Annotated in this window: 49 protein-coding genes (2 of these 49 running past the window's edge); 16 read left to right on the top strand and 33 right to left on the bottom strand. The window is 42.5% G+C overall.

The window, feature by feature from the left end; all coding sequences use genetic code 11:
- A protein-coding gene (locus tag LZG71_RS16675) for a tetratricopeptide repeat-containing sensor histidine kinase (RefSeq protein ID WP_233822145.1) crosses the window boundary here: on the top strand, nt 1-1,190 show its 3' portion. It extends 838 nt beyond the left edge of the window; only the last 1,190 of its 2,028 coding nucleotides appear in the window; its start codon lies beyond the left edge, outside the window; it ends in the stop codon at nt 1,188-1,190.
- A gap of 297 nt (nt 1,191-1,487) precedes the next feature.
- Here the strand turns inward: LZG71_RS16675 and LZG71_RS16670 are convergent, their stop codons facing one another.
- From LZG71_RS16670 to LZG71_RS16650, 5 genes are all read right to left on the bottom strand, one after another.
- On the bottom strand, nt 1,488-2,234 hold the full coding sequence (locus LZG71_RS16670; protein WP_233822185.1) for a ThuA domain-containing protein: 747 nt from the start codon (nt 2,232-2,234) through the stop codon (nt 1,488-1,490).
- Between the two features lie 274 nt (nt 2,235-2,508).
- A complete protein-coding gene (locus LZG71_RS16665) occupies nt 2,509-6,006 on the bottom strand; it encodes a PVC-type heme-binding CxxCH protein (RefSeq protein WP_409013636.1) in 3,498 nt (1,165 codons plus the stop codon).
- A 154-nt stretch (nt 6,007-6,160) separates the two neighbouring features.
- Entirely contained in the window at nt 6,161-7,381 is a 1,221-nt protein-coding gene (locus LZG71_RS16660; RefSeq protein WP_233822143.1) for a GDSL-type esterase/lipase family protein, read from the bottom strand.
- 463 nt (nt 7,382-7,844) lie between these two features.
- Nucleotides 7,845-10,616, bottom strand: a complete 2,772-nt coding sequence (locus LZG71_RS16655; RefSeq protein ID WP_233822141.1) for a DUF6797 domain-containing protein — start codon at nt 10,614-10,616, stop codon at nt 7,845-7,847.
- Between the two features lie 193 nt (nt 10,617-10,809).
- A complete protein-coding gene (locus LZG71_RS16650; protein WP_233822139.1) occupies nt 10,810-11,703 on the bottom strand; it encodes a DMT family transporter in 894 nt (297 codons plus the stop codon).
- Nucleotides 11,704-11,977: 274 nt separating this feature from the next.
- Here LZG71_RS16650 and LZG71_RS16645 point away from each other — a divergent pair, with 274 nt between their 5' ends.
- From LZG71_RS16645 to LZG71_RS16630, 4 genes are all read left to right on the top strand, one after another.
- Nucleotides 11,978-13,174: a cytochrome-c peroxidase gene (locus tag LZG71_RS16645; protein ID WP_233822137.1), complete on the top strand. Its 1,197-nt coding sequence runs from the start codon at nt 11,978-11,980 to the stop codon at nt 13,172-13,174.
- A gap of 119 nt (nt 13,175-13,293) precedes the next feature.
- Nucleotides 13,294-14,088, top strand: a complete 795-nt coding sequence (locus LZG71_RS16640) for an SDR family NAD(P)-dependent oxidoreductase (RefSeq protein WP_233822135.1) — start codon at nt 13,294-13,296, stop codon at nt 14,086-14,088.
- A 10-nt stretch (nt 14,089-14,098) separates the two neighbouring features.
- A complete protein-coding gene (locus tag LZG71_RS16635; protein ID WP_233822133.1) occupies nt 14,099-15,154 on the top strand; it encodes a Gfo/Idh/MocA family oxidoreductase in 1,056 nt (351 codons plus the stop codon).
- Between the two features lie 91 nt (nt 15,155-15,245).
- On the top strand, nt 15,246-15,731 hold the full coding sequence (locus LZG71_RS16630) for a DUF6265 family protein (protein ID WP_233822131.1): 486 nt from the start codon (nt 15,246-15,248) through the stop codon (nt 15,729-15,731).
- A 3-nt stretch (nt 15,732-15,734) separates the two neighbouring features.
- Here the strand turns inward: LZG71_RS16630 and LZG71_RS16625 are convergent, their stop codons facing one another.
- From LZG71_RS16625 to LZG71_RS16595, 7 genes are all read right to left on the bottom strand, one after another.
- A complete protein-coding gene (locus LZG71_RS16625) occupies nt 15,735-17,111 on the bottom strand; it encodes a sodium:solute symporter family protein (RefSeq protein ID WP_233822129.1) in 1,377 nt (458 codons plus the stop codon).
- 167 nt (nt 17,112-17,278) lie between these two features.
- On the bottom strand, nt 17,279-17,563 hold the full coding sequence (locus tag LZG71_RS16620; protein WP_233822127.1) for a hypothetical protein: 285 nt from the start codon (nt 17,561-17,563) through the stop codon (nt 17,279-17,281).
- Nucleotides 17,564-17,930: 367 nt separating this feature from the next.
- Nucleotides 17,931-18,230, bottom strand: a complete 300-nt coding sequence (locus LZG71_RS16615) for a Dabb family protein (RefSeq protein WP_233822125.1) — start codon at nt 18,228-18,230, stop codon at nt 17,931-17,933.
- 91 nt (nt 18,231-18,321) lie between these two features.
- A complete protein-coding gene (locus tag LZG71_RS16610) occupies nt 18,322-19,413 on the bottom strand; it encodes a cell wall metabolism sensor histidine kinase WalK (RefSeq protein ID WP_233822123.1) in 1,092 nt (363 codons plus the stop codon).
- A 228-nt stretch (nt 19,414-19,641) separates the two neighbouring features.
- Nucleotides 19,642-20,916: a Glu/Leu/Phe/Val dehydrogenase gene (locus LZG71_RS16605; RefSeq protein ID WP_233822121.1), complete on the bottom strand. Its 1,275-nt coding sequence runs from the start codon at nt 20,914-20,916 to the stop codon at nt 19,642-19,644.
- A gap of 911 nt (nt 20,917-21,827) precedes the next feature.
- Nucleotides 21,828-22,535 carry a LytTR family DNA-binding domain-containing protein gene (locus LZG71_RS16600; RefSeq protein ID WP_233822120.1) on the bottom strand — a complete coding sequence of 236 codons (708 nt, stop codon included), beginning with the start codon at nt 22,533-22,535 and terminating at the stop codon, nt 21,828-21,830.
- 89 nt (nt 22,536-22,624) lie between these two features.
- A complete protein-coding gene (locus LZG71_RS16595; protein WP_233822118.1) occupies nt 22,625-23,662 on the bottom strand; it encodes a sensor histidine kinase in 1,038 nt (345 codons plus the stop codon).
- 279 nt (nt 23,663-23,941) lie between these two features.
- Here LZG71_RS16595 and LZG71_RS16590 point away from each other — a divergent pair, with 279 nt between their 5' ends.
- Nucleotides 23,942-26,350 (top strand): outer membrane beta-barrel protein, encoded by a 2,409-nt coding sequence (locus LZG71_RS16590; protein WP_233822117.1) that lies wholly within the window; start codon nt 23,942-23,944, stop codon nt 26,348-26,350.
- A gap of 292 nt (nt 26,351-26,642) precedes the next feature.
- Entirely contained in the window at nt 26,643-26,858 is a 216-nt protein-coding gene (locus LZG71_RS16585; RefSeq protein ID WP_233822115.1) for a hypothetical protein, read from the top strand.
- A gap of 227 nt (nt 26,859-27,085) precedes the next feature.
- Here the strand turns inward: LZG71_RS16585 and typA are convergent, their stop codons facing one another.
- The 3 genes from typA to LZG71_RS16570 all read right to left on the bottom strand — a co-directional run bounded on the left by typA (nt 27,086) and on the right by LZG71_RS16570 (nt 29,988).
- A complete protein-coding gene (gene typA, locus LZG71_RS16580) occupies nt 27,086-28,900 on the bottom strand; it encodes a translational GTPase TypA (protein ID WP_233822113.1) in 1,815 nt (604 codons plus the stop codon).
- Nucleotides 28,901-29,134: 234 nt separating this feature from the next.
- Nucleotides 29,135-29,602: a hypothetical protein gene (locus LZG71_RS16575; protein ID WP_233822111.1), complete on the bottom strand. Its 468-nt coding sequence runs from the start codon at nt 29,600-29,602 to the stop codon at nt 29,135-29,137.
- Entirely contained in the window at nt 29,602-29,988 is a 387-nt protein-coding gene (locus tag LZG71_RS16570) for a hypothetical protein (protein ID WP_233822109.1), read from the bottom strand. Before LZG71_RS16570 ends, LZG71_RS16575 begins: the two co-directional genes overlap by 1 nt.
- 219 nt (nt 29,989-30,207) lie before the next feature.
- Here LZG71_RS16570 and LZG71_RS16565 point away from each other — a divergent pair, with 219 nt between their 5' ends.
- Nucleotides 30,208-31,800, top strand: a complete 1,593-nt coding sequence (locus LZG71_RS16565; RefSeq protein ID WP_233822107.1) for a M28 family peptidase — start codon at nt 30,208-30,210, stop codon at nt 31,798-31,800.
- Between the two features lie 148 nt (nt 31,801-31,948).
- Nucleotides 31,949-32,809, top strand: a complete 861-nt coding sequence (locus tag LZG71_RS16560; RefSeq protein WP_233822106.1) for a TraB/GumN family protein — start codon at nt 31,949-31,951, stop codon at nt 32,807-32,809.
- A 16-nt stretch (nt 32,810-32,825) separates the two neighbouring features.
- On the opposite strand, the gene LZG71_RS16555 is transcribed toward LZG71_RS16560, so the two are convergent.
- Nucleotides 32,826-34,289 carry an NADH-quinone oxidoreductase subunit N gene (locus LZG71_RS16555; RefSeq protein ID WP_233822104.1) on the bottom strand — a complete coding sequence of 488 codons (1,464 nt, stop codon included), beginning with the start codon at nt 34,287-34,289 and terminating at the stop codon, nt 32,826-32,828.
- A gap of 145 nt (nt 34,290-34,434) precedes the next feature.
- Between LZG71_RS16555 and LZG71_RS16550 the strand changes: the two genes are divergently transcribed.
- The 5 genes from LZG71_RS16550 (at nt 34,435) to LZG71_RS16530 (ending at nt 42,535) form a co-directional block, all read left to right on the top strand.
- Nucleotides 34,435-35,097 (top strand): hypothetical protein, encoded by a 663-nt coding sequence (locus LZG71_RS16550; protein WP_233822102.1) that lies wholly within the window; start codon nt 34,435-34,437, stop codon nt 35,095-35,097.
- 277 nt (nt 35,098-35,374) lie between these two features.
- The gene (locus tag LZG71_RS16545) at nt 35,375-38,686 is read left to right on the top strand and encodes a TonB-dependent receptor (protein WP_233822100.1); all 3,312 of its coding nucleotides are present in this window, start codon (nt 35,375-35,377) and stop codon (nt 38,684-38,686) included.
- Nucleotides 38,687-38,706: 20 nt separating this feature from the next.
- Nucleotides 38,707-40,482 (top strand): RagB/SusD family nutrient uptake outer membrane protein, encoded by a 1,776-nt coding sequence (locus tag LZG71_RS16540; protein ID WP_233822098.1) that lies wholly within the window; start codon nt 38,707-38,709, stop codon nt 40,480-40,482.
- A gap of 97 nt (nt 40,483-40,579) precedes the next feature.
- A complete protein-coding gene (locus LZG71_RS16535; RefSeq protein WP_233822096.1) occupies nt 40,580-41,836 on the top strand; it encodes an alkaline phosphatase family protein in 1,257 nt (418 codons plus the stop codon).
- Between the two features lie 87 nt (nt 41,837-41,923).
- The gene (locus tag LZG71_RS16530) at nt 41,924-42,535 is read left to right on the top strand and encodes a TetR family transcriptional regulator (protein ID WP_233822094.1); all 612 of its coding nucleotides are present in this window, start codon (nt 41,924-41,926) and stop codon (nt 42,533-42,535) included.
- Here the strand turns inward: LZG71_RS16530 and LZG71_RS16525 are convergent.
- From LZG71_RS16525 to LZG71_RS16455, 15 genes are all read right to left on the bottom strand, one after another.
- Nucleotides 42,512-42,781, bottom strand: coding sequence for a CBU_0592 family membrane protein (locus LZG71_RS16525; RefSeq protein WP_233822092.1), 270 nt, complete (start codon nt 42,779-42,781; stop codon nt 42,512-42,514). The genes LZG71_RS16530 and LZG71_RS16525 overlap by 24 nt on opposite strands.
- Nucleotides 42,782-42,890: 109 nt before the next feature.
- Nucleotides 42,891-43,337, bottom strand: coding sequence for a hypothetical protein (locus tag LZG71_RS16520; RefSeq protein ID WP_233822090.1), 447 nt, complete (start codon nt 43,335-43,337; stop codon nt 42,891-42,893).
- 121 nt (nt 43,338-43,458) lie between these two features.
- The gene (locus tag LZG71_RS16515) at nt 43,459-43,941 is read right to left on the bottom strand and encodes a hypothetical protein (RefSeq protein ID WP_233822088.1); all 483 of its coding nucleotides are present in this window, start codon (nt 43,939-43,941) and stop codon (nt 43,459-43,461) included.
- 39 nt (nt 43,942-43,980) lie between these two features.
- Nucleotides 43,981-45,303, bottom strand: a complete 1,323-nt coding sequence (gene ffh, locus LZG71_RS16510; RefSeq protein ID WP_233822086.1) for a signal recognition particle protein — start codon at nt 45,301-45,303, stop codon at nt 43,981-43,983.
- Nucleotides 45,304-45,426: 123 nt separating this feature from the next.
- A complete protein-coding gene (locus LZG71_RS16505; protein ID WP_233822084.1) occupies nt 45,427-46,239 on the bottom strand; it encodes a mechanosensitive ion channel family protein in 813 nt (270 codons plus the stop codon).
- Nucleotides 46,240-46,458: 219 nt separating this feature from the next.
- Nucleotides 46,459-46,788, bottom strand: coding sequence for a DUF6787 family protein (locus LZG71_RS16500; protein WP_233822082.1), 330 nt, complete (start codon nt 46,786-46,788; stop codon nt 46,459-46,461).
- 142 nt (nt 46,789-46,930) lie between these two features.
- On the bottom strand, nt 46,931-47,557 hold the full coding sequence (locus tag LZG71_RS16495) for an SCO family protein (protein ID WP_233822081.1): 627 nt from the start codon (nt 47,555-47,557) through the stop codon (nt 46,931-46,933).
- Entirely contained in the window at nt 47,554-48,063 is a 510-nt protein-coding gene (locus LZG71_RS16490; RefSeq protein WP_233822079.1) for a hypothetical protein, read from the bottom strand. Before LZG71_RS16490 ends, LZG71_RS16495 begins: the two co-directional genes overlap by 4 nt.
- 510 nt (nt 48,064-48,573) lie before the next feature.
- Entirely contained in the window at nt 48,574-49,614 is a 1,041-nt protein-coding gene (locus tag LZG71_RS16485) for a cytochrome-c peroxidase (RefSeq protein ID WP_233822077.1), read from the bottom strand.
- A gap of 4 nt (nt 49,615-49,618) precedes the next feature.
- A complete protein-coding gene (locus LZG71_RS16480) occupies nt 49,619-50,413 on the bottom strand; it encodes an MbnP family protein (protein ID WP_233822075.1) in 795 nt (264 codons plus the stop codon).
- A 143-nt stretch (nt 50,414-50,556) separates the two neighbouring features.
- Nucleotides 50,557-50,931, bottom strand: a complete 375-nt coding sequence (locus LZG71_RS16475; RefSeq protein ID WP_233822073.1) for a hypothetical protein — start codon at nt 50,929-50,931, stop codon at nt 50,557-50,559.
- 18 nt (nt 50,932-50,949) lie between these two features.
- Nucleotides 50,950-51,858, bottom strand: a complete 909-nt coding sequence (locus LZG71_RS16470) for a transporter (protein ID WP_233822071.1) — start codon at nt 51,856-51,858, stop codon at nt 50,950-50,952.
- 25 nt (nt 51,859-51,883) lie between these two features.
- On the bottom strand, nt 51,884-52,999 hold the full coding sequence (locus LZG71_RS16465) for a cytochrome-c peroxidase (protein WP_233822069.1): 1,116 nt from the start codon (nt 52,997-52,999) through the stop codon (nt 51,884-51,886).
- 15 nt (nt 53,000-53,014) lie between these two features.
- The gene (locus tag LZG71_RS16460; RefSeq protein WP_233822067.1) at nt 53,015-53,845 is read right to left on the bottom strand and encodes an MbnP family protein; all 831 of its coding nucleotides are present in this window, start codon (nt 53,843-53,845) and stop codon (nt 53,015-53,017) included.
- Between the two features lie 109 nt (nt 53,846-53,954).
- Entirely contained in the window at nt 53,955-54,350 is a 396-nt protein-coding gene (locus tag LZG71_RS16455; protein WP_233822065.1) for a hypothetical protein, read from the bottom strand.
- A 268-nt stretch (nt 54,351-54,618) separates the two neighbouring features.
- On the opposite strand from LZG71_RS16455, the gene LZG71_RS16450 reads away from it, so the two are divergent.
- Both LZG71_RS16450 and LZG71_RS16445 read left to right on the top strand, forming a co-directional pair.
- The gene (locus LZG71_RS16450; protein WP_233822064.1) at nt 54,619-55,299 is read left to right on the top strand and encodes a MotA/TolQ/ExbB proton channel family protein; all 681 of its coding nucleotides are present in this window, start codon (nt 54,619-54,621) and stop codon (nt 55,297-55,299) included.
- A gap of 68 nt (nt 55,300-55,367) precedes the next feature.
- A complete protein-coding gene (locus LZG71_RS16445) occupies nt 55,368-55,760 on the top strand; it encodes a biopolymer transporter ExbD (protein ID WP_233822063.1) in 393 nt (130 codons plus the stop codon).
- Between the two features lie 126 nt (nt 55,761-55,886).
- Here LZG71_RS16445 and LZG71_RS16440 read toward each other — a convergent pair whose 3' ends face one another.
- Both LZG71_RS16440 and LZG71_RS16435 read right to left on the bottom strand, forming a co-directional pair.
- Nucleotides 55,887-56,912, bottom strand: coding sequence for a Gfo/Idh/MocA family protein (locus tag LZG71_RS16440; protein WP_233822062.1), 1,026 nt, complete (start codon nt 56,910-56,912; stop codon nt 55,887-55,889).
- A gap of 154 nt (nt 56,913-57,066) precedes the next feature.
- Nucleotides 57,067-57,671, bottom strand: partial view of a M56 family metallopeptidase gene (locus LZG71_RS16435; protein WP_233822061.1) — the end only. 1,225 nt of this gene lie beyond the right edge of the window; the window shows 605 of its 1,830 coding nt (coding positions 1,226-1,830); the start codon falls outside the window, past its right edge; its stop codon occupies nt 57,067-57,069.

The following is a 57,671-nucleotide window of genomic DNA, read 5'->3' as shown; positions in this document are numbered from 1 at the left end:
AGGTCAATCCCAGGCATTTATTGGCTGTTCACAATGTCGGAAGTTTAGGAATAGCTTTTCGGGAAATGGCACAGAATGACTCTATTCGGGTACAAGGATACTCCGGAAAGCAGCTCGCCAGTCTTGCTAAAACTTATCTGACAAAAGCGATTGCATTAAGCAAGCAAACGGGCGAGATCAGTTCAAGATCCCATTTCACGGGAGCATTGGCAGAGATCCAGGCGGAAACGGGTGACTATAAAAATGCCTATCATAATTTTCGGGCTTATCAGCGTGTTCAGGATTCACTATACTCGCAGGAAAGCAAAAATAAGATTGCTGGTTTGGAAGGCAAACGAGAACTAGAACTTCGGGACAAACAAATCAAAATCAACAAGTTAGAAATAGACGTACAAAAAAAGCAGAGGCTTTTCCTGATTGCAGGAATTGTGTTGGTGGCAGTTATCGGAGGTTTGTTATTTTGGCAAAACCAAAGCAGAAAGCGCACGAACATTCAGCTTTTACATTTGAATGCAGAACTTGACGAAGCAAATAAAATTAAGGCCCGCTTTTTTGCCATCCTTAGCCATGACTTACGAAGTCCGGTTTCAAACCTGATTAATTTTCTGCACTTGCAGAAGGAAGCACCCGAACTCATGTCTGGTGGCATTGCAGAATCGCACCAGAAACGCATTACCGAATCGGCAGAATTATTGCTGGAAAACATGGAGTCGATGCTGCTTTGGAGCAAAGGACAAATGCAGAATTTCAAACCCCAGGTTCGATCGATTGAAGTTTCAGGGCTATTTGAATACATCCAAAAATTCTTTGCCGGCACTTCAAACGTGACCTTTAGTTTTTCAAATCCTGAATCACTAACAGTCGTTACGGACGAAGATTATTTGAAAACGATTATGCAGAATCTTACGGCTAATGCTGTAAAAGCACTGAGGAAAACGCCCGAAGCAACAATTCTCTGGGAGGCAAAACGCAATGAGAAGGGCATCGTTTTATCTATAATCGACAACGGACCCGGAGCGTCGGAGCAGCAGTTAAGCGCATTGCGCAACGAAGGCGAGGCAATTGGAATTAAAACGGGGATGGGTTTGCATATCGTACGAGATCTGGCCAAGGCGATTTCTTGTCAGATTGTAGTAAGATCGGATCGGGAGTTTGGTATGGAGTTTCAGTTGAGATTTGCAGATGTTTGAGTAAGATTTATCCCGGCGTATTGATTGTCGATCTCAGCAAATATGTTTCATGCAGTCTCAGGATTATACGTTTCAGGAATTGGAAAGCCTAGCGGGGCGTGTCCGGATTTATTTTGAAAGTCTGACACATTCACGCCATAATGCGGCACAAACTTGCCATTTACATAAATACCTAACCGCCCCGATTTGCAATCGGAGCGGTTAGGGTTAAGCGTTTGTAACGCGCTTTACAGTAATACGTTACAAACGCTAATCAATCAGCACCTATTAAATACCGATGTTAACAAATGAAATCTATTACTTCACTCCCTTTCCTGTAGCAGCCCAGTAAATACCGCCATAAAGGTGATCCAGGAAGGTTTGATCAGAATATACCAATCCAATGTGTCCCATTCCCGTATAAAATGCCCTTCCGCCGTCATACTTGTGATACCATGCGATAGGATGAGAGCTTCCCATACCCGCCCCTTTATTGGTTTTTGGGTCATAAGATTTTTCATCCAATGTGATCAAAATATTCAGATCATTGGCAGCGGCTGGTTTTTGATACTCGTACCATTCGTCGGTCCAAAGCATACGTTTTGGAAAACGTTCCAAGCCTGGAAAATTGCTATTTACTACGTCCAGATAAGCTGTTTGCTGAGCAGGGTGAGTAAGGAACATCATCCCCACCAGCTTGTTGTACCAGGGCCAGTCGTATTCTGTGTCTGCGGCAGCGTGTACACCTACATAGCCCTTTCCACTCTGAATGTATTTTTCAAAAGCAGCCTGTTGTTCGTTATCAAGGATATCGCCGGTTGTATTCAGAAAGATAACCACGTCATAATTTTTCAGCGATTTCTCATTAAATACGGAAGCGTTTTCCTGCCAGTCTACACTGAAATTATGTCTTGCTGCAAGGTTCCGTACGCCAGCTACGCCTTCATGAATAGCGGTGTGATGAAACCCTGCCGTTTTGGTAAACAGCAACGCTTTAAATTGTTGAGCGTAACCGGAAGCAGCACTCAAAATAATCAGAGACAGGACAAATAATTTTTTAAGCATCATGAATTTTAATGGTCAAAATTTGGAAAAAGAAAATTGAAAACGGCATCTGACGATTCTGCCGTCATGCTAAGCTGTAAAGATCGGTTTCTATAAAATATACTTTCAGACAGCTCGGGATACGTATCGCAAACATAATTCAGCCCTGAATTCAGCTACGCCAGTGAATAGTATTCACCAGCATAAGCCAATTCCAGGGCTTCTTACTCTTAATTTTCGCCCACGACCCCGGTTAATTGTTGCCCGTGACCCCGGTTCATTCTTAATTTTCAATTCACCTCCCCATTACCAATCGGGTTTGCGCCGAGCCCGCCACTTCTTTTAGCTCAACTTTTAAACCACCATCCTTTACAACCTTTCGGTCTATTACAAGCACAATGGGCTGAATTCCCTGTGTGAACGAAGCAGTAATGTTGTTTCCGTTTATTTTCAGGAGTTTTGAACCCGCATAAGCTGTAATGCCACTGGCAGAATTAAGAGCAAATGATACATTACCACTGGTTAGTACTTCAACGTCAAATTTTACAATACTTAAAAGTTTGCCCGCGCCATTTTCCATCTCGGGTAACTCGTTGACTGGTAGATCCCCTGAAACTTTGCTGTAGACAGGATAACGGGTAATCGTAGCGCCTTTGCCAACGATTATTGGTCCATCCATGGTCATTTTTTTTGCAGTTGCTTTATCAGCGTCAATGGCTTCCCAGCGTCTCACGAAACGAGTATTGGGCACACGGAAATCTCCTGATTCGCCCAGTTTAGTAAGGAATCCAACGAGGTTCACGAATTCATCCCGGCTGAGGCTTGCGGTAAGACCAGGAGGCATCAGTGATCCAGGTACTTTTTCCATCAGCTCTACCTGACTTTTTGGGATCGACACTTCCTTGCCCGTTACGTCACGGATCACAATGTCCGACGCGCCGTCGCTAGCCAGATATCCCAGCATTTCAGATCCATCTTTTTTTACAACACGTTTCAGATCATAACCTTCCTTAATGGATGCACTAGGTTCGATCAACGAGCGGATAATGGTTTCAGCAGGCGAACTGGTTCCAAGACTGCTCAGATCGGGCCCGATGAGGCCACCCGCACCACCAATTGCGTGACAGGTGGTACAGCTCGACTCAGCCTTACGGAACAGTAGTTCGCCCTTGGCGGCGTCTCCTTTTTCTCTCGCCAGTTTAGCCAATCCCGCAATGTCCTGGTCACTCAGATTCTGAGGCATTTTTTCAGCAGGCAAAGCACCTCCCGAGGCTTCCAATGCTTTTTTCAAAGCGAGCACTTCGTCAAGATTCTGGCGCGTCCAACCCGCACGAGCCTGTACCAGCTGTCTTCCGATTTTAGCCGTTGCTTCCGGAATTTTTTTGGAAGATATAGCTTCTGCCAACGCTGCGCTTGCGGGGTTGCTGGGTATAAATGCCAGGAATATCTCGGAAACATCTGTATCGGCTGGCAGGGTACGCATCAGTTCTGTGCCAATGCGAGCACCTTCTGAGGGATTGAGTTGTGCAAGTTGTGCTGCTGCAATGACACGTACTTCCGGGGTATTTTTTGGCCCGGTCAGGTCAGTCATTAGTTTAACCGCCTTTTCTTTGTCAATCGCAGCAAGAGCTGTTAAAGCAGCTTTTTTGGTATTGGGTGTTCCATTTTGCACGAGTGCTGTTAAGCGATCGTTGAGTTGGTTAAGTTTCCAAAGTCCTGCCAAACGAATTGCACTCTGGCTTACTGCTTCATCGTCATTGCCGATAAATTCCGCTACGCGTTCCGGGTTTTTATCAGGTTTAACCTGTCGTTGAGCCGCGGCACTTTCCAGGGCTACGAGTTGTGCTCCTACATTTTTGTCTTTTTTCTGAATGGCAAGGTCGAGCAATGCATTCAAATCGGAGGTTTGACCAGTACGGGCAATGGCTGCCAGCACATCTTTCTGATATTCGTCCGGTACCTGCCCTTTTTGATAAAGCTGAATGAGTAACGCAACAGCATCTGTGCTCACAGCGGATTTTAGTGCATACGTAGTTTTTTTACTGTCACCCAAAAATTCAGGATTGGATTTCAGACGACTTATCCACATGGGTTCAAGCTCACGAACGGTTTGCCAAAGTGCAAAATCCAGGAATTCGTCCATCGGCTGATCCAGTGCGGTAAGTGCGGTACGGGCTGCTTCTGCGGATTTCAAGGTACGAAGTGCCATTACGGCTTCCAGGCGGACTTGCGGGTGAGTATCCGCAGCTGCTTTGGCAAGAATGGCCGGTACGTTGTTTATTTTATTATGCCAAAATGAAAGGGCACGCACAGCTGCCGCTCTTGCATTGTGGGTTTTTGCTGCTAAAAGCGTTTGCAGAAGCGGCTCGTTTACGGTTTCAAGCGTCTGATACGTCCAGAGTGCTTCAAGCAAATTGTGCTCGTAATTTTTATCATTTTTGTCAAGATCAGCCACCCATTTCTGTAAAGCAGGAATCACTTCTTTGGCACCACGGGCTTTCAATACCTGCTTGGTTTGTGCGCGCGTCCAGTCTTCCGGGAGCTTTAAGGTTTCCAAAAGCTCGGTTACGCTTGCTTTGGTCAGATTTGGCTTTTTAACCAACGGGCGGTTTTTGGCAACGATTTTCCAGATTCGGCCATGCTCCTGGTCGCGGCGTGGATCGTGGAAATCAACTTCGCCGTGTTGTATAATCGGGTTATACCAGTCGGCAACGTAAATGGCTCCGTCAGGACCAACCGTAATATCCACCGGACGAAAAGCCACATTATCGGTCCACATCAGATCTTCCATTTGTTTGGACGCATATCCGCTCCCTTGTTCTTCCAGTTTGAAACTGTTGATACGGTTTGCACGAAAATCGTTGGTGATCATTCTTCCCTGCCACGCTTCAGGTAAATGGCTTCCTGAAATCACATCCAGACCGCTGTGTTTTGGTTGTCCGGGATTAAGACCACGCATAATCCGGGCCGCACCGGGAGCTGTAACAAATGTAGCGCCAGGGAAACCATAGTTGATTCCTTCACCACCGGCACCGTCTGTCAGGAACGATTGTCCCCATCGGTCAAACTGCAAACCCCACGGATTTACCAGCCCTCTTGCATACACATTCATACCCAGATTCCTGGTATTGAGCTGCCACACACCGCCACCTTCCAGTCGTTTGATCCCAAAAGGAGTCTCCACGTGGCTGTAAATGTAAATGGACTGATTGAAGTACAAATGTCCCTCCGGTCCCCAACGGAAAGTGTGGATAAGGTGGTGCGTATCCGCCGTTCCAAAACCATTCAGAATCCTCCGCCTTTTATCTGCTTTTCCATCTCCGTCCGTATCCGAGAAATGTAAAATTTCCGTTGAGTTAGCCACATACACCCCGCCATCACCAGGTAATATACCTGTTGGTGTAAGCAATCCTTCGGCGAAAATCGTCGACTTGTCCGCCTTACCATCTCCATCTGTGTCTTCAATTACGAAGATTTTATCATTGGCTTCTTCACCGGTTTTCAAATGAGGATAGGCCGTGCTGCTCACCACCCATAATCGCCCCTGCTCGTCCCAATTCATTTGTATCGGCTTGGCAACAAGTGGTTCGGAAGCCCAGAGAGTCACTTCAAAACCTTCGGCTAACTTGAACGATTTAAGTTCTTTTTCAACATCCGGATCCGGATCTTCCTTATTTTCTTCCGGGTTCACAGAAGACGTCATCACCATGATGAGCGGCAGGAGAATAATGACGTATAAAAACTTGATTGCTTTCATATTGGTTGGAGCTATTAGCTGTCGGCAGTTAGCCATAAGCTATGAATTTAAGACTTTACAGGTTGAATTACAGAACCTTCTATTATTGCTGCGATTGAGCATTTTATATGGTAAAATGAGAACGGCTAAACATCTCGCTTTTTACTTCTCACTTTTGATAACCAAATGTCGTGACGGAATTGTAAAACACTTATTGCAACATTTTAAGCTGATATACTCTGTGCTTTGGAACGCTGTGCGTGGCAATCTGCCCTTCCAGCCACTTCATGATCAGGCTCTGGTCTTCCAGTCCTTTAGCGTGTCGACCCTGTTCGTAAGCACGAAAACCCAGAATGTACGTTCTGTTTAATGGGCGATATTGGAAGAAAAACTGATCGTTCTTTTTCTGGATCATTTCCTGAACCTGTTTTACCTGGTAGTAATCCGGTCCCTGGCTAATTGCCACACCTTCCGTCCACGCTTTTGCCGAGGCGGTAACGATTTGCTGGTGATCTGCTGTGAGTGTGTAAAAACCCTTTTTAAGTCCGGCTATTTTTATCTTTCTAACCTGAGCATTTGGCATAGCAGCTGGTAAAGGAAGAGGAAGTTCGTCTTCCTTAATGGTGAATTGTACACTTGCACCATCTGTGTTTGTGGCTACCTCCGCTGGCGCGATGGCTTCTGATCCATTTTTGCCGATCGTAATATTGATATCCTTCACCTGAGCAGGAATACCCAGACTTTTCCGAAGTATTTGAGCTAATTGAAAATAGCCGGTTTCATTCAGATGTGATCCGTTTTCAATAACGAGCGTGTTTTTCGCTATTGCTTCAATCGGATTGTATACATCGATAAATTGCTTTTTGCGGCTTGCTGCTATTTTGGATATTTCGGAGCTGTATAATTTCAGGTCTGCGTTTCGCTGATTGATGTGTGCTGAGGTATCTTCAAACATCACCGGAATGGGAGAAAGCAGGATGGATTTGGCGCCGAGTGCGTCTATTTTATCAAGCAACTGATTGTATCCCTCTCTGAATTTAGTCAATCCGGCTTCACCTTCCTGTGCTTCCACTCCTCCGTAAGCGATAAAAACCAATGTAGGTTTTGCTGCTGTAAGCTGGTTGATCAAATGCTGATACGGCGTTGGTGGGTTGGTGTAAGTACTTCTTGCCTGCCCCCAAACATTATCGCCTGTCCAGCCAAGATTGCGAAATGTGACATTCTGACCCGGAAAGCGAGTGGTTAGAGCCAGTTCCAGGTAACCAAACTGGAATTCATTTTCGAATAACGAATTGCCAAGAAAAACGATTTTATCGCCGTCTTTAAGTTCAAACTTGTCCTGTGACTGACTTTGTACAACGGTTGCTATACAAAGGAGGGCGAATAATAAAACAACAGAACCAACCGAAGCCGGTACTCGTATCTTTCTCATGCATTTTTGGTTTAGGAATTGAGGTAGTCAATCTTGCCGCCGATGACTATGCTAACGCGGTAACAAGACGTACAAGAGGTAAAGAAGCTTTTTGAATGAAGTTAATGGTACAGAAAAATAAAAAATAAACGAAATATAAAGGTTTGTGATTATTTGATCTGATTATCAGTATTTTAATGTTTTTCTGTGATAAAAAAAGATTAAAATGTGTCAATATTATATCAAAGTAAATGTGACAGAGATAGCGGGTGTGTTGATGTCTGTGGGGACACAGACATCGGTGGAAGAGACGCAGACTTCCAAAAGAAAGACATCGCCCTGTGAAATACACCTGGTCTGAAAGTTACCAGTCAGGTGCAGCGCACTGTGATAAAAAATCGAATAGAAAGCTGAGTGCATTTAACGCGTTACAAACGCGTGACCATTATCGCCACGATTTACAAATCGTGGCGATAATGGAGAGTTATTTTTTCAACGATTTAATATACAGCGTAATCGACTCAATTTCATTGTCATTAAGAATCCCGACAAACGAAGGCATTTCTTCATTATAACCTTTGATGATTTTCACTCCCGGGCTAAGGATTGATTCCCTGATGTATTTTTCATCAGCAATGGCCGAAGTACCGTCTTCAAAATGTCGTACTGATTTATATAAATTCTGGAATGGAGGTCCGTACATACCTTTCACCTGTGTGCCTTCTGAGTGACAGCCGAAACATGCCATTTTCTGAAACAGTTCTTTTCCTTTTTCAGCGCTTGCCATTTCCTCTTTTTCAGTACTCGCAGCAGCTTCCGGTTGTTTCGCTTTTAGCAGGGCAAGGTCAACTGATGCAAATCCGAAACTTGCAGGATCCAACGCAGAGAGGTTGTTGATTGTGAAGTAAAATTGGTCATTCACTTGTTTGCCGTCTTTGGCTTGAATCTGATACGCAACTTCAACCTGCATCACTTCTTTCATATCCTGCACCAGCAGCAATACCTTTTTTCGGTCAGCAGACAGATAAGATGCAACGACGTTCAGAGTTTCTTCACCTGTACTTCCGTCCAGCTTGAAATGCCCGGATCCGTATTCCTGTGTGCGTTTGTAGTCCCATCTTTTTACTTGAAAATGAGAAGCATCCAGCACGCTGTTCGCATCCAGTTCGGAATCGAATGAAAGCATAATTCCCTGCTCGCCAGCTCGGAACTGGTTCGGCATATAACTTGGCTTGCCTGTATACCGCAAACGCATCAATGCACTGATACCCTTGGAACTGGAACCCCAGAGATTGAATCCGGAGATATACATTTGCCCGTCCACGGGATTAATCGTGCCCTTGGAAGTAGGGGCTGGATAGTTGGCTCGGATGTAAGAAACGCCTCCCTGGCTGATAGCCGCAGAACTGTCGATTAATACCCGGAAAAGTCCCGGTCGTGCAAATGAAAAGTGGATCAGGTTATCGTTCAGTGGACCCATTTTGTCGCTTGTAGCCCACGCCTGGCTGATGCTCGATCTATCCACACGGTGAGGAAGCCAGGTAAGTGCCGGAGTAATCGCAGGATTGTCTTTACGGTGTTCCGTAGCAGGTACGCCAAAGTAATCTCCTTTTTTGATCAGATAAATGGGTGTGGAAGGAACAAAGTTTCCTTGCTGGTCTGAGGCGGTTAGCATACCCGTTTTAGGATTCATGCCCAGATAGGGGCCTCGTAAGCCGGTTGCAATGATCTCGTAACTAAGCCCGTCTTTGGAAATTTTCATAACGGTACCATTGTGCCGTGAGCCCTCCCGGAAACCTTTGGCAACCTGTTTGGACACGCCTGGACCATTGCTCTGGCTTCCGCCTTTGGCAATGTAAAAACATCCGTCGGGTCCTAAAACCATGTCAGCCGCCCATTCCCTTGACTCAGCGGATTGAGACATGACATTGGAAAAGTTCTCATAAAAATCCGCAGAACCGTCCTTGTTCATATCGTGCAGACGAACGATCCCTTCACGCCCAAAAACATATATGGTGTCTTTTACAATGTCGATGCTCATCGGCTCATGCAGGCCGGAAGCAAACCGCTTCCATCTGATATTTTGAAGGTTCTTGTCAATTCCTTCCACCGTCCACACATCTCCTTCAAACGTAACGGCTATGGCGCGACCGTCGTTGTGGAAAGCGATGTCAGCTACACGTACATTTCTCTTCCAGGGATTTGGGAGCGGAAGTGTGAGTTGGTCGGTTACGAAGGCCGCTGTATCGGGCGAAAGTTTTCCTTTTGTTACAACGGTTTCATTCCAATATGCAGAGCCTCCTTTTTGGAAATCGGGAAACGATATACGTACTTTCCTGCATAATTTTTCAAATGTCTTTTTCTCTTTTGCCGGGCCTTTCCAGATGGCAATACCCGCTTCTGCGCCTTTTGCTGTTGCGGGTACTTTCACCGTAACGAAACGGTTTTCGGCAATCTCCGGCTGTAAAGCAAAACCACCTTTACCCAAAATGGCAATCGCCGTAACGCTGTCTTTGTTAACACCGTGGTAGAGATAGGCAATTCGTCCTTTTACTTCGCTGGCAGTAGCGTTGGTTACTTCCGCTGCTGTGAGGTACAGTTCCCGCTCCGAACTACCGAACCGGAAGCTTCTTGTGAACGCTATCTGATCACCGAACCTGATGCCTCCGGGCATTTCAAAAACTTCTGTTGTACCAACAGTGTAGTTCAATATCGCTTTATCTCCATAAGCATATACGCCTTTCCACCGTCCCTTTTCCGCAGGCATTGCATCCCAGTTCGGTTCTTCGGCTGATCTTGTTCTGATGTTTTGATAAACTGGCTTATCTGTCGACCAACCCGGATAAGAGCCGGTAGCCACTTTGGGATTGCCTGTGACGGTAGGAACCTTATTGTTCTTATTGAAAAAATCTTTGTACGAAATCTGCGCCATCAGCACCATGGGCAGGTATTTGCCAGTCCAGGCTACCGACATCCGCAGCAGATCTGTGTCAAAAGCAATGTATGCACTGTCGCCTACAGGAACGGATAATATCCTTGCTGCCATGTTATCATCAGGGAAACCAGCTCCCAATTGGCGTGCATCCAGCGATCCGGGAATAAAAGGAAAACCGGGCTCGACAAAAGGATTTAGCACCAGAGAATCGGCGCTATTGGAAGAAATAATACGCTTGTCGGTATATCCTGTAAGAAAAATGGTCAGCCCGATTGAGATTGCCCCCAGATATTTACGGCAGTGCTTTAAAAAAATGAACATGTCAGCGTTAAGTAATTAAACCTCTGGTATTGTGTTGTATCGTTACAGTCGACTGGAATTTTAAAGTCGAAGTGATCATGCTCAAAAGTCGTGAGTAGGGTAGAAGTTACTTGATTCCAGATGTTTATTTTTTAATCTGCTGTCTTCTCAGGACGCTATACTGTTGATGTTTTATCGCGAGGCAGGTATTATTTTAACGGTTTGCCAGGACCTTGGCTTTTTTGTTTTCCGCAAATACTTTGATCATCTGCAACGCCAGCGACAAGATGATCAGGCCCAAACCGATGTAGAAAGGTGCGGTAAGTTCACGGTTCTCTTTGAAAAAAATAATAGCAAGAGCGATGGTATAAACCGGTTCCAGATTGAAACTGAGATTTACGGTAAATGCTGAAATCTTTCGTAGTGCCTGCGTGAGCAGTAAATAGAGCAGAACGGTACAGAACAAAGAAAGCATGGTGAGGTAACCGAAGTCCATCATGGAGGGAATGAGTGTCTCAACCGGGAAGAAATGCAGGTAAATGGGCATCAGCAAACCGATTGCTGCCGCTCCGCCCGTCATCTGGTAAACGGTGATGGTTTCACTTTTGTAGGAATGTGCCAGCCTTTCGTTCACAATGGTGTAAAGCGCGGCAAGTAAAGAGGAAATCACTCCCAGAACAATACCAACGCGATATTTGGAGTCAAAACTGAAAATAAGAACAATACCCAGCAACGTCAAACAGCTGAGAAGGAGCTCAGATACGGCAATTTTTTTCTTATTGATCAAAGGAGCCAGAATGGCGGTGAAGAACCCGTTTAGCGAGAAACAGACTACACCCACAGAAATATTGGAATACTTAATACTTCCGTAAAAGAATATCCAGTGAATTCCCAAAAGGAAACCAGCAAAGGCAATTTTACGAAAATCTCTTCCTGATATTGTTTCCAGTCGTTTGGCAGAGCCCAGAATCAGCAGCAACAATACACTCGAAATTAACATGCGGTACCAAACCAGCAAACCTTCGTTGAGGGTGATCAACTTGCCGAAAACGCCAGTGAAACCTGCCAGTATAATGGCGATATGCAATTGGATGAAAGCTTTTCTCATAACGTACTTAATATGCTAACATCCTTTTGATAGAGAATATCGGTATAATTATTTCCGAATGCCGGAAACAGCAGGTAAAAGTAGTCTATTCCCGGAATAATCTCAAATTGGGTTATGCGTACCAAGCTTCACTCTTGAATAAAATCGCTGGTAATAAATGGTATTTTTTGTCTGATTCAGACGTCGTCAATCTCTACTTAATTCACATGATTTGGGTTAAATATGGTGGCGTTCTGCCTTTGTACAACAGTGTATTTCTGCATCATTTCGTTACATGAATTTCAAAACCGTAAGTTCTACTTTCTTTTACCTGTTGTTCTTCGTGCTGGGTGCGATGATGATGGGCTGTGGTGGTAGCGAACGGAAATCTCTGGCTAAAACAAAACATAAAACTTCTGACAAACTGGATGTGCTTGCTGCTTTGCCCGAATTTGTAACGCATCCATGCGGTAATCCTTCTACCGTAGAAAAAGTGGAATTAGGGAGATTATTGTTTTTTGATCCGATTTTATCCGGCAATAAAGACGTGTCCTGCGCAACCTGTCATCAGCCTGAATTTAATTATGCAGAGTTTCTGGAAACTTCAATAGGGGTGAATGGTAAAGGTAGCGGGAGCAAACGACAGTTTTTGTTGCCTAATGATATTCCATTTGTAAAAAGAAATTCTCAAAGTATTCTGAACACAGCTTTCAATGGAATCAGAAATGGTGCCGTTTACCATGCTGAGTCGGCTCCCATGTTCTGGGATCTTCGGGCGAAAGGGTTGGAGGAGCAGGCGCTCGTGCCGATCAAAACGCTGGAAGAAATGCGTGGACATCAGTATGTGGAAGAAAAAGTGATTGATGAGATAGTGGCCAGAATCAGAAAAATTCCTGAATACAATGTACGTTTTGCAGCGGCATTTAAAGATAATTCGCCTGTCAATGCGGAGAATCTTGCCAAAGCCATAGCAGCTTACGAACGGACACTCGTCGCCAACAATTCCCGGTTTGACCAATACATGCGGGGCGACAGCAACGCGCTTTCTACGGGAGAAAAAGAAGGGCTGAATTTGTTTCTGAAAACAGGTTGCGCCAAATGTCATTCAGGACCTATGCTGTCGGATTTCAAACTGCATACACTGGGCGTTCCCGATTCTCAAAACCGAAAAGAGAGTGATTCCGGAGTGAACGGCGACTATGCTTTCCGAACGCCTACACTGCGAAATCTGCGTTACACAGCGCCATACATGCACAGCGGGAAGTTTAATACGCTGGAACAGGTGCTGCAATTTTATGAAGATATTGCGGGAGGTAAAATCATCAATCCGAATGTGAAACCACAGCAAATGGATACACTCGCGACACAAATGAATGTGAATTTTCGCGACATTTCCAGGATCGTAGAGTTTCTGAATACGCTTAACGACGACACTTTCGACAAGACCATTCCGGCCAGGGTTCCGAGCGGACTTCCGGTGAAAGGTCTGTAAAAAATGGATGGTTTTTTCAAGAGCATATAATTGTATTAATTTGAAAAAGGCCTTTACAGGGATTGATTTCGGCTTTTGTGGTGTTGACTAGTCTTTCAGGTTTTATAAAATTGCATCATATGGATTTACAATTAACAGGAAAAACAGCATTTATAAGTGGCTCAACACAGGGAATTGGTTTTGCCATTGCTCAGAAATTATTGGAAGAAGGAGCGACGGTAATTATCAACGGACGTTCGGAAGCCAGGGTGATTGAAGCAATAGAGAAATTACGGGTAATTGTGCCGGAAGGACTTATATCCGGAGCTGCCGCAGATTTCTCCAAGGTAGAAGAAGTGAATACGCTTCTCGAAAATCTGCCGGATGTAGATATTCTGATCAATAATGCCGGGATTTTTGAACCCAAGCCATTTGTTGAAATTGCCGATGAAGAATGGTTTCGGTTTTTTGAAGTGAATGTGCTCAGCGGAGTGAGGCTTGCGAGGTATTTCTTTCCAAAAATGCTGGCTAAGGACTGGGGACGTATTATGTTTATTTCCAGTGAATCGGGTGTGAATATTCCTGAGGAAATGATCCATTATGGAGCGACCAAAACCATGCAGCTGGCCGTGAGCCGCGGTTTGGCAGAGCTTACCAAAGGAACCAACGTTACGGTGAATGCTATTCTTCCCGGACCGACCAAATCGGAAGGGGTAGGTGAGTTTGTAAAACAACTGGCGACATCTGCCAATGTCACACCCGAGGAAGCCGAAAAGGATTTTTTCAAAACAGCAAGACCATCATCATTACTTCAGCGTTTCGCATCGGTAGAGGAAATCGCGAATTTGGTTACCTACGTCGCCAGTCCGCTTTCATCCGCAACCACCGGCGCCGCCCTGAAAGTAGATGGGGGAGTAGCGAAGTTTATTATATAAAAAAGTACATATGTCTTCTGAAAAAAGAATTATTAAAACAGCCCTGCTGTCTTACGGAATGTCGGGCAAAATTTTTCATGCCCCATTTCTTAATCTTCACCCCGGTTTTGAAATCACGGGTTCATGGGAAAGAAGCAAGAAGCTGATACAACAGGATTATCCCGAAGTGAAAAGTTATCCGTCTCTGGAGTCGATTCTCGAAGATGAGGAAGTGGAGCTGGTAATTGTCAATACGCCCATCGATTCTCATTTCGAATACACTAAAAAAGTATTGCTCGCAGGGAAACATGCCGTGGTGGAAAAAGCATTTACAGCAACATTGGCAGAAGCCAAAGAGCTGGAAGCGCTCGCAAAAGAGAAAGGTTTGAAGTTATCTGTATTTCAAAATCGCCGGTGGGACAGTGATTATAAAACGGTTAAAAATATTGTCAATAAAGGTGTTTTGGGAGAATTGGTAGAAGTTACCTTTTCTTACGAACAGCATAGTCCGGAGCTGAATGCAAAAGCGCACCTTGAAACGCCTACGCCGGGATCTGGATTGCTGAAAGACAGAGGATCGCACGTGACCGACCAGGCGCTGCATTTGTTTGGTATGCCAAAAGCAGTTTATGCCGATTTACGCATTGTGCGCCCGGGTTCTCAGGTCAATGACTATTTCGAATTGTTGCTTTTTTACGACAAACTTCGGGTAAGGCTCAAAGGCGGTTTTGTTGCCAGAGAAGCCGTTCCTGCTTATGTAATTCAGGGATTGAAAGGATCATTCCTGAAAAGTCGGGGAGATTTGCAGGAAGACAAACTTGTTGCCGGAGAAAAACCCAATACAACTGACTGGTGTACCGAGCCGGTTGAAAAACAGGGAATTTTGCACACGGAGATCGACGGCCAAATTGTTAGAAAACAGATTGAAACTGAAAAGGGAAACTATCTGGATTATTTCGAAGGTATTTATCAGTCTATCGTGAATAATACTACTGAACCTGTTACAGCGTCAGATGGTGTAAATACAATGACGATCATTGAAGCAGCCATACTGAGTGATACAGAGAAGCGAGTAGTATCTCTTTAAGGTTATCGTAATTTATGAAAACGCCGGCAGGATTTTGAAGTCCTGCCGGCGTTTTTGTTGTATTTTTAGAGACATAAAAGCCACTCGTATTATGAATTTCAGACATTTACTATTTCTTCTTTGTTTTTCTGGTGCCAGCTACGCTCAGCAATTTAAAGCTTCTGTTTCCGATCTTGCTTTTATATCCGGAACCTGGCAGGTGAAACACGAGTGGGGTGATATGGAGGAGTATTGGGGCACCCCAATAGGCAATTCAATGGTATCAAGTTTTCGTTGCGTTAAAGATGGCAAGCCTGTTTTCTATGAATTTGTTATCATCGAACAGGAGGGAGACACCCCCGTTATGAAGCTACGGCATTTTAATCCGGGCAGTATCGGCTGGGAAGAAAAAAATGCTCCTTTATCCTATCCGCTCGTTTCTTTGGAGAGTAACAAAGCCGTCTTTGAAGCAAAAGATCAATCCGTACGGTTGATATATGCTGTGGTTTCTGATAAACTGGATGTGATTTTGGAAGAGAAAAATAAGAAAGGCGAGTGGGAGAAAATCGTCTTCAATTTCTTGCGTAAAAGGGAATAGGATTTACACGGATTTGAATTTTGGGACAACCATCCCCGCTGCCATCCCGACAAAACTCGCCAGCAAACCATACAGCAACGGAGGATGTACAGTTTCCAGTTTTACACAAGCCAACCATACAACGAGCCCAGCAACCATTGAAATGATACAACCGGTCTGGTTGGTGTTTTTCCAATACAAACCTGCTGCCAATGGCACAAAAAGGCAGACAAGACTGAATGCGGAAGATTCGGCGACAAGTTCAAAAATACTTTCACGGGTAGATGCCATATAAATACAAACCGCAGTGATAACCACAATGCCAATGCGGATAATGGCCAGGAGTTGTTTATCCGTCAGCTCTGGCCTGAAAAACTTAACAATATTCTCTCCCAAAATAGCGGCAGGAGCCATAATGGCACTGCTTGTCGTACTCAGGATTGCAGACACAAGAGCACCGAAGAACATGATCTGAAGAGGCAGGCTCATGTGTTGCAAAACCATATTGGGAATGATCATTTGTCCGTCAGCGCCGGTAGCAGCAGGGTACAGATAATGCCCGCAAAGGCCGATGAACAGGGGAAGCAGCGCTACGGTGAGGTACATCAAAGATGAAAGTAATGTGGCCTTGACAGAAACATCAGCAGATTTTGCAGACATGACACGTTGAAAAACGTCCTGTTGCGGGATAGATCCAAGCCCGATTGTGATCCAGGCGGCTAAGTATTGGGCATAACCTTTGAAGGTGAACTCCGGATAGAATCTGAAAAAATCCTTTGGTGCGGCTTCAATTAACGGTGTGAAACCGCCGACTTTGACATACAAAACCACTGAAACAATCAGCAGGCCGGCAATGATCATAATGGTTTGGATAAAATCGGTGATCGAAATCGACCACATGCCTCCCCAGATCGTATATAAAACGACCACCACCGAACTGAGCAGAATACACTCAGTAAGCGGCCAGCCTAAAACGATTTTAAGCACAATCCCCATGGCAAGCAACTGTGCAGCAATCCAGCTGAAATAGGAAGGAATGATGAGTACAGCAGAAAGTAATTCCGCATTTCGTCCATAACGTATTCTGAAAAAATCACAGAACGTAATGATGTTCATTTTATAGAATCGCCGGGCAAAGAACATCCCGACCAGAAAAAGGCAGAGAGCAGCTCCGAAGGGGTCTTCAATAATACCCAGCACACCATGCTGAATGAATTCGGAAGGTGCTCCCATGATGGTTTCCGAACCGAACCAGGTAGCAAATGTGGCAGATGCTGCCAGAATGAGCGGAAGTTTTCTTCCCGCCAAAACAAAGTCAGTCGTCGTTTTTATTCTTTTTGAAGCCCAAAGTCCTATCGCCAGATTGAGCAAAAGATAAATGATGATAGAGAATGCAAGCATCGGTGCTGAGGTGTTTATTGTTTCACAGTGCAAACAACGACTTCCGTTTAAGATAAAACAAGCACAAATCGGAAAACTGACTTTTTATGGCAGTATAGGTAAATAAAAAAGCCGGAAACAATGAAAATTCACTGCTCCCGGCCTGGCATTAAACACTGATTGAAATATTATCTCGGACCGTGCGTGCGGCCGTTATGTCCATATTGACGTGCGTTGTTTCTGCTATTGCCACGCTTGTAATGTTTGGCGCGGCGATTCTCCCGATACACCACTCTCGGTGGCGGACTTGGTCGTACTACAACCACTCGTCTGGGCGGTGGAGGCGGTGGGTAGTGTCGGTATCCGTACCCATTGTCATAGGCAGGATGATAAGACCGGTATGTACAGGATGAAATGCTTACCGCTGCTATCAGCGTCATTACGATGGCTATTCCTATTCTGTTTTTATTCATGGCTTCAATTGTTGTTTGATACCTTAAAAACGACTTGTTCCTGGTAATAGTGCCTTCCGAATTTCAAACAAATGTTAATAACAAAATAGTTATCCACAGTGTTAACTGCTACTAAATGTGGTGTAAATGGCTGTAAATAGACTTACTGTGGATACGTTAACAGGTTATCCACAGTATTGATGTGGATAACTAATGTGGACAAGTGTGGATAAGTTTTTTAGAAATGTGGATAGTGTAGCGTAATAATTTATCAGGACATAAAAAAGTCAGGTATAGACCGGTTCAGTTGGTGGTTCATGAAAATGAACGGTAATGACTGAAAATGGACTATACCTGACAAAAACAATTTGCGAACTAAAATGTGAGTTTATGCCTCAACGTCATAGATCAAAACTCTTTCCCAAAGGTGTGCGTTTTCTTCAATGAATTTTTTATGTAAAGGATGAACCTGATAAACGTCATGACCAGCTTCATCGTCAAATATCAGGATTTCAGCAAAATCATAAGTCGCGTCAATAACCGGGCGACGTGTAGCGGCAGGAGGGCCAATGTATACCGATTTGATGGACTCGATGGCCTCCAATGATTTTATCCCTTTCAGAAGTGCAGCGCGTGCTTCTTCGTTGTCTTTTTCTTTAAGCCAAAAAAATACGTTGTGTACAAACATGTAATGAACAGTTATGAATTGAGAATGAAAAGTGCGTTTTATAAACAGCTAATTATACGAATTTAGCTGTTTTGCTTTAAAGACACATATTTTATGAATTTACTTCTGAAATCGCCGAACCGGGATTCTCCTCGATTTCGTGGACTTTTATAGCTTTATCAAGCTTAAAAGAAAAGGTGGTTCCTTTATCGGGTTTCGACATCACAGCTATTTTGGTATCGTGGGCATTGATGATGTGTTTCACAATAGCCAGGCCAAGTCCGGTGCCGCCGCGTTCTTTTGAGCGGCTCTTGTCAACCCGGTAAAACCTTTCAAAAATACGGTTCAGGTGTTCCTGCGGTATACCCGGACCATTGTCCCTGATCGCAATTTCAACCTGCTTTTTACTCTCATTGAAATGCACGATCACCTTTCCGCCCTCATTTCCATACTTGATGGCGTTCTCGATCAGGTTCAGTAAAACCTGTTCTATGCGATCCTGATCGGCAATTACCAGCACGGCGCCAATGTCGTCTGGTTTTACTTTCAGAGATACATTTCTTTGAGAAGCAATGTTTTCCAGTCTGCTAAATATGTTCAGCGTCAATTTATGAATGTCAACCTGGGTGAGGTTCATTTTGATGTCTCCCGTCTCCATCTGAGAAAGTACGAGCAAGTCCTTTACCAAAATATCCAGACTGTCCAGGTTGTTGGCGGCTTTCCTTAAAAAGCGTTCACGGACTTTGTCATCTTCCATAGCGCCGTCAAGCAACGTATGGATAAATCCCTGGGCAGCAAAAATGGGCGTTTTGAACTCGTGAGAAACGTCTGCCAGAAACTCTCTTCTGAATAATTCAAGCTTTTTTAGCTCATCAATCTCCTTTTGTTTTTTTGTTACATATACAAAAATCTCATCATTGATCGTCTTCATCGGATTCGATTCATGAATCAGCTTTTTACGCGGAGTCATGTTGAAATCCCTCATTTTGAGCTTATGGATGGTCCGGTACATTTTGTTGACTTCCCTGAAAACCAGAATATCAACCGCATATAATACAAGAAAGAAAGAGGAGATAAACGATGAAATGGAAGCCACAAAAAGCATACTCGTTGCCGTTCTGTCTACAAATGCCAGAAAAGTAGTGGTGATCAGCGAGATAAGAAACGCCAATATAAAGGCGATAAAACGGGGACTTAAAGACATGTTGAATGTAGCTGTTGGCTTTTGGCAGCCAGCTTTAGGCTTATTTTAAAATTTAGCATTTGAAGCCCTTGATTAGGAGTTTCAAATAATCTATAAAGTTACTAATCTGATGGATTTATTTCTTAAAGGGTCGCTTTCTTAATATTCAGGTAATATTGAATGCATATAAACAAAAAAAGGAGAAAGCCGATTGACTTTCTCCCCATATCTTCTAAATCAAAATCTAAATTAAAAACCTCCGCGGTACTTGTAAGTACTGGACACTTTGTCAATCGCAACAATGTATGCTGCAATACGAAGCGATACTTTATATTTCAACGAAGTTTCGTAAACCTTATCAAACGAATCTTTCATAATCCGGTCTGTACGGCGGTTTACACGTTCAAGCGTCCATTTGTATCCGATTCGGTTTTGAACCCATTCGAAATACGAAACCGTAACTCCACCAGCGTTGGCCAAAATATCCGGAACAACCATAATTCCCTTGTCATTGATGATGTCATCGGCTCTGAAAGACGTCGGTCCGTTCGCACCTTCAACAATCATTTTTGCCTGAATGCTTTCAACATTTTTTCTTGTGATTACATCTTCCTTGGCAGCCGGAACCAGCACATCAACCGGAATTGTGAAAATATCATCTCCTGATATCATTTCCGCTCCTGCAAAACCTTCCAATGAACCTTTATTATTGTCGCGGTAACTGATTGCCGCGTCAATGTCAATTCCTTTGTCGTTGTAATACGCGCCGGAAATATCGCTGATCGCATGAATTGCCACACCACGTTCTCTCAACAGTGAGGCCGCATGTGAACCCACATTTCCGAAACCCTGCACCACAGCAGTCGCACGATAAGGATTGATCCTCAATTTCTCCATACCTGCCAAAGCTGACACCATTACACCACGACCGGTAGCTTCAGTACGTCCCAATGATCCGCCCAAAACAAGCGGTTTTCCGGTCACGACAGCAGGAATTGTCATGCCTTTTGCTTTGGAATATTCGTCCATAAGCCAGGCCATTTCGCGTGGACCGGTTCCCATATCCGGTGCAGGAATGTCCTGATCCGGTCCGAAAACATCCAGCATCGCCGTTGTATATGCACGCATCAATCGCTCCATTTCACCGGCAGACATTTCACGAGGATTACAAGCAACACCTCCTTTTGCACCACCGTAGGGAATATCTACAACCGCGCATTTCCAGGTCATCCAGGCCGCAAGTGCTCTTACTTCATCCAGGTTCACAGCAGGATCGAAACGAATCCCGCCTTTACTTGGCCCTAAAATGGTGGAATGTATAACGCGGTAACCTTCAAAAGTCCGGATTTCGCCGGAATCCATCGTCACGGGCAGACCAACAATGACTTGTTTACGCGGAACTTTCAGGATATGATACATCTCTTCGGAAATTCCCAAAAGCTCAACGGCTTTGTCAAATCGCTGCATCATGGACTCCAACGGATTCTCTTTATCCTTAATTGGAGCAGGTTCTATATACGACATCTTTATTTAAATTAAAATCCTGATATTAAGTATGTTAATGAATTTAACAGAATTATCAACACAAACATACAGTATTTAGGCAGATAAAAACAAAAAACTAAATATTCTTGAAATGATACAATAAAATACAAAAAGTAGATTGTTTTAAGCTCTTCATCAACCTAAAAATGATTGAATAGAATTATGCCAATTATCCAAATTTGTTGGAAGATTTTGAGGGTTTTTTGGAATGGAAGAAAATGGGAAAGTTTTAAAGATTTTTATTGAAAGGAGGAAAAATAAAAAAGTTTCACGCAAAGATGCAAAGGAGAGCAAAGGTCGCAGAGAACAAGAACTTAGTGGTCTTTGCCTTTAACTTCTTTTTTGCTTTGCGTGAAATCTTAGACTTGCACAGCTTTGGAATGCAAGAAGGAAAAGAGTTTCACGCAAAGATGCAAAGGAGAGCAAAGGTCGCAGAGAACAAGAACTTAGCGGTCTTTGCCTTTAACTTCTTTTGCTTTGCGTGAAATCTTAGACTTGCACAGCTTTGGAATGCAAGAAGGAAAAGAGTTTCACGCAAAGATGCAAAGGAGAGCAAAGGTCGCACAGAACAAGAACTTAGCGGTCTTTGCCTTTAACTTCTTTTGCTTTGCGTGAAATCTTAGACTTGCACAGCTTTGGAATGCAAGAAGGAAAAGAGTTTCACGCAAAGGTGCAAAGGAGAGCAAAGGTCGCAGAGAACAAGAACTTAGTGGTCTTTGCCTTTAACTTCTTTTGCTTTGCGTGAAATCTTAGACCTGCACAACTTTGGAATGCAAGAAGAAAAAGAGTTTCACGCAAAGGTGCAAAGGAGCTCAAAGAGCGCGAAGTTGAATTCTCTGCGGTCTTTGCTCTTCTTTTTTGCTTTGCGTGAAATCTTTAACATGCATAACCTACAATCCCAGTTCCCTCAAAAAACCTTCTCTGTAATTACTACCAATAGGAATCTCCGTTTTGTTAATAAACAGTCGGTTTCCCTCGATGTGATCAATTTTGGATTTGTTGATAATGAACGATCGGTGGATTCTCAGGAAGAGCGACTTGGGCAGCAGCTCCTCAAAACTGGAAAAAGTCATGGCCGGGAGCAGGGTGTTCTGTGTGGTAACAATTTTGGTATAATTCCCGCTCGCTTCCGCATACAGCAAATCCTGATGCAGGATTTTGAAAATTTTACCATCAGTTTTTATAAAAATATAATCCTCTGTTTTGCTGTCAGTATTTTCCGGAACAGATAGGGGCTGAGCTTGTAGTCTTTCCATTGCCTTATCAACGGCAACGATAAAGCGTTCAAGGGAAAACGGTTTTAATAAATAGTCACAGGCGGAAAGTTCGAAAGCGTCCAGGGCGTATTCTTTGTATGCAGTCGTGAAAATGACTTGCGGTGGATTTTTTAGTGTTTTCAAAAAAGTTACGCCATCCATCACCGGCATGTTGATGTCCAGAAACAAAATATCAATTTTGTGCTGATGCAAAATGGCTTTGGCTTCCAATGCGTTGCCGCTGGAAGCCACAATATTCAGGTACGGCAAATGCCCGCAATATGTTTTTATAATATCTCTCGCAATGGGCTCGTCATCGACGATCAGGCAGTTGAATTTCATGTTTTTTAGCTGTGAGCGATTAGCTTGGTTGTCTATCAAAGTATAGTTGTGCTACTTTCTCCCCTGGCTCCTTTCCCAATGCCCTTGCCTCACTTTATTTTCAATTTCAGATTCACAATATAACTTGTTTCCTCGTTTTCGATTTCGAGTTCATGCTGCTTTGGGTAAAGTAATTGGAGTCTTTTGTTTACGTTGACTAATCCAAAACCACTGCTTTTATTGATAACAGAAACTTCTTCCTCTTTTTTCTGATGCGAATTTTTGGCATAAAACAAAATGGAATTGCCCCAGATTTTGAGAGAAAGATTGATGAAAATCTTTTCATCGGCTGTGTTTTTGGAATGTTTGAAAGCATTTTCGATGAAAACGATCAATAACATCGGTGCAATTTTGATTGAAGCATCGCTTACCTTTTCAATGTCTGTGTTCAACACGAGCCTGTCGCCGATTCTTATTTTTTCAAATTCAATGTAATTGTCAATGTAGGCTAGTTCATCTTTAAGTGGAACAAAGGTTTCAGCAGAATCGTAGACGGAATAGCGCAGCAATTCGGATAGTTTTAGCAGCAAAGGCGGAATTTTCTCGTGCTGGGTGATCGACAGTCCGTACAGATTATTGAGTGTATTAAACAAAAAATGTGGGCTGAGCTGAGATTGCAGGAGATGTAGTTCACTCTGGCTATGTGCCGCAAGCGTCTGGGCTTCTTTCAGCTCATCTTGTCCGATGTGCCGGGCCATTTTTACAAATATGCCAAGAAGGGTACTTGCCAGCAGAAATGGCAACCAATACATGAGCAAATTAAGTGCGGGGCGGTTGACAAACGGGCGGTCGCCATGGTAAAAAATCCAGGCAATACATACGACAATCGTCACGCCAAGGGCTATCAGTATTTCATAAGAAATTCTTCCGCCACGATTAAGCCAAAATTCAGTGAGATAACGACCCAAAAAAACACTAATAAGGAAAAAACCTGCACCAATTGTTGCCACAATTTCAACCTCGCCTGTACCAACAGCCTCCGCATAAAAATGGATTGCAAACCACATGATGGCTCCTGCAACTCCGGTGAGAATCGTGTAAAGTCCTAATTTAAAATCGCTTTCGTCAATCCCTTTTACTTTGATCATCTGCTTTTCAGTTTGCCTTTGTTGATGAATGGCTACAAAGGTGTCTGTTTTTGTCGGTCACTATAAAAATCACTGTTGAACGATTTGAAATTCCTGACAGAAACAGGAAAATGGCTGATCAAATATTTTGACACGGTAAAACCACATTCCGTCAGTGATTTGGGAAGTTACAACACTATTTTTTTATGTAGCGGTTTCCATGGCCAATATTTGCTTCATACAATAAGCAATTGAAACACAGCCATGAAAACGTTAGCCAATTTATTAATCATACTGTTTTTGTCAAACACCATTTACGCGCAATCATCCGGCAAAATGATCTCGGGTGTGGTGAAAGACGCAAGTAACGAAGTGTTGCCGGGATCAACCGTACGTTTGTTGCAAGCCATAGATTCTGCTATGGTCGCGGGGGATGTGACCGATGGGAACGGGAAATTCCAGTTCGTTAATCTGCAAAACAATAGCTACTTGCTCGCTATTACCTCGCTGGGGCAAAAGGAATTTGTAAGTGTACCGCTCACAATCAGCGATGTGCAGAATACGATTGTTTTACCGGCCATCATTTTGCTACCTGCCAAAAGTGTTGAATTAAAAGAGGTTACGGTGAAAGCAAAAAAGCCGCTGATTGAGCAGGATATTGATAAAACGATTGTGAACGTGGAATCGATGATCAGCAGTGCGACGAGCAATACCATGGAGGTTTTGGAAAAAACGCCGGGAATTTCGATTGGGAGTAGTGGAGAAATTAGCCTGAATGGGAAGAGCGGCGTGATGGTTTTGATTGATGGCCGAAGTACCTACATGTCTGGACAGGATCTGGCGGCGTATCTCAAATCACTTCCTGGCGGATTGCTGGATAAAATTGAACTGATCGACAATCCTTCGGCGAAATACGACGCTGCCGGTAATGCGGTAATCAACATTCGTTTGAAAAAGAACAGAGCTGGTGGATTTACAGGAAGTGTGTCCATGGGTTTGACACAAGGGAAATACGCCCGAAACAACGATGCTTTGAACCTGAATTACAGTCAGAAAAAGGTAAATGTGTTCGCCAATTTGGGTTATAATTACGAAAAAAATTATGCACTGGATATTTACGACAGACGGTTTTACGATGCTTCGTCAAAACTCATTTCCACGGTGAATCTGGTGAATGATCAGGTGTATAAAAATAAAGGTTTGAACGGTAATTTTGGACTGGATTTCGCTGCCACTTCGAAAACAACCTTGGGCCTGATTGTCAACTTGAACAGAACAAACAGAAATGGAATTTTTGAATATGAAAGCAAGAATTACAATGTGGATCGTATGCTGGAACTGGCAGGTTCAGGAAGTACAGTTGGTGGTGATAAAAGAACCAATACTGGTCTAAATTTGAACATGTTACATAAGTTCAATACTTCGGGTCGTGAACTTTCGGCTGATGTGAATTATCTGCATTATGTAAACAAGGGGAATCAAATGCTACAAAACCTCACTTTTAATCGGAATGAATCGCTGATCAACCGAACCGATTTCGTCTATTTGACTCCTTCGAACATCAACATTTACACCGCCAAAGCAGATTATGTGCATCCGTTGAAAAACAAAGGGAAAATTGAAGCAGGTTTCAAATCCAGTTTGATCAACAACGACAATGTGTTTGATTTCTATAATTTGAAGGATGGAACACAGGTGATCGACAACGGCAATTCCAACCATTTTAAATACCAGGAAAACATCAATGCGGTTTATCTGAATGGACAAAAATCGTGGAAACGATTTGGAGCACAATTAGGTCTACGTGTTGAAAATACGCAGATTGAAGGAAATCAATTGGGCAATGAGGAAGTGGCAGGAGTGAAGTTTACCAAAAACTACACAGGATTTTTTCCAAGTGCTTTTGTGAGTTACAAACTGGATGACAACGGGAAAAATACATTTGTGCTGATGGCAGTCAGAAGAATCAGCCGGCCCAATTATCAGTTGTTGAATCCATTTGTTTTTCAAAGAGATCAGTATACATATAGTTCGGGAAACCCGGATATCAATCCGCAATACCAAAATAGATTAGAGCTTAAATACCAGCACAAGCAAATCCTGAATATGGGTTTGAGTTATAACAAATTTACAAATACCATATTACCTGCAACGCTGATTGTCGACAGTATTTTTTTGAATCGTCCGGATAACATCAAAGGAGGTTACATGCTGCTGTTGAACACGAGTGTGAATAGCCAGGTGACCAAATGGTGGTATACCAATACAACGCTGCGGCTTTCAAGAATCGGCATCCGGGGAGTTTCGCAAGGAGCAAGTCTGGATTTTAATACCAACATAGCCAGACTGGAACTCAACAATTATTTCACTTTGAGCAAAACCGTAAGCGCGGAATTTGGCGGATATTACGCCAGCCGGGATTTCGTAGCGCAGGCCGTGACGAAGGGCATGTATATTCTGAATGCTTCTATTCAAAAGAGAATTTGGGACGGAAAAGGCAGCATTCGTATATCCGCAAACGATATTTTCCATTCCTGGGTCTACCACAACAAGTCAATCAGCTTGTTCCAATCTGAGTATTTCCAAACTAACGAGACCAACACACAACGAATTGGAGTAGCTTTCACCTACCGCTTCGGGAAAGATACATTTGCAAGAAAACGCAGGCATAATGACAATGCTTCGGATGATGAGAAGGGGAGGCTTTGAAGGGAGAAGTTATTTTCGGGAAGTAGTTAAGTAGTTAGAAATGGGAAGTTAAGGAGTTATTGTCGCCGTCGTTTGTGTCCTCACAAACGACCAGAGCGAAGGTTTAGGATTATGTTTTTAGTGACACAAAAGTATAAATAAAAGTACTTTGAATAACAAAGTAAATTCAATTATCTTTGAGGATTGCAGCCGTGGTTTGTGTCCTCACAAATGACCGTGGCGAAGGAATAAGAGTTCGTTTGTGGAGACACAAACGAAGGCGAAATTTGTTTAATCTTAACCATTATCGATTATGCAAAACAAGATTGGTGTAATCAGCGGATTTCTATTTGGTGTAAGTGGCTTTCTTTTTATGTTTAAATTGATCATCCTCGATCATGTTCCACCATCGGATGAGCTTGCTCCGGGCATTGTTGTCATTATGTCTGTTTTATCAGGATTTGCGTTTGCTTTTATTGGTTCATTAATTCAAAACCGTTATTCTAAGAAGGGAAATTACAAGATCTGAGTGAAGGAATAGGGTTCGTTTGGGAGGACACAAACGAAGGCAGAAATATGATCATGCAAAGTAAATTCATGTTACTGAATTAGTGCGATTCGTTTGTGAAGACGCAAACGAAGGCGAAAAATTCCTATTCGTGTTAATTCGTGGCTAAAAAAAGCAATCAAAAACAAAAAAAGGAAACGCAAAATGCGCTTCCTTTTTTAACTTCTCTAACTTGAAAAACTTTATGGTTATACCATTTCCATTTTGGCACCATATCTCTTGCGATCGTTTTCTTCCAGGTAGATCTTACGCATACGCATGTTAAGCGGCGTAACTTCCAGGTACTCATCCTTTTGGATGTATTCCATAGATTCTTCCAGAGAGAAATTGATTTTTGGAGCAATTCTTAGTCCATCATCCGTACCAGAAGCACGCATGTTGGTCAATTTTTTCGCTTCCTGTAAGTTTACAACGATATCGTTTGGACGGTTATGTTCTCCAATTACCTGTCCGCCGTATATTTCATCACCTGGTTCCACGAAGAAACGTCCGCGATCTTGTAGTTTGTCAATTGTATAACCTGTTGCAGGTCCAGTGTTTTTCGAAATGATCGATCCACTGATACGTCCTGGGATTGGGCCACGGAATGATCCGAATTCTTTGAAACGGTGTGTCATAACCGCTTCTCCTTGTGTAGAAGTCAATACGTTAGAACGAAGACCGATCAAACCTCTTGAAGGAATAAGGAATTCAAGGTGTTGCAAATCTCCTTTTGGTTCCATGATCAATAACTCACCTTTACGCTGTGTTGCCAATTCGATCACTTTTCCGGCAGTTGATTCTGGTACATCTACAACCAATGTTTCGATTGGCTCCAAACGCTCACCGTTTTCGTCTGTTTTGAACAATACCTGTGGCTGACCCAATTGTAATTCATAACCTTCACGACGCATCGTTTCTATCAAAACTGACAAGTGAAGAATACCACGTCCAAATACAAGGAATTTATCTTCTGTATCCGTTGGCTCTACACGAAGTGCAAGGTTTTTCTCTGTTTCTTTCAACAGACGATCACGAAGATGACGTGATGTTACGAATTTACCTTCTTTACCAAAGAAAGGAGAGTTGTTGATGGTGAACAACATGTTCATGGTTGGCTCATCAACAGCAATACGAGCGATTGGCTCTGGGTTTTCAAGATCAGCGATGGTATCACCAATTTCGAAATCTTCAATACCAGTCACTGCGCAAATATCACCGGCAGTAACTTCCGCTACTTTCACACGGCCAAGACCTTCAAATGTCTGAAGTTCTTTTACTTTCACTTTTTTGATCACACCGTCAGCTTTGCAAAGCGACAATGTCTGTCCTTCCTTGATCGTTCCGCGTTTCACACGACCGATAGCGATACGGCCAACGAATGCGTTGTAATCAAGAGAAGTGATCTGCATTTGCAAAGTACCTTCTTCAATCACCGGTTCAGGGATTGACTCAATGATGGTATCAAGCAAATAAGTAATGTTGTCAGTTGGGTTTTGCCAGTCTGGACCCATCCAGCCTTGTTTTGAAGAACCATAAACGGTTTTGAAGTCAAGCTGATCTTCAGTAGCGCCAAGGTTAAACATCAAATCAAATACGTTTTCCTGAACTTCTTCAGGACGGCAGTTTTCTTTGTCAACTTTATTTACAACCACGATCGGCTTCAAACCAAGATCGATTGCTTTACCCAAAACGAAACGAGTTTGAGGCATTGGGCCTTCAAATGCATCCACAAGAAGCAAAACACCATCCGCCATTTTAAGTACGCGTTCCACTTCGCCACCAAAGTCGGCGTGACCCGGAGTATCAATTACATTGATTTTGAAATCTTTGTAACGAACAGATACGTTTTTAGAAGTGATGGTAATACCACGTTCCCGTTCAAGGTCATTGTTATCAAGAATAAGGTCATCAAACTCCTGGTTATCGCGAAATAACTTTGAAGCGTGAATGATTTTGTCAACCAATGTTGTTTTGCCGTGGTCAACGTGCGCAATAATTGCGATGTTACGAATTGCTTGCATTGTTTTATAGATCAATTGTTTACGGCTTTCAAACCGCAGTGTTTGTGTTCTGTTGACTAAGTGCCTGGCTTTGTTCTAAGTGAAATTTAGTCAAACAGGGTGCAAAGGTAATGAGTTTTTTCGCTGAATAACAGTATTTTACAATTAATTTATTGTTACGAACGTAAAAAAGATGTTTGGGATAAGAGAAGTGCAAAAAGTGAAAAAAGTTATTGGATGGTTGCAATTTCTGGTTTAGCGGATAATTTGCCCTTCCCACACTTTCGACTCGGGGTTTGGATCCTGGTAGAAAGTAGCTCTTTTTGCTAATTCGTCAATTTTTATTCTATACTCAGTCGGAAGCGGTTCGCCTTTTTTTGGAATGAAACCTATCTTGATATCGGCATGCGCAGGATTTTGTCTTTTTGGAGTGCTGACTATATCGGCTTGTATACTTCTTACTTGCTCTGCCGTTATTGATGCCAAACCAAAGTATCTCCTTTTCTCTGATGGTTTTTCATTTGACTTTCCAAGATTTTTACAAAAATCAGCAGTGCTATAAGCCAGCCGAATTACAGAGACCTCATCAATATCAGCTGGTGAGCGAAATGCGTTTGGAAGAATCTGCCTTGATCCGTCTTTTAAAAATTTAACATTAATAGGAGAAAAAATAATTCTTACAATTGTTTCATGATCGGCGATAGTGTGTGGAATTTGTGACATTAAATCAAACTTATAGATGATGCAAGTTTGCTGATTTCAGTTGGCATAATTGATATATTATCAAATTGTTGCGTTTCTGCGGAGTTAAATTGGACATAGTAGGAAAAGGAAGTGTTACCTACTTCCAGTGATAGAATCTCATTCGATTCGTTCTCCCATTCAAAGGAAATTGTACCGTGAGGATTGGGATACAAATTTGTTAGTTTATCCAATAATACATTATCCGATAACTGGTTAGTCAACATAATCGCATTTGCAGCACTTTCGACTTCAAGCGGTACAGCCTCATAGCCATCCCAGCTGTGGTTGAGGCTCACAAAGGATATGATTTCCTTAATTACATCATCCCGCTTAAAATTCGTTTCTTTAATATAACTCTCCATCATTCAGCGAATTAATTCATTGATTAGCATTGCTTACAGCGCCCGTAAAATCGTTTTTATGTTTGGGCGTTTAACATTTAAAATTAATCATTAATAACTAAAAGTACTCCTGTCGCTAAATAAAACTGGTTAAATTTTCACCTGAAACTGTGATCGTATTTCCGAATTTGTCTTCATCATTCCGTTTCTTTGTAAAAATTGTAGTCCATTTTATAGTTAACCATGAATAAAAACTTACTGGCGGGCATGTTTCTGTCTGTCACAACATTAGCTTATGCGCAGGACGATGCCTCCAAATATGCCGAAAGCATTACTCCTGCTGATTTAAAGAAACATTTGGTTATTATCGCCTCCGACAGTCTGGAAGGTCGTGATACAGGGTCGCCGGGTCAGAAGAAAGCTGCGGAGTATGTAGTAAAGTATTTTAAAGAATATGGGTTGCAGCCCATTGCCACATCAGCTGACGGATCAAAATCCTTTCTCCAAAAATACAACCTGTATAAAAGAACCTGGGGAGATGTTTATGTAAAAGCGGCTGGCAAAAAGTACGCTTTGGATAAAGATTTCTACCTGAATGGAATACTCAACGTTCCTCAGGAAGAGAGCAGTGCCGTTGTTTTTGCCGGTTTTGGTATCCAGGACGCTTCGTATAACGACTATGCAAATCTGGATGTGAAGGATAAGTCGGTTATTATTTTTGAAGGCGAGCCTAAAACTAAAAATGGTAAGTATCTGCTGAGTGGAAGTGATGAAAAGTCTAAATGGAGCGGTCCACAATCATGGCAAAACAAAGCTAAGCTGGCACTGGAAAAGGGCGCTAAATTTGTATTTATTATCACTGAAAAAACTGGTGATGATCTGAACAAAGAAATTCGCCAGCGTGCTGTGATGGCTAGAAGGTTCAGTTCGCCGACATTAAAACCTGTTGAGGAATCGCCTAATAAAGTAGCATCATTCGGAGTATCGCCTGATATAGCCGCACAGATTTTGAATATAAGTGTACAAAAACTATTGAAAGAGAAGGCTGATATTGAGAAAAATTCAGCACCGATTTCTAAAACAATCACGGGAAATGTAAGCTTCAAAGCTGAAAGACTCAGTGAGATCGTAGAAACAGAAAACGTTGCGGCGTTTTTGGAGGGAAGTGATAAAAAAGATGAAGTGCTGGTAATCAGCGCACATCTGGATCACATTGGAATTTCGCCAAACGGAGAGATTAACAATGGTGCTGACGACGATGGATCAGGGACTGTTTCTCTACTTGAACTGGCCGAAGCTTTCAGTAAAGCAAAGGCAGATGGCAAAGGACCAAGAAGAAGCATTCTTTTCCTGAATGTAACAGGTGAGGAAAAGGGATTGTTTGGTTCTGAGTATTATTCTGAAAATCCTTTATTGCCGCTTGAAAATACGATTGCCAACCTGAATATTGATATGATCGGGCGGGTGGACGATGCACACAAGGATGATCACAAATATGTGTATGTTATTGGAGCAGACAAACTTTCATCTGAACTTCATACCATCAGCGAAGAAGCGAATAAAAAGTATGTCAACTATAAATTGGATTATACTTTCAACGATTCAAAAGATCCTAATAAGTTTTACTATCGTTCGGACCATTACAATTTTGCAAAAAAGGGAATTCCTGTCATTTTCTATTTTACGGGAGTACATGAAGATTACCACCGTCCGGGTGATGATATTGAGAAAATATTGTTTGACAAACAATCAGGTATCGTGAAGCTGGTATTCCATACTGCCTGGGAACTGGTGAACCGGGATAAAAGAATTGTTGTAGATAGTAATAAGGAGTAGACACTGGTCTGCATCGTAAAGCGGGGCTGAACGGAAAAATGAATGAAGATCAGGTTTCCATTCAGCCCCGTGTTGCAATTTAATCTGGCCTCACCGTTCAGCCTGGCGTTGCCATGCAGACCGGGGGAGGGCGTTTTAATATAAGATCATGAAAAAAATATTGCTGCTAAGTCTGGTTCTGTTTTCATGCCTGGCGACTGCTCAGGTGCCTACTGAAAATTCATTGCTTTGGGAAATAAAAGCACCAGGTCAATCAAAGCCGTCATACCTGTTTGGAACGATTCACCTGATCTGTCCTGCGGATTTTTCGCTTAGTGACTCGCTGAAATCTGCTGTTACCAAAACCGAACAGGTTGCTTTGGAAATCGATATGGATGATCCGGCCATGATGGCGACGATGATGAAGACAATGAATATGAAAGAGGGCAATACACTGAGTAAACTCATTTCAGAATCGGAGTATGCAAAGCTTGCCAGGTTTTACAAAGACTCGGTTGGTGTGGGAATAGCCATGTTTGAAAAAGCCAAACCGTTTGTTTTGATGGGACCGTTGTTCAATTCAGTTCTGGCTTGTCAGCCTCAGTCTTATGAAATGTCATTGGTAGAGCTGGCCGGAAAGCAGAAATCTGAGGTGATAGGATTAGAAACACTGGAAGAACAAATGGCCATTTTTGATACCATTCCTTACAAGGATCAGGTCAAAATGTTGCTTACTTTGATAGACAGTCTGCCACAAGCGCGTAAGGAATTCAAAGAGTTGATATCACTTTATAAAACTGAAAATATCCATGAACTATACCAAATGACACTAAAAAGTGAATTTGGTATGGAGAGCAATCAGGATATTATGTTGTTTGACCGGAACAAGAAATGGATTAGCCGCATCCAAAAACTCATAGCCGACAAGCCAACTTTGTTTGCAGTTGGAGCTGCTCATCTCGGAGGTGAAAAGGGAGTGATCTCCTTATTACGTAAAGAGGGATATAGTGTAAGACCGATTAGCAAGTAAAAGAATCTGCTTTCGGTTAAAAAGAAGCTATCCAGTTCATCAGCCATTCTGGTTTGAAGAATAGCGCCATTATAACAGCAGCTAAAATACCGGTGAAAACATTGCTCGATACCATATTGGGCAGTGTTTTTTCGTTTTTAAGCGTTTTTAAATCCTTGAAAAAAAGCAAATAGGGAAGGCGTAAGTAATAGGCCAGTGCAATTGCTGCATTTAGAATTCCACCAACCAGTAGCCATAACATCCATGGAGCATGTTGCTGTTGATAACTATCCCATAATGAGGAGAAAATCAGGAATTTTGATGTAAATCCAATCGTTGGAGGCAGGCCTGCCAGTGCCACCATCACAATTGTAAGTGCTCCGGAAATCCATACTGCCTTTTTACCCAAACCTTCAAAGTCAGTCAGCAGGGTATTGGACTGAGGAACAAGTAGGTCTATCATAAAAAAGGCAGCCATGTTGACAATCAGATAGGCCGCGGAATAAAATACCGCCGCTTCAAATCCAAAACGACTATAAGCTGCAATGCCTACCAAAAGATAGCCAGCCTGGGCAATAGAAGAATAAGCGAGTAGTCTTCGCGCGTTGGTTTGCCACAAAGCAGCCACATTCCCCACTGTGATACTGATCAGAGCGATTCCTCCGAGAATGGGGAAATATTCTGCCGGGAAAGTGCCAGCCAGTCGCATCAATACGAGTATAACCGCCGCTTTGGGAGCAACAGAAAGGAAGGAAACAAGTGGAGTAGGAGCGGCTTCGTATACATCCGGAGTCCAAACATGAAACGGTACCAATGAAAGTTTGAAAAGTAATCCGCCAAGCGTCATGACAATGGTAGCGGTTACTACCAATGAAGAATTATTCATGAGTCCGACCGTGAGAGCCTGGCTCGTGATGTCTAAAGTGCCGGTAAGGCCGTAAATCAGTGAAATTCCGTAAAGCATTACAGCCGAGCTGGCCGCACCGAAAAGCAAATATTTTAATCCTCCTTCCGCGGCTTTTTTATATGGAGAAAGCGCTACCAGTATGTAGGAGCTGATGGAAATGAGTTCGAGTGTGAGGTATATTGTAAGCAAATGCGTTGCCATCGTGAGCAGGCTAAGCCCGGCAACCGTTGCAATAAGCAATGCGTTAAATTCAGGAGGAAAATCGTAACGTAAAATCCTGACATGGATCAGTGTAAATATCCACGCGACAATAATCATAACTTTAAAGAATACAGCCTGGTGATCCAGAAACAACAACGGATGGAAGCGGTAGGATGGTTCGTCGTTCCATTGGTTGAGCACAAGTACCAGCGTAATTACACTGCCAGTCAGTGCAATCCGGTGAAGCCAGCCGGATATTTTGTCCTTAGCGACCCACCTCATCAACAGTAATTCAGAGAAGAGAAAGAAGCAAAAGAAGAAGCCAAGAAAAATTTCAGGACCAATTCCGGACAGGCTTTGTCGTATATGAAGGAGCTGTTCGTTTATTTCCAATTGAGCAGGTACAATTTTTTAAGCAAAAGTACATAAAGATGGTAGGGAATCTAGGAGGTGAAATGGATTTACAGGTAAGTTATTTTCCATGTAATCAGGTTCTTTCCATAATACTCATCATATTGATAATCTAAACAAGCTTATTATGAATAATTTACAAAAAATATTGGCGGTTGCAGTGCTGTGTATGTCCACCATATCATACGGACAGGATTTGGCGTCACTCAACGGGAAACCATATCAGGAAACGTCATCTGATGGCGCCAAATCCATATATCTTTTGCCAAATTCGTATTCCGGCTCTATCCGTATGCAGGACGATAAGTTTTACGATGGTGTTCAACTTAGGTATGATATCGTAAATGATGAAATAGAATACAGTAAAGATTCAGCACTTTTTCGCATTGCCGACGGTGTTAAGGAGTTTACAATTCCATCCGGTATTGACCTGTACACGTTCAGGAGTGGATTTCCGGCAGGTAAAGGCCTCTCGGAAAAAAACTTTTACCGGGTTATGTATGACGGAGAAACGAAATTGTTGAAACGTTATCAAAGCCAGATCAAAGAAGAAAAAGCCAATCCGACAGTAAACATGGAGCCGGACGCTAAACTTTACATAGTCAAAGGCGACAAGCTAACCGCCGTAAGTTTGAAAGATAAAAACAGCTTTTTGAAATTACTGTCTGACGAAAAAAACAAAATGCAGTGGGTAATTAAAGAAGAAAATCTGGAATTCGACGGAGATAACGATCTTGTAAAACTTCTGGAAGAATACGATTCGTATAAGGCAGGACGGGGAGGGAATTAGGTGAGCTGATGGATTAGCCATAGTAATTGGGAATGGTATACCAACCGGAGCAAGATATGCTCCGGTTTTTTTATTGAAAATATTTAATGGATGTATTGGTTCAGGATTATTTTTTACCGGAAAGTTTATACTTTTGATTGAATGAACGTTCAATCAAAATAATTTCACTATTCGTTAACATTGGCTTAACCTTCCTTTAATTGTCAATAGTGAGTTTTGCATTGAAAAGTTAGCCTTAGCATTCCATTTTAAACATTTCCTAAAACACTTTTTCATCATGATTAACACTTTACATTTTTGTGCCCGTGGTATGAGACTATGGAGGGCCGTGGCGCTTGCGCTATGTTTTCTCTATAGTTTTTCAGGTTACTCTCAGGGAGTAACTGTTTCGGGGCAGGTTACAGGCGGAAGTAACGGAGAAATATTGCCCGGGGTTAATGTATTATTGAAGGGCACACAACGGGGAACAGTCACCGATGCGGATGGTATGTACTCTATTAACGATGTTAATCCTGGTTCAACGCTTGTATTTTCATTTATTGGCTTTAAAGCACAGGAAAAATTAGTTGATAAACGCAGCACTTTAAATGTGGTTTTGGATACAGATGCATCAAATCTGCAGGAAGTTGTTGTAGTTGGATATGGTGCACAAAAAAAGGAAAACCTTTCGGGTGCAGTGGACGTAGTCGATAGCAAAGTACTGGAAGCAAGACCAATTCAAAACGTAGCGCAGGGTTTACAGGGAGCGGTGCCTAATCTAAATATTGATTTTGCAAGTGGTGAACCAGGAAAAGCTCCTAATATCAACATTCGCGGATTTACATCTATCAATGGTGGCAATCCGTTGATTTTGGTGGATAACGTTCCGGTTGACGCGGCAGAACTTAATTTCATAGCACCTTCCGATATAAAATCGATTTCCGTCCTGAAAGATGCCTCTTCGGCTGCGATTTATGGAGCCAGAGCTGCCTTTGGCGTAATCTTAATTACTACCAAATCGGGTGTACGCGATGGACTTACAATTGATTACTCAAACAACTTTTCCTGGGGAAAACCTACGGTACTTCCGAACAAAATCACGGATCCGTACATATACATGCGGATGCTGGAAACCTCAACGGATAACACGCCTTGGGATAATATCAATTACACGGATAGCCAGTATGCCTGGGCAAGAGATCGTTCCGATAATCCAAATGGAACGGATGCTGTAAGACTTGATCCTCGGGATAATTCGCTTTATGAGTATATGGGTAACCGGGACTGGACGAAGTATTTCATGGATAATTTTACTGTTTCTCAAAGACACAATTTGTCCCTTGCTGGTAAATCTGGAAAAACAACCTATTATTTATCAGGTGCATATGATTCTCAAAATGGGGCTCTTAAAATTGCGGAGGACAAGTTTAACCGTTACACCACCAGAGGAAAAGTAAATTTCAAACCTTTCAAATGGTTGTCGGTAGGTAACAATACTTCCATTGCACTAACACAACGTACTAATCCCTATCAGCTTTCCATTGGCCAATTGTATGATCTCTTCCCAACAAGCTGGGATAAAAATCCGGATGGCACATGGGCAAATACAGATGTGGGTCGTGTAGGTGCCAGGTTGACCGAAGGAGGAAGGTCGGATCAGAAGAATAATATGTTTCAGACAACCTTCAATACTGAACTTTCATTTTTTGAAGAGGCACTTCGCTTTAATGCAGAGTATACAGCTCGCAGAGAAAACGTTAATTATGCGGGTAACGAATCAAAAATCCGTATAGGATATGGACCAACTGATATCCGGGAGGAAGGAAATAATGTAGCCTATCGCCGCGCTGATAACATTACATATTCGGTATTTAATGCTTATTCCACTTTTAATAAACAGTTTGGGAAACAGAATGTGACTGCAGTTGTGGGTTACAATCAGGAGGAGAGTCGTTCGGAATGGTTCAGGGCGCAAAGGTTCGGTGTTATTTCAGCTTCGTTGCCGAGCATAGGGTTGGCAACTGGTTTAATGGAAGTTGGTGAGGAGGTTAAAGAATGGGCTATTCGTGGTGCATTTTACCGACTCAATTATATTTATAACGATAAGTACATTGTGGAATTCAATGGTCGGTATGATGGCTCATCAAAGTTTCCTAAAAACAAACGTTTCGGTTTCTTCCCTTCTGCATCAGCTGCTTGGAAAGTGGATGGAGAAGATTTTTGGAAGCCTATTGCTCCTGTGATCAATTCATTTAAGATCAGAGGTTCTTTTGGTTTACTTGGTAATCAATTCGTGAATGAGTATGGTTACATAGCAACTTTAGGTAGACCGGATGAAAATAATTACATCGCAGCTTTGGATAGGCAGGCTTCAAATTATCTTATTGGGGGCAATGTTCCACAGCAAGTAACTGCTCCCTCGCTTGTATCGCCCAATTATACTTGGGAAAAAGTTACTTCACGGAATATTGGTGTGGATTTGGGCTTTTTTCAGCAAAAAATATCGGCTTCATTTGACTGGTATAGCCGTGATACCAAAGGAATGCTTACCCTAGGCAGGGATTTGCCGGATGTATTAGGAGCAAAAGAGCCAAGTGAAAATGCAGCTGATCTGAGAACAAACGGCTGGGAGGTTTCCTTGGGCTATAATGATGATTTTAATGTAGGTGGAAGCCCGTTAAGTTTCAATGCGAAGGTTAATCTATCGGACAACCGATCACACATTACCTCATTCGATAACCCAACAAATGCCATTACACAATTTTATAAAGGAATGAGGTTAGGGGAAATGTGGGGGCTCAAAAGTGACGGATTATTTCAAAACCAGCAGGAGATAGATGCCCTTGATCAATCGCAGATAATACCTTGGGGCTCACTGTCCATTGTTCCGGGTTGGCCTAAATATCAGGATTTGGATGGAAACGGAAAAATTGAAAAAGGGACTACTGTCGACAATCCCAAAGATCTTTCTGTAATAGGCAATGTTTTACCCCGGCTTCGTTTTGGTGTGAACTTGGGAGCTGAATGGAAAGGTTTCGATGTGCGGGCATTTGTTCAGGGAGTGGGTAAAATGGATTATTATCCTTTGAATTATCTGTACTGGGGTTTTTATCAGCAACCTTATGCCGGTGGATACACCCACCTTCTTGATTATTACCGTGGCGCTGCGGATAGTGACGCACAGCGTGCAAAACACTCACAGGCATATATTGATGCGGGACTTGCGGATGCCAATACGGATGCTAATTTTCCGGTATTGCAGTCTTGGTTAGCAGACAGAAACCTGGGTGAGCGTGTGGATGAATCGCAGGGACTTGCAATACCGCAAACAAGGTATCTGCTTAGCGGAGCTTATCTGCGTCTTAAAAATCTTACAATAGGATACACATTCCCTTCTTCTATGTTGGAAAAAATCAAAATATCCAGGCTGAGAATTTACGCAAGTGGAGAAAATATGGGTGAATTTTCAAAAGTGAAAAAATACTTTGATCCCGAAGCCATTACAGACAATGTGGATAAAGTCAATCCGAACAGAAGTACCAGGAGTGGTTGGGGTTATGCGTATCCGTTCCAAAGACGCTATTCCTTCGGTTTGGAAATTCAGTTTTAATCTTTTTAAGGACTATCGAAATGAAAAAATATATTCAAGTTTCTCTATTTGCATCCATGTTGTTTTTTACTGGTTGTAATGATGACTTTTTGGAGCGTTTCCCTGAGACAGATCTTTCTAAGGAAAACTTTTTTAACAGTGCGGAAGATCTGGAAACGTACATGTACAGCCTCTATGATTTTCCAGGGGTAGGGATATACGTAGAGGATGCTTCCACGGATAATGCTCCCACTACGGGAACTACGGAAATTAAGAGTATGATGGTGGGAACGCCATCTGCTGCCACAATTAATTCCGGGTGGACCTGGAGTAAATTGAGAGAGATTAATTTCTTTCTGGACAACTTCAAAAAGGCAGCAATAAGTGAAGAAGCGCTAAATCATTATGAAGGTTTAGCCCGCTTTTTTCGTGCCAAATTTTACATGGAAAAAGTAAAACGCTATTCTGATGTTCCCTGGTACGAGCACGCACTGGAGACCAATGATGAAGGATTAATGAAACCACGTGATCCCCGTTCTTTGGTTGTCGACAAGATTTTCGAAGATTACGCATTTGCGGCCCAACATGTTCGTGATGATACCAGAAGCGGTGCAGTCAATAAATCTGTGGTGTTGGCTTATCAAGCCAGGCATGCGCTGTATGAAGGTACTTTCCGGAAATACCATAACGAAGTTTCTATGCAAGGCACAGCTAATAAGTTTTTGCAAATTGCCCGGGATGCCTCAAAGCAAATTATGGATGGAAATAAGTATCAGCTTCATAACAACTATGCAGGTTTATTCAATGAAGTCGCTCTTGAAAGTAATAAGGAAGTTATTCTGGGAGTTTTCAGTGAACAGGATAAGCAAAACAGCGGTTGGTGGGGAGCATTTATGTTTGGTAATTATGAAGCAAGTCCTGCGCGTGATCTGGTACAAAGCTATCTGATGAAAGACGGAACTCCTTATACCAATCAGCCCAACTATGCTACCAATCAATTTGTAAGCGAATTCAAAAATCGTGACCCACGCCTTTCGAACACACTCGCATATCCTGGATGGGAACTGGTAAACAATACGACCTATTCTCAGGGAGCAGGGATTTACGTGCAGCAGTTCGCCAAAAATCAGTCGGGATATCACCAGTTGAAAGGTTTTGTAAATGAGACCAGTGCAGTGGTTGCGAATAGTCTGGATGTTCCAATTGTCCGATATGCAGAGGTGTTGTTGACTTATGCAGAAGCAAAAGCTGAGTTGGGAGAGCTTACGCTGGCCGATCTGGATTTGTCGATCAATAAACTTCGCTCTCGCGTAGGCATGGGAAATTTAACAATGAATCCCGTTGCCGATCCTGTTTTGAAAGCACAATATCCGCTTGTAACTGGTGCAAATACTTCTGTTTTATTAGAAATTAGGAGAGAACGCCGAGTAGAGCTGGCTTTGGAAGGCTTCCGCTTCGATGACCTGATGCGTTGGAATGCGGGTAAATTAATAGAAAAAGAACCGGAGGGGTTGTATTTCCCAGGTCTTGGCAAGTATGATCTGACGGGAGATAATGTTGTGGATGTAATTCTGATTCCATTGTCAGAGGCTGTCCCTGAAAAGAAAGAAAAGAATTCCCTGGGTAAAGATCTGGCCTACTATCGCGTAGGGCCGGCAGGAAGCGACGCTTCGTTTTTCCTTAAAAACGGTACAAGCGGAACCATCGTAACTGATCCTGAGCGCGGAACTTTCCAGGAACCAAAATACTATTATCGTCCTGTTCCTCAGACCCAGGTAACGCTTAATCCTGCACTTACGCAGATATTTGGCTGGTAAAAGCCTTTTGTTGTTGAGGCCTGAGTTGTTTTTTCGCAACTTGGGCCTCAATTTACATTTTCACTTCATTGTTTAATTAAGAAAAACATCAGTAAGAATGACCTGTTTAAAACCTAAATTTTTATATCTGTTCTTTATTTGTTTACTGACCGTTGAGGTATTGGCGCAAAGTGATAAAAAGAAGGCTCTTTTTGTAATTGTGGACGGTATTTCGGCGGAACAACTCCGCAAGGTGGCCACTCCGAGTCTGGATGCAATTTCGAAGGCGGGCGGTTTTACCAAAGCCTATGTTGGTGGGGAGAAGAAAACATATAGCCAAACGCCAACAATATCAGCGGTGGGTTATAATAGCCTTTTAACAGGAACCTGGGTTAACAAACACAATGTTTGGGATAATGATATTAAAGACCCGAATTACCACTACTGGACTATTTTTAGATTTTTTCAGGAAGCCTATCCGGCAAAGCGTACCGCTGTTTTTTCAACCTGGCTGGATAACCGTACCAAACTTATAGGTACAGGGTTGGCGCAGACCAATAAGTTGCAAATGCACTATTCATTCGATGGGTTTGAGCTGGATACCCTCAATTTCCCGCACGATAAGGAAGCCGGGTACATTCATAAAATCGATGAGAAAGTGGTGGATGAAGCGGCAAGATATATATCTGATGAAGCACCGGACCTGTCATGGGTGTATCTGGAGTATACCGATGATATGGGGCACAAATATGGAAATAGCGAACAATTCAATAAAGCAATTGGCTATATGGATGTACAAATGGGAAGACTGTGGAAAGCGATTCAATATAGAGAAAAGAATTTTGGAGAAGACTGGCAGATTTTCATTACGACGGATCATGGTCGTGGTGAACCTGAGGGGCAAAATCATGGTGGGCAGTCTGATGGTGAAAGAAGTACATGGATTGTCACCAATGCAAAAGGATTGAATAGCTATTTTCAAGGCAAAGCAGGAAGTGGAAGTGTGCCCGGAATTGTAGATATCATGCCAACCATTGCCCGTCATCTACAAATTCCAATTAAACATGAGCAAAAACTGGAATTGGATGGAGCTGCTTTGACTGGTAAACTTTCCGTTCTATGGCCAACGGCTAAGAAGAACAACGATAAAATTGCGATAAGCTGGAAATCCGTTGAAAAGGATGGCAGTGTGAAAATTTGGCTGAGTACTACCAACAAATTTGAAGAAGGTGGTAGTGATCGATACTTGCTGATGAAAGAAGTCCCGGTCACTAATGAAAATGCAGTTTTGGATATCGCCAAACTTCCAAAAGGCTTTTATAAAATTGTGATTGAGGGGAAATACAATACAGTCAATAAGTGGATTGTTGAATAGCCATTCACTTATTACTGAAAGGTTCGTGTTTGTATTCGTTTGAAATGAAAATCCCATAAATTACCTATCTAAAAATTAACAATTGGCATGGGAAGGAAAAGTTTGAAAGAGGCCCGTCAGAAGGAAATAATCAAGGTGTTTTACAAGCTTGCCAAAAAGGAAGGGCTGGAAAATACTTCGATTGCCAAGATTGCAAAAGAGATGGATATCAATCCAAGTTTGATCATACACTACTTTCAAACGCGCGAAGATCTGACATATGGCTTAATCGACTACATTTTGGATAAATATCAGTTGATTTACAAAGTAACGGGTAAAAAACAGACGGATCCTCAAACGGGCTTGCTTGAAACTATCGATAATATATTTTCTAAAAAATGGAATACGCTCTTTGATGATGGCCTGTTCTATAGCTGTTATTCACTTTCGTTCAGAGAACCTAAAATCAAGGATTTGTATAAAAAGATACTTGATTCGCTAAGAAGTTTGCTGAGTGCAAAAATAGAAGAATGCAGAAAAGAGGGACTTTTGGATATTGATGATCCGGATCAGATTGCGGATAGCATCTTCGTTTTGGTAGACGGGGCCTATTTTTATCTTAGTCTTGTAACTGACAAGATAGAGTATGAACAAAAGCTGGTCAGATATAAGCAACAGGCAATTGATATGCTCAATTTAACGACCGTTGCGTCGGTTTGATTCGGAATAAAAGCGCTTTCCAATAGCCCATAAGCCAATAAGCAGCCAAATGCTGTTCACTGCAAGGTTTGGCTTGTCGTTTTCATAAGCGGAGTCGGTAATCAATCCCAAAGCACCAAGAATATTCAGCAGATGGAATAAATAGCTGTTGGCTTTGAGCTTGCCCGTACTGAGCAACAAGTAAGAGGAAACATAAAATACAACTCCCATCCAGCCCAGACCTTCTGTAATGGATATTTCGCTCATATGGGTGCTGCGGCTAATTTTAAGTACAAGACCCGAAAATAAAAATAGCAACCCGTTTCATTACAAGTTGCTATTTTATTTTTTTATTATATTCCAGAGATGCTCCGGACTATTTTAGCAATGCGTCGCGTTTGGCGATGAAAGTAGCCTTTGTTTTTTCAAGCTTCACTTTTTCCAAAGCAGATGCTTTTTTGATTTCTTCATCAAGACGATTGATCTCCTTGTTGAAAGAATCGTACTCGGTACGTGCAGAAGCACTTAGTTTGCTCAATTTGCTGTCTACTGCATCAGTAGTTTTGTTGATAGCTGCTTTCACATCAGAAACAGCATCTTTACCAGCATCTTTCACGTCAGAAGCTACATCCTGAGCTCCTTCTTTAACGTCAGTTGCTGCGTCCGAAACGGCATCTTTTGCCTCAGCAGCACCTTCTTTAACGTCACCGGCAACCGCCTCAGTAGCTTCTTTGGTTTCGTTTTCTGCCTTTTTTGAACAAGCGGTAAATGTAAATGCGCTGATCAATAGTGCAAATCCAACGTTGAAAAGTGTCTTTTTCATTTTAATGTAGTGTTTGATTGTTTTCGACAAATTTGAATGAAGTAAATCCTCCTGGTGTCTACTTCCACAATAGGACGTGAAATAAGTTTCAGGTAACAGGATTTTAAACAAATATTAAAACCTATTGTATTTCAGTACTTTCTTTCTTTTTTCCAAAAACATAAACTACACCAAAATGGCTTTTCAAAACACCGCTGTCAAACTTATCTTTCACATAAGGATTTAGTTCCAGTGCCAGCTGTATGCGCCTGTTCTGCGGAAGCGGTGCTATACGGACGCCAAAATTAACTGAGTATCCGTCTATTGTAATGAGGTCAGCTTTCGAGTCCGCTATACGGTACAAAGGATTCACTCTTATGCCTCCACCAATATACCACTGTACAATTTCTCCCCGTTTCAGATTGATCATTGGTAATATGTCAATGCTAAGGCTGCTAAACAGCGAGTTTGTCTGAAGCCGGGTATCAAGCCAGATCGCTTTTTTTGTATTGGTGCTCACCGAAATCAGATTGCTCCAAGGATAATAACCTACGGATGCCTGAGCTTTAAGCTCACCTACGCCAACAAACAAAAGGATGATAAGCGGAGCAAATATTTTTTTCATTAATAACAGATAAAGCGAATCATAATCGCAGGATCAAAATTAGCGGCGAAGTGCTTTGCCAAGTTTTCCTGCTGCCTGCATGGTATTCATTTTTTTCATCATTTTTCGCATTTCATCAAACTGCTTAATGAGGTTGTTTACCTGCAAAATGGTCGTTCCGCTACCGATAGCAATTCTCTTTTTACGGCTTCCGTCGATGATGTCAGGATTTTCGCGCTCCTTTTTAGTCATCGATTGTATGATAGCTTCAATTGGTTTGAAAGACTCATTATCAATATCCATGTCTTTCATAGCACTTCCCATTCCGGGAATCATTCCGATAAGGTCTTTTACATTACCCATCTTTTTGATCTGCTGCAACTGACCCAGAAAGTCGTCAAAATCGAATTTATTCTGACGCATTTTGGCATTAATACGCTTCGCTTCATCTTCGTCGAAGGCCTGTTGAGCACGTTCAACAAGGGAGATTACGTCACCCATCCCCAGAATCCTGCTCGCCATACGATCAGGGTAGAAGGAGTCAAGCGCCTCCATTTTCTCACCCGTACTGATGTATTTAATGGGTTTGTCTACAATCTGACGAATCGAAAGAGCTGCTCCACCACGTGCGTCACCATCAAGTTTGGTAAGTACAACGCCGTCAAAATTCAGACGTTCATTGAAAGTTTTGGCTGTATTAACCGCATCCTGTCCTGTCATGGAATCAACCACGAAGAGGATTTCAGAAGGGTTGATAGCCGATTTGATATCAGCAACCTCCTGCATCATCGCCTCATCTACAGCCAAGCGTCCAGCTGTATCGACGATCACGATTTTCTTGCCAATTTTTCGGGCATGTGAAATCGCATTCTGAGCAATGCTTACAGGATTTTTGTTTTCAGGCTCAGAATATACTTCCACGCCAACTTGCTCTCCCAATACTTTAAGCTGCTCAATCGCCGCTGGACGGTAAACGTCGCAGGCAGTTAAAAGAACTTGTCTTCCCTGTTTTTTAAGTAAATAAGCCAGTTTTCCGGTAAAAGTTGTTTTACCAGATCCTTGTAAACCTGCAATCAGGATTACAGCCGGGTCGCCTTTGATGTTGATGGCTTCGGCCTGCCCACCCATCAGTTCAGTTAGTTCTTCCTGAACGATCTTCACAAACATCTGTCCTGGTTCGACAGATATCAATATTTTACGGTCAAGGGCTTTGTCCCTGATCCGGTCGGTAATTTCCTTGGCTACTTTAAAGTTAACGTCAGCGTCGACCAGTGCTTTACGCACTTCTTTAGTAGTCGCAGCAACGTTTATGTCTGATATTCTATCCTTTCCTTTTAGCGTGCGGAAGGCATTGTTAAGCTTATCCTGTAAGTTTTCAAACATGGAATGGTATGTATGATTCTGATCCTTAATTGAAATAATTCACAAAGGTATAAATAAAATAAGGAGTACAGGAATCAAGATTCCCATACTCCCGTAATTATCCGATATGAAATGTTATTTTGTTTATTGTTTCAGGGCCACGCTCACTTCTGCCGGCTTAGGCGCCTGAATGCCATCCAGAGCAAATTGTCTGCTGATTCCCTCGTGAACATTATAATAAGTATCCCAGTAGGTTGCACTTGGCGTCCAGACCCTCACATCAAAAAATATCGCGTTTTCGGTCAGTTTGGTTACCAAAATATCATGAGATACATCTTTTAATGCAGTAGGGCAGGCATCCACAACCTTTTGAACTGAGGCTCTGATCTTATCCGCGCCGTTTTGACTGCCAGCAGCGAATACCATGTCAACCCTGATTTTGCCTTTACCCGAAATATTGGTAACGGGAGAGGTAGAAAGTGGTCCGTTTGGAAGAATGATGGTTTTGTTGTCCGGCGTAACGAGCACTGTATTGAAGATTTGGACGCCTTCAACCACGCCAGTGAATCCTTGTGCGTTAATAAGGTCACCTACACGATACGGTTTGAAAATAAGAATGAGAACGCCACCGGCAAAATTGGCGAGGCTACCCTGCAAAGCAAGCCCAACAGCCAAGCCAGCAGCTCCTAATACTGCTACGAAAGAAGAAGTTTCTATCCCGACAATACCCGCAATGCTCAAAAGCAGCATTACATTTAAAAGAACGCTGATCAGTGAATTAAGAAATGGCTGAACGTCGCGGTCAACCTTTCTTTTGTCCATCAGGTTACTAACAAGATCACTGATTTTTCCGATAATAATTCGACCAATAATAAGGGCGATGATGGCAAGCAAAATTTTACCGCCGTACTGTGTGATTGCCGCGATGATACCGGCTTTGACAATTTCGTAATCCATAATTTGAGAAAGTTTGGAAAGATGATTTTGAGATTTTAGACAAGCTGAGCCGGGAATGGTCACTCCTATACGCAAAATCATTTATTGTCATCACATAATCAATGGTATACCGAAAATAATTTGTGTAAATAAGGTATTTTACCTCAAAACGAAAAAAGACGGACAAGAGCTGTTTGCCCTTGTCCGTCTCAACTATATTTCTAAAACTTAAATCAGGTATTACTTACTGAACTTGGCAGCAATCCAGCGGAACATTTTCTTTTCCTTTTCCCAGAAAAATGAAAACTGACCCAAAAGAAAACCATATACAAGTAGTAAACTTTGGTAAGTAGGGAAAATAAAAAGAATGTAGGTAACGGTTTTTAACCACATTGGCGTTGTGTCATCATAACCCAACAGGTGGAAAAGGCCTTTTCTCAACCAAACCACTGACGACCCCGAAAGGCTGAAAACAGCTAAAACCAAAAGAACCTGTCTGGTTGTTTCCAATCCCCATTTTTCCTGCATTTTACCCAACCAGGGCTGTGCACTTTTTTCTCCGCTCGGCATATTTTTATCGGACGCTTTAAATTTTTCACAAAGAAACAACGCATATCGCAATTTTCCTTGATTTTAATGAATGTTTAATCATGACCCTGGTCAGTGCGGCATCGTTGTTTATCTAATATAAAATGTCAAAACACAATCAGTTCTACTCTCTCAGTAACACCTTAATATCCTCGATCAACTGCTTGGTTTCCGCTTCTGTGGTACCGTCGTACATGCCGCGAATGTGTCGGTTTTTATCTACCAATACAAAGTGACCGCTATGAATGTAACCGCCTGCTTCCAAGGAATCTTCCCTTGCACTGACGAAATAGTGTTTTTCGCCTATTTCATATATTTTATCACGTTCGCCGGTCACCAGTTGCCATTTGTTGCCGGTTATTCCAAGGTCATCTGCGTATTTTTTCAAAACAGCTACTGAATCATGGCCGGGATCAATGGTGTGAGATAGAATCTGTACGTCGGGATTATCATTAAATTCCTGATAAACTTTCAGCATATTCTTTTTCATCACCGGACAAATGGTGGGGCAGGTAGTGAAGAAGAAATCTGCCACATAAATTTTCCCTTCAAATGACTTTTCCGTAACGGTTTCTCCGTATTGATTCAGGAAAGAGAATTCGGGAATGGTTGGGTAAATGGTTTCTTCCACCTCTTTCCCATCCACCATTTTCTTCACCACATCCGGTTCGCCTATGTAGGGGAGCTTTTTATCCTCACAGCTTGTGAATAAGATTGTCAGGAAGAATATTGGTATCAATAGCTTTTTCATAAGGCTGAATTTTTGTCAAGGAAGGCGCGGGCATCCGCTATACCTTTGTTCATCTGATTACGTACGGTTTCAATTTTTAGCTTTTGATCTGCGATGTACGCAGTTGCTTCTGAATCTCCCAATTTTTCCAGCGTATCGGCTTTGTACTGATGCATCCAGTTCATCATTTCCTTATCGGCCTTGTCCAACTGAATGTGCAGCGTAAAAGCTTCTTCTTTCCTCTTTTTTAAGACGTCAGTTGATTTGACAACGAGTAAACTGTCAGTTGTTTTCAGGTTAGCAGTGATCTTCTGTTTCAAATCCATGATCGCACCCATTTGCGGCATAATACTATCGTGAATAGCCATTACTTCCGCTACGCGCGGATCGCCTGCTGCATGTGAGCCATGGTCATGCCCGTTAGGATCCTGCATAGTTGTACTATCGCTATGAGATGAATCTTTGTTTTCGGAATTACAACCCGCCAGAATGAGTAAAGCCAGGATGTTTAAGATTAGTATTTTCATTTGTTTTAATTGTTTAAAGAAATTAAGGACTTGATGTTGAAATTTTTGCTGTTGTCATATCACACGCGGCCGCCGCTGCGGTTAAATGACGTTTGATGTGTTTTAAGGGCGAACATTAACCCTGGATAACCATTTCGTTCTCAACAAGATTTCGCTTCGGCGATCCGCCGGGTGGCCGAAGCCATTGAAAATGACATGATCTTTGTCAGGTTGAGCGGAGTCGAAACCCGAGTAACCAAATTAACACTATCAATAATTAGCGTTTTATAAATCTACCATTGGCATATGCGGTAAATAATTGATGTTATGAGTAATTGACATATCTCCCCGAGTTACCATTGGTATTATTTTTAACTGGTTTATTGATAATGACTAACGTTGCGTCCCGTGCTTCGACTCCGCTCAGCATGACAAGCACTTTAAGCGTCAGTCTTACGGCTTTTTTTAGTAAATTGCCAATAACAGAAAATTAATTTGTGACATAGTAAAAGAAGTAAACATCAAATCGGTTCACGGTTGTTTGAATTTTGGATCAACTACAAATTGATAATCCGTCAGCGTTTTTAAAAATGCGACAATGGCTTCCTTTTCATCTTTGTTCAGCTTCATTCCTCCGGCAGGCAAACGTTCATCCAGTGTTCCTGAATTTTTGATTCCGTTAGCATAATGTTCAACCACATCTTCCAGTGATGCAAGCCGTCCGTCATGCATGTATGGCGCTGTTAACGCCACGTTGCGCAGGGTAGGCGTTCTGAATTTTCCCAGATCAGCGAGATTGTAGCTGATCCGGTATCTTCCCAAAAACACTCCTTCATATTCGGTGTTGGAGAAATCAGCATCGAGACCATTGTTATGGTATTCATTGTCGGTGAACAATTCACTGCTGTGGCATCCCTGGCATTTTTGCTGTACCAATTCCAGTCCTCTAAGTTCTACATCTGACAAGGTTCCACCGGCTTTTTTTAGTTTGAATTGATCATACTCTGAATTCGCTGAAATGAGCGTTCTCTGGAACTGGGCCAATGCTTTTACCACATTCCGGGTTGTGATTTCGTCCGCGAAAGCAGTTTTAAAACGAGTTACATATTCGGGAACGGCATTGAGTTCATCTATAAGCTCGAACAGATTTTGTGCCATTTCATCATGTGCTGTCAGCGGGCCGAATGCCTGCGATTCCAGATTGGTAGAGCCACCATCCCAGAACAAACCATTGTTAGCCCACGCCATATTGATCAACGCAGGCGAATGCCGGAGCAATGGAGTTCCTGAAACGCCGGCCTTGCTTAATGCAACGCCATCACTGAATGCCAATGCCTGCTCGTGGCAACTTGCGCAGGATACTTTGTTGTTGGCGGACAACCGGACGTCATAAAACAACATCCGTCCCAGCTCAATACCTTCCCTTGTCATTGGGTTTTGGGTATCGAATACAGGTTGCGGGAAATGTTCCGGAACAGGCAATGAATATGCCTGCGACTCCGGGTCAATTTCCTTTTTGCTGCAACCTGCGCAAACAAGTATCAATAAAAATATAGCCTGTCGCAAATTCATAGCGCTATTTTACCGTGGTACTGAATGCAATGGCTTTGGTTGCATAGTTATCCGCCACGGTCGACATCAAAGTAGGGCTCATAGCGCTGATAGTCGGGTTTTTGATCGGGTCAATGCCGTCAAAAATTTTGGTAACGTCCACGTTCAGAACGATTTCCTTCGTGTTCGAGAAATTTACCGGTGTTGCCAGATCAATCGTCAACGTTTTGTAATTGGCGTTTAATCCGGTTTCCGTGGTGAAGTCCTTGGTTTCAGTTCCTTCCTTCACGCTTCCGGCAAGGGATGAGAAGATATAGCTCGAATGCCACATCCAGGCGATGTTGCTCATGCCGTTGGCAATGGTAAGTTCACCTGCACCAAGGCTGAGATTATCATTGTATTTGGAATCGACTCCGATGGAAAACTTTACACTTTTATATTCTCCTGCCGGAATGTCCCTGAAATCGATCGTTTCTCTTTTACGGGCCGGATACAAATTTTTATTGCCATTCACAGTTCCGGTAAGGTCCAGTTCGCCCACTTCTTCGATCAGATAATAGGCGTTAGGTATCTTATATTCTGCTCCCTTGGAATCAACCAGAGATACATTGCTGACCCAGTAACGAAGTTTTTTGAAATTGTAAGTTTTGGAGCCTACTGTAAAATCTTTATTCAGAGCAAAATCTGCGCTTCCTACTTTAGAGTCGAAAGTGAGTTTGGCTTCCGCCGTAGTTGCAGGTACTACTGTTTCATTGGAATCATTGTTTGAACAGGAAGTGAAAAACATCGTAGCAAGTGCAAGAATTAAAAAACGTTTCATGATTAATATTTTATGGTTAAAAACCGATTTGGATTAAAATAGAGATTTGCCACAGCTGAAAAACTGTGTTGTATTGACGTGAATATCCTTAAAGCAGGATCACTGCAACCTGAGTATTCAGAAATAGAAGATTAGAAAGTCGGCTATTGTGGCGGACGAAGCAGGCCGGAGACTGGCGAGCTATAAATGCAGATCAGATAACCGAAAACAGGTTTGATCTTTTGAATAAAACAATCAGGCACAAACAAGAAATGTGACACCGAAAGATAGAACAAATGAGCAACAGCAGTGTTGGAAACACGTTCGGTTGTCTCTTTGTCTTTTTTATCCTGCTGCTGTTTTAGTTTTTTTGCCAGATAACACTTGCCGTTGCAGTTAAGCTGTGGGCGATCCCGATTTTCGCAGAGTACCTTGGCAATGTAATTTCGGTTTACATGAAAATACGCCACCGTTCCCCACGGACTAAGTGTGGGTAGCATAATTGCAAAAAGCAATAAGGAGGCTATAAGTGAACGCATTAGATTATTTTTCCCTTCTTAAAATAAGAAGCCCAGTTGAACAAGAATCCGCTCCTTTGCCACAACGTGACCCGAAGAACTTTTCTGAGTAATCGGTTTTTGTGCATTTACACCCAATGTAAATCGATCGGTGAAGAGCGTTACACCAGCAGTGCCATTTAGTAATCTTCCACCTGTGAGATCCAGAACTTCTCCGTGTTGTGTTCCGTGTTCAGCGTTTTCAGCATAAAAACCTACGCTCGGTGTTAATGAAACTTTACCAATTCGGAATGATTTGTAGAGATCCACCGTACCAAAAAGCTGGTTGCCAAATTTGTAATCCTGCGAGTTGGTGGTGTTGAACTTACGGGAAACATTCGTAGCCAATCCCCAGTCGCCTTTGTTCAAGGTATAAAATGCATTCAGGATAAAATCCGTACTTCCTGTTCCTAACTGAAAATTGGCATTGGCAACCTGCAACGGATTGTTTTCATCGAATTTGAATTTTCCGGTAGGTAGTTTAATTCCCCCGCCAACGAGCAAAGTATGCGTAAAAGCACCGGAATTTTCCTTGTCCATCAGTGTATTAAGCACATTGTAGTTGGCGAGAACGGTCGCATCTCCAAAGCCATTCTGTTTTTTTACGTCCGCAGAAGTAACCTGCTGATCAGTGCGGTAAGGGAGGAAAGCCATTACCTGCACTCTTTTGATCGGGAAGAAACGTGCATACAATTCGGCTACATTGAAGTTCTCTTCGGTGCGAAGTACCTTGCTGTCTGGGTGCGTTACGAAGTTTAGTCTCTGGTATCTTACGCCAATTAAGGATTTGTTCGATTGTGGTAAAAGCCCGAAATAGGCACCGCTATTGGCGCAGCCGCATATATCGCACGCACGGGTATTGAATACTGTTAATGTAAACAGCAGGCAAAATATATATCTGATTTTCATTATTTTAAATTAAAAAAACTGATTGTTAAAGGGCATTTCCTATGCCTGGATCTGACAGTTTGGCTTCGCGGATAAATTGTTCATCATTCAGTGTCCTCAAAAAAGCAATAAGCGATTGTTTTTCTGAGGCTGTGAGCGGAATACCCGTTTTGCCATTTTGTTGGACGAGTAGAGGATCAAGCGTTGCAGAGTTTTGAACACTGTCGGTGTAATGGTCAAGTACTTCTTCCAGCGTATGGTAACGGCCGTCGTGCATATACGGAGCCGTTACGCCCACATTCCGGAGTGACGGTACTTTGAACTTGTAATTGTCCACAGCATTTCCGGTAATAGCACCACGGCCTTTGTCGTCAATTCGCATAGGCATTAAGCCATTGTTTCGAAAACTCTGATTTGTAAACAGCTCGCCCTCATGGCAGGAACTGCAATTCTTTTGAAACAATACCATTCCTTCTTTCTCCTGAGCGTTCAGCGCGTTGGCATCCCCACCTTTGAAGTAATCATATTTTGAAGCTGCCGAAACCATCGTCATCATGAATTGGGACAAAGCTTTCATCATTCTTTCGCTGTTGATTTCTTCTGTTCCAAAAGCTGCTTTGAACATCTTGGGGTAATTGACAGGTATTTTGGAAGTCGCGAGTGGTGTTTTGCGCAGCTTTTCCATAGCGGCAGTTACCCTTAGATCCATTTCAACAGGGTTCTCAATCGGGTTGAAAGGAACAAGATCCATATCGTGCACACCGCCATCCCAGAAAAAGGAAGTACTCCATGCCATATTCTGAACTGCCGGCGAATTTCGGGTTCCAAGAAGATCGTCAACGCCATGGCTAAGCTCATGCCCGTGATGTGTGAATGCGGCCTGTTGTTGGTGACAGGTACCACAGCCAATCTGGTTGGTTCGGGACAGAATACCATCATAGAACAGAAAACGGCCAAGCTCAATCCCTTCTTCGGTAAGTGGATTTCTGGAAAGGTCATATACCGGATCAGGAAAGTGAGCTGGTTTTTTCCAAACCACGGGTGTTGGGCCGGTTGGTTCAGGGTCTGGTTCCTCTGTTTCTTTGCCACATGACATTACTGACAATGCAAGTGCACATAACATCAACAGATACCAGCCGGATTTTGTATTTTTTGTTCTCATCTATCAGCCCGGCAGTTAGTGAATATGATCCAGAGAGAACATTTCGGCATAGTTGTTGGCCACCTGTTGTGATTTTTCCTGCTGTCCCCCCATGATGCTGTTGAATTGTTCTATACTCACGTTCGTACCTGGTCCGTCGAAAACTTTCAAAACATCTACCAACAGATGGACTTCGGGAGTAGCTTTATCGGTTACAGAAGCCTTTAAGTTGCCAAAATCTACCTTCACAACACGGGTGTTGTTTACAGTTTTCTCACTGTAACCGCCAAACAGACCGATGTGGTAGTAAAATTTGTTATTTACAGGATTTCCTTTGGATGATGTTCCTTCCAGTTTGAGAAAAATATATCCTGAATTCCAAAGCCAGTACATACCATCTTCCAACATTGATCCACCAGGATCCAGAACACCTTTTCTTTTTTCAAGCGGTGCAGTGTTTCTCAGACTGTCCACACCAACCATAAATTCCACGGCTTTATAATCACCATAAGGAACGTTATTCAGCGTCACAAACTGGCTGGCTTTTACATCTTCTTTGATCAGAAAATAACTCGAATCCTGAGGAACGGTGAAGATGGTTCCGTCGGTTTTGGTCAGTTTTATATTTGAAATAAAGTAGTTGAATTTTGTCACAACAAAATCCTCTTTGGTTGCATTTACATAGCTTACGCTATTCAAAACCAGGTTTTTGTCTCCAACTACGTTATCGAATTCAATTCTTAATTTTCCTCCTTCTGTTACCGGAATTGGTTCTGTAATTTCACTGGAATCGGAACATGAGCTTAATGCAAAGAGGGATAACAACGCCAGAACGAGACCAGCATATCCTGAGAAAATATTTTTCATAGTAAATGAGATATGATCAACCTTGTAACGAAGGTTAATTATAAACTTGGTATAAATAAAATAGAATTAAATGCTTTTGGTTTAAAGCATTGGCAATAGCAGTAAGTTGCTATCCGAGAGGAGGATGGAAAATGTCATCGACAACAGAGGATGCCGAAAATGGAGATTTGTAATCAAAAGAAAGATTTAACGGAATTTCGAACGAAAGGGTAGGCGCCGGGAAATAATGGTGCTCCTTCACATCCATAACCTGGTATATCAGACTGGCCATGTAATTTTGCTCGGCCTGGCGTTCTTCCTGTTTTTTTGTTTCGGCAATACGTTTGGCCAGGTAACATTTACCGTTACAATTCAGCTGAGGGCGATTACGGTTTTCGCAGAGATTGGCAACAATGTAATCGCGTCTTATCTCGAAGTCAAGGTACAACAACGGAATCACCCATGCTTTCACAAGCATCAGGCCAAGAAGGCTAAGGGCTATACATTGTTTTACAGAAGCTTTCATATTGACTTTAACGAACCAAACACCGATGTGCGTATTCAGCCACAAAGGTATGTATGGATTGGATACGGTTGACGATAGTTGTAAGATTTCTCCTAAATCGTTGGAATTAATAAGAACGTAAAAGAGGGTTGGATTACGCGCGAAGAGTAATTTCCCTATATTTGCCCTTTAAACAATAACGGTCAATTTAGTCCGTTTATGTTCAAAGTTGTTTTAAGGCCGGGTAAACCCCTTTTTATTTAGCTTAACCATTCACTTTCACATTTATATGATGCTTCTACAAGCACTTACTGACTCTACTTTGGCTGCGCCCGTTGCTGCTGAAGGGCTATCTATTATTGACCTGCTTGCAAAGGGCGGCTGGGTAATGCTTCCGCTTGGACTGTTGTTTTTGGGTACACTGTTCCTGATCATCGAACGGTTTTTGGGAATTGGTGCCAATGGAAAAATAGATCCTCAATTTGTAGACAACGTAAAGGATTTTATTCAGCAGGGAAATCTTAAATCGGCGGAGTCGTCGTGCCGCAACCAACGTAACGCAACAGGACGTATTCTGGAACGCGCCATTGGTCGCATCGGTTACCCGATTAAAGACATTGAAACAACAATAGAAAACGCTAGTCAGATTGAAATTCAACGTATGGAAGGCAATTTGCCATACCTTGGGGTTATTGCAGGTATAGCGCCTATGTTAGGTTTTGTGGGTACGATTTCCGGTATCATCCGTATTTTCTACGACATATCGATTTCAAATGACTTCAATATCAGTACCATTGCCGGTGGTATGTATGAAAAAATGATCACTTCCGGTTCTGGTCTGATCATCGGTTTGATCGCCTATGCAGGATATCACATGCTGAATATGAAAATCGACCGCTTTGCTTTGAAACTGCAAATGGCTGCTTCCGATTTCCTTGATGTGCTTCAAAAGCCGGTAGCATCAAAATAATACATTCGGAAGTGAGTGAATACTGATGTATTCGCTCGTTATATCATTCACATATTGAATATTCTCACATGAAAATACGTCGTAAGGCCCGGTTTGCGCCGGAAGTGTTCACGCACTCGCTCAACGATATTATGTTTTTTCTTCTGCTGTTCTTTTTGATCATTTCAACAATGTCGAATCCGAACGTAATCAAACTGATGCTTCCAAAAGCATCGGCTACGCAGCAGATGTACAAGAAACAGATTACGTTATCTATTGACGATAAAAAGGTTTACTACATCGATAAAGAACCGATTCCCTTTGAAAGACTGGAAACAGAATTACAAACAATATTTGCAGGAGTAGAAGACCGTACCATTGTTTTAAGAGTTGATAAAAACCTGGCTGTTCAGGATCTGGTGGATGTACTGGAACTTGGTGCCAAGCAGGATATTAAAATGGTAATGGCCACTGCGAAGTAAAACCGGACTGAACGCGTTTTAGCGGTCAGAACGGGGATGAAACGAAGAGCCGATTGTTATCAAATAAAAAACGCCTTGTGAATTGTATATTCACAGGGCGTTTTTCGTTGCTGCGTATTACCAATATTACTGCTCCGCACTGAGGTAGATCCTTTCAACGATCTCCTGCAAAACAGCACCTTCTTCTCCATTACAAATGTTGCTTTGTTTGCCTGATACCAAATCAAGAAAAGCGATGGTATTTTGAAGTTGATTATCTGCTTGTTCCAGGTGCGAGAAATGAATATCCGCCAGTTCGCCAGCAATTTCTGTATGGATCGACAATGGATTTAAAATTGCTCCTCCCTTATTTCCGAAAACTTCAAGGTTGACACTTTCAGCCTCCTTCGTATTCAGTGCAAAAGAACAGGAAAGTGAAATACTGACGTTGTTGGGGAATGAAAGATGTGCAAAGACTGCATCCTCAACCTCGAACTTGGATGGATCCCAGACACCTTTTAATCCTTTGCCTCCTGCTTTACCGATAAAGTCATAAGCATTGGCTACAATTTTATCGGGAATCTGATAATTTGTCAGGTCAAGTGCGAGGTCGAGAATGTGCACGCCGAGGTCAATCAATGCACCACCGCCCTGAATGGTTTTGTTTGTGAAATTTCCCCAGCCTGGTATACCCCGGCGACGCAGGTAAGTTGCCTTGATGTGGTATATGCCGCCCAACTGCCCCTCGTTCTGATATCTCTTCAATAAGGCGTATTCTGAGCTCTGTCTGCGTTGGAAATTGTAGGCTAAAACCAATCCTTTCAATTTTGCAAGATCAGCCATTTCACGAGCTTGCTTCGCGTTCATGGCAGGCGGTTTTTCGCAGAGCACATGGCAGCCGTTTTCGAGTGCCTGCATGGTGTAAGCATAATGCAGATTGTTGGCTGTACAGTTGACGATCAAATCCGGTTTTTGCTCCTGATTAAACATTTCGCCGGCGTTATCGTATGCAAACGGGATGTTATGGTTATTGGCCAGTGCACGTGCCTTATTAATATCACGACTGCAAACGGCTATAATTTCTACCTGTTCGTTTAAAGCTTTCAGAGCCGGAATGTGATTCTGATTCGCTATATGCCCGCCACCTATAATTGCTGCTTTCAATAATGCCATGATTTAGGAAATTTAGGAAAGGACAAAAATATTGAAACAATTGCAGTAATCTTAATAAAGCAAAAAATGCCCAAACTCTTGCGAGACGGGCATTCTAAATGACTGATAGGTTGGAGAATTTAAATCGTGTCTAAGATGATTTGCAGAAATAAGCTTACTCATCAACTTTATGGTAGCGGTATTGAACGGTAGGCGTGGCTACCTTATAATTCATAAAAGTTGCACTCTCTTTTGCGACTACTACGTTGACCGAGTCAGGTGACTCAAATTTAAACCTTTTCAGGTTTGTTTGATCAGCAAGTTTTATTTCGTCTACCTTTTGATAATTCATAAAACCTTGTCTTTTGTCTTTTTCCTTCGGTTGCTCAATTTGGAATTTGATTGGAATCGTGTGTTGTGAGGCAACTGCTTCGCCATTTTGTATTGCAGGGCTCCATTTTGGCATTGTCCAAACTACTCTGGCTGCTTCATCATCAAGCCCAAAACCCAAACCTTTCACAACTTCTGCTTTTCGGATATTGCCGTATTCATTCACTACAAATGAAACGATCACGATTCCGCTTGCATTGGCACGCATTGCTTCCGTGGGATACTTAATATTTCGCCCCAGGTATTTCATCATTTCTAGGATACCTCCGGGAAATTCTGCTTTTTGTTCAACGATTACATTTTCTTTTTTATCAGAATTACGTTTTTCTCCTTCGTTTGATTTATCTGCCCAGGCGGCTCTTCCGTAACCTACGATAACCACTTCGCTAA

Origin of the sequence: Dyadobacter sp. CY312 (genome assembly GCF_021390535.1) — a bacterium.
Classification (GTDB): domain Bacteria; phylum Bacteroidota; class Bacteroidia; order Cytophagales; family Spirosomataceae; genus Dyadobacter.
Note: the sequence above shows the minus strand (reverse complement) of the source record. Positions and strands in the feature narration are given on the sequence as shown.

Bases quoted from the DNA above. Each gene is read 5' to 3' on its own strand.
- LZG71_RS16670 (WP_233822185.1), bottom strand. From the start codon at position 2,234: ATGCTTAAAAAATTATTTGTCCTGTCTCTGATTATTTTGAGTGCTGCT.
- LZG71_RS16665 (WP_409013636.1), bottom strand. From the start codon at position 6,006: ATGGCTAACTGCCGACAGCTAATAGCTCCAACCAATATGAAAGCAATC.
- LZG71_RS16660 (WP_233822143.1), bottom strand. From the start codon at position 7,381: ATGAGAAAGATACGAGTACCGGCTTCGGTTGGTTCTGTTGTTTTATTA.
- LZG71_RS16655 (WP_233822141.1), bottom strand. From the start codon at position 10,616: ATGTTCATTTTTTTAAAGCACTGCCGTAAATATCTGGGGGCAATCTCA.
- LZG71_RS16650 (WP_233822139.1), bottom strand. From the start codon at position 11,703: ATGAGAAAAGCTTTCATCCAATTGCATATCGCCATTATACTGGCAGGT.
- LZG71_RS16645 (WP_233822137.1), top strand. From the start codon at position 11,978: ATGAATTTCAAAACCGTAAGTTCTACTTTCTTTTACCTGTTGTTCTTC.
- LZG71_RS16640 (WP_233822135.1), top strand. From the start codon at position 13,294: ATGGATTTACAATTAACAGGAAAAACAGCATTTATAAGTGGCTCAACA.
- LZG71_RS16635 (WP_233822133.1), top strand. From the start codon at position 14,099: ATGTCTTCTGAAAAAAGAATTATTAAAACAGCCCTGCTGTCTTACGGA.
- LZG71_RS16630 (WP_233822131.1), top strand. From the start codon at position 15,246: ATGAATTTCAGACATTTACTATTTCTTCTTTGTTTTTCTGGTGCCAGC.
- LZG71_RS16625 (WP_233822129.1), bottom strand. From the start codon at position 17,111: ATGCTTGCATTCTCTATCATCATTTATCTTTTGCTCAATCTGGCGATA.
- LZG71_RS16620 (WP_233822127.1), bottom strand. From the start codon at position 17,563: ATGAATAAAAACAGAATAGGAATAGCCATCGTAATGACGCTGATAGCA.
- LZG71_RS16615 (WP_233822125.1), bottom strand. From the start codon at position 18,230: ATGTTTGTACACAACGTATTTTTTTGGCTTAAAGAAAAAGACAACGAA.
- LZG71_RS16610 (WP_233822123.1), bottom strand. From the start codon at position 19,413: ATGTCTTTAAGTCCCCGTTTTATCGCCTTTATATTGGCGTTTCTTATC.
- LZG71_RS16605 (WP_233822121.1), bottom strand. From the start codon at position 20,916: ATGTCGTATATAGAACCTGCTCCAATTAAGGATAAAGAGAATCCGTTG.
- LZG71_RS16600 (WP_233822120.1), bottom strand. From the start codon at position 22,535: ATGAAATTCAACTGCCTGATCGTCGATGACGAGCCCATTGCGAGAGAT.
- LZG71_RS16595 (WP_233822118.1), bottom strand. From the start codon at position 23,662: ATGATCAAAGTAAAAGGGATTGACGAAAGCGATTTTAAATTAGGACTT.
- LZG71_RS16585 (WP_233822115.1), top strand. From the start codon at position 26,643: ATGCAAAACAAGATTGGTGTAATCAGCGGATTTCTATTTGGTGTAAGT.
- typA (WP_233822113.1), bottom strand. From the start codon at position 28,900: ATGCAAGCAATTCGTAACATCGCAATTATTGCGCACGTTGACCACGGC.
- LZG71_RS16575 (WP_233822111.1), bottom strand. From the start codon at position 29,602: ATGTCACAAATTCCACACACTATCGCCGATCATGAAACAATTGTAAGA.
- LZG71_RS16570 (WP_233822109.1), bottom strand. From the start codon at position 29,988: ATGATGGAGAGTTATATTAAAGAAACGAATTTTAAGCGGGATGATGTA.
- LZG71_RS16565 (WP_233822107.1), top strand. From the start codon at position 30,208: ATGAATAAAAACTTACTGGCGGGCATGTTTCTGTCTGTCACAACATTA.
- LZG71_RS16560 (WP_233822106.1), top strand. From the start codon at position 31,949: ATGAAAAAAATATTGCTGCTAAGTCTGGTTCTGTTTTCATGCCTGGCG.
- LZG71_RS16550 (WP_233822102.1), top strand. From the start codon at position 34,435: ATGAATAATTTACAAAAAATATTGGCGGTTGCAGTGCTGTGTATGTCC.
- LZG71_RS16545 (WP_233822100.1), top strand. From the start codon at position 35,375: ATGATTAACACTTTACATTTTTGTGCCCGTGGTATGAGACTATGGAGG.
- LZG71_RS16540 (WP_233822098.1), top strand. From the start codon at position 38,707: ATGAAAAAATATATTCAAGTTTCTCTATTTGCATCCATGTTGTTTTTT.
- LZG71_RS16535 (WP_233822096.1), top strand. From the start codon at position 40,580: ATGACCTGTTTAAAACCTAAATTTTTATATCTGTTCTTTATTTGTTTA.
- LZG71_RS16530 (WP_233822094.1), top strand. From the start codon at position 41,924: ATGGGAAGGAAAAGTTTGAAAGAGGCCCGTCAGAAGGAAATAATCAAG.
- LZG71_RS16525 (WP_233822092.1), bottom strand. From the start codon at position 42,781: ATGAGCGAAATATCCATTACAGAAGGTCTGGGCTGGATGGGAGTTGTA.
- LZG71_RS16520 (WP_233822090.1), bottom strand. From the start codon at position 43,337: ATGAAAAAGACACTTTTCAACGTTGGATTTGCACTATTGATCAGCGCA.
- LZG71_RS16515 (WP_233822088.1), bottom strand. From the start codon at position 43,941: ATGAAAAAAATATTTGCTCCGCTTATCATCCTTTTGTTTGTTGGCGTA.
- ffh (WP_233822086.1), bottom strand. From the start codon at position 45,303: ATGTTTGAAAACTTACAGGATAAGCTTAACAATGCCTTCCGCACGCTA.
- LZG71_RS16505 (WP_233822084.1), bottom strand. From the start codon at position 46,239: ATGGATTACGAAATTGTCAAAGCCGGTATCATCGCGGCAATCACACAG.
- LZG71_RS16500 (WP_233822082.1), bottom strand. From the start codon at position 46,788: ATGCCGAGCGGAGAAAAAAGTGCACAGCCCTGGTTGGGTAAAATGCAG.
- LZG71_RS16495 (WP_233822081.1), bottom strand. From the start codon at position 47,557: ATGAAAAAGCTATTGATACCAATATTCTTCCTGACAATCTTATTCACA.
- LZG71_RS16490 (WP_233822079.1), bottom strand. From the start codon at position 48,063: ATGAAAATACTAATCTTAAACATCCTGGCTTTACTCATTCTGGCGGGT.
- LZG71_RS16485 (WP_233822077.1), bottom strand. From the start codon at position 49,614: ATGAATTTGCGACAGGCTATATTTTTATTGATACTTGTTTGCGCAGGT.
- LZG71_RS16480 (WP_233822075.1), bottom strand. From the start codon at position 50,413: ATGAAACGTTTTTTAATTCTTGCACTTGCTACGATGTTTTTCACTTCC.
- LZG71_RS16475 (WP_233822073.1), bottom strand. From the start codon at position 50,931: ATGCGTTCACTTATAGCCTCCTTATTGCTTTTTGCAATTATGCTACCC.
- LZG71_RS16470 (WP_233822071.1), bottom strand. From the start codon at position 51,858: ATGAAAATCAGATATATATTTTGCCTGCTGTTTACATTAACAGTATTC.
- LZG71_RS16465 (WP_233822069.1), bottom strand. From the start codon at position 52,999: ATGAGAACAAAAAATACAAAATCCGGCTGGTATCTGTTGATGTTATGT.
- LZG71_RS16460 (WP_233822067.1), bottom strand. From the start codon at position 53,845: ATGAAAAATATTTTCTCAGGATATGCTGGTCTCGTTCTGGCGTTGTTA.
- LZG71_RS16455 (WP_233822065.1), bottom strand. From the start codon at position 54,350: ATGAAAGCTTCTGTAAAACAATGTATAGCCCTTAGCCTTCTTGGCCTG.
- LZG71_RS16450 (WP_233822064.1), top strand. From the start codon at position 54,619: ATGATGCTTCTACAAGCACTTACTGACTCTACTTTGGCTGCGCCCGTT.
- LZG71_RS16445 (WP_233822063.1), top strand. From the start codon at position 55,368: ATGAAAATACGTCGTAAGGCCCGGTTTGCGCCGGAAGTGTTCACGCAC.
- LZG71_RS16440 (WP_233822062.1), bottom strand. From the start codon at position 56,912: ATGGCATTATTGAAAGCAGCAATTATAGGTGGCGGGCATATAGCGAAT.